This is a genomic window from Reyranella sp., from assembly GCF_017305915.1.
Taxonomy (GTDB): domain Bacteria; phylum Pseudomonadota; class Alphaproteobacteria; order Reyranellales; family Reyranellaceae; genus Reyranella.
In genome coordinates, this window is sequence record NZ_JAFKJN010000031.1 from 1 (window position 1) to 55987 (window position 55987).

Below are 55987 nucleotides of genomic sequence, written 5' to 3' on the forward strand. Positions count from 1 at the left end.
ACAATCTGGTTCGAATCCCCAAGCTCACGGCCGCCTGACCCGGCTCCCACGGATCGACAGATCACCTGACGCCGCCAGACTTTCCAGTGATCGGGCCCCGCCAAGGCCAAAAACTCCGCAGTGAGGAGTTCTTCAGCAGTCTGCTAGAGATCGGCGCCGACCGCATCGGCGACCGAGGCGAAGCAGTCGCGGGCAAGCAGGCCGGCCAGCTCATCCTTGATGCGGCGGACAAGCGGCGGGCCCTCGTAGACCAGCATCGAATAGAGCTGCACCAGGGTCGCACCGGCGCGGATCTTGGCATAGGCGTCGGCGCCCGAGCCAACGCCGCCGCAGCCGACCAGCGGGAACTGGCGTTCGACCCGCAGTGCCGTCTTGCGCAGCACCTCGGTCGACAGCGCCGTCAGCGGCGCGCCCGACAGGCCGCCGGTCTCGCCGCGCCGCGCCGCGCGCAGCGACGCCGGGCGCGACAGGGTGGTGTTGCCGACGATGATGCCGTCCATCCGCAGGTCGCGGCAGACGGCGACGATGTCGTCGAGGTCGTCGTCCGTGGCGTCGGGCGCGATCTTCACCAGCAGCGGCACCGGCTTGGCGGCGATCGCATCCTGCATCCGCTTCAGCAGGTCGGCGAGCTGGGCGCGGCCTTGCAGGTTGCGCAGGCCCGGCGTGTTGGGCGAGGACACGTTGCAGACGAGATAGTCGGCGAACGGCGCCAGCGCGGCCGCGCAGGTCACATAGTCGGCGGCGCGATCGGTGCTGTCCTTGTTGGCGCCGACATTGACGCCGACGAAGCCCTGTCGCGGTCTCGCCCTCAGCCGTGGCAGCGCCGCATCCAGGCCATGCCCGGGAAACCCCATGCGGTTGATCACACCGCGATCCTCGGGCAGGCGGAACAGGCGCGGCCGCGGATTGCCTTCCTGAGGCCGGGGCGTGACGCTGCCGATCTCGACGAGACCGAAGCCCAGGCCGAGCAGCGCATCTGGCACTTCGGCATTCTTGTCGAAGCCCGCCGCCAGGCCGATCGGGTTGGGCAGGCTGCGGCCCCAGACCTGCACGGCGAGCGCTGGCGGATCGGGCCGGCGGTCGCGCGGCACCAGCCCGCTTTTCAGGGAGCGGATGGCGAGGCCATGCGCGTCCTCGGCATCGAGGCGCGACAGCAGGAGATCAGCGGCACGGTACCAGCCCATGCCGTCTGGTTAGCAGAGGTTCGCTGTGGAGCGTTGCGCTTTAGCGCATGTTGCCGCCGGTTTGCGGGCGCAATCCCATGGCGTCGCTGAACAGTACCGGGAACAGCTCGCGGAAGAGCTCGCCCAGGCGCGGATCGTCCGGACCGGTGGCAGCGGTCCAGGCCGTGGCCTGCGACAGGGCCTGGTCGTTGCGGCAATAGACGGCGAACACGTTGACGCGGCTGGGCGTGCCGGTCCTGAGGCGCGGCGTGGCGCCGGCGCAGACCGACGGCGCACCGAAGTCACCGGCCGCGTCGAACACCAGCACCAGCCGGTAATCGGGGCGCGGCCGCTCGGACGGCACGTCGTAGGTGAAGGTGAGCCGCGGCTGGGGCTTGGCGGCCTGCATCTGGGCCAGCAGCGGGCCGGCGGCCGAGTCGACCGTCGCGCCCGGGAAGGGCGTCCCGGCCAGCACGACGCGGAAGGGCTTGCCGTCGGCGGCGTTGAAGAACTCGCGGTAGTCGTATTGCGTGGCGTAGTCGACGCTGCCGATCGTGGCGGCGAACGCCGCGACGGGCAGCAGCGCGGCAGCAACCGCCGCGATCTTCTTCAGCAAAGTCATCTCAGACATCCAGGTTAGACATCGAGGTCTTGGGCGAACTTGGCGTTCTCCTGGATGAAAGCGTAACGCTTCTCCGGCTTACGGCCCATCAAATCCTCGACAAGAGTTCGTGTGAGCATGGCCTCGCGCCGGTCGTCGGTGTCGGCGCCGACCGGCACGTCGACCTTGAGCAGCACGCGCTTGGCCGGGTCCATCGTGGTCTCGCGCAGATGCACCGATTGCATCTCGCCCAGGCCCTTGAATCGCGTGATATCGGCCTTGCCGCCGAACGTGGTGCGCAGCAGTTCGTCTTTCTGGGCGTCATCCTGGGCGTATTCGGTCTTGCCGCCCTTGGTGATGCGATAAAGCGGAGGTTGCGCGAGGAAGAGATGGCCGTTCTCGATCAGCTTCGGCATCTCGCGATAGAAGAAGGTCATCAGCAGCGAGGCGATGTGTGCGCCGTCGACGTCGGCGTCGGTCATGATGATCACGCGCTCGTAGCGCAGCCGGTCGTCGTTGTAGTGCGCGCCGGTTCCGCAGCCCAGCGCCTGGATCAGGTCCTGCACTTCCTGGTTTTCGCGCAGCTTGTCGGCCGACGCTGAGGCCACGTTCAGGATCTTGCCGCGCAACGGGAGGATCGCCTGGGTCTCGCGATTGCGCGCCGCCTTGGCCGAGCCGCCGGCCGAATCGCCCTCGACCAGGAAGATCTCGGTGCCGTCGGCCGCGGTGTTGCTGCAGTCGGCGAGCTTGCCGGGCAGGCGGAGCTTGCGGGTCGCGGTCTTGCGCTGCTGCTCGCGATCCTGCTTGCGGCGCAGCCGCTCCTCGGCCTTGCCGATCACATGCTCCAGCAGGACGGTGCCGGCTTCCTTGTCGCCAACCAGCCAGTGCTCGAAATTGTCGCCGATGATCGCTTCGACCAGCTTGGTCGCCTCGACGCTGACCAGCTTCTCCTTGGTCTGGCCCTGGAACTGCGGCTGCTCGATGAACACCGAGACCAGGCCGGCGGCGCCGTCGATGACATCATCGGCGGTGATGATCCCGCCCTTGCGGTTGTTCGTCAGCTCGGCGTAGCGCTTCAGGCCGCGGACCAGGGCGCTGCGGAAGCCCGATTCGTGGGTGCCGCCCTCGGCGGTCGGCACGGTGTTGCAGTAGGAGCGGACGAAGCCTTCCTCGTCGTTCGGCCACCACACCGCCCATTCGACCTTGCCGCCGGCGGTACCATTGGTCTCGCTCTTGGCCTCGCCAGCGAAGGGTTGCGGCACCACGGTCGGCCGCGCGCCGATCTCCGAGACCAGGTAGTCCTTCAGCCCGCCCTCGAAGTGGAACGATTCCTCCTCGGGCACCGAGCCGTCCTTGGGCAGCAGGCTCTTGTCGCAGCGCCAACGGATCTCGACGCCGCGGAACAGGTAGGCCTTCGAGCGCGCCATGCGGTACAGCCGCTCGGGCTGGAACTGCTGCTTGCCGAAGATCTCGGTATCGGGATGGAAGGTGACGGTCGTGCCGCGCCGGTTGGGAGCGGGGCCGTTGGACTTGAGCTTCGACACGGGCTTGCCGCGCGAGAAGGTCTGGACCCAGGATTGCCGGTCGCGCGCCACCTCGACGACGAGCTCGTCCGAGAGCGCATTGACCACTGACGCGCCGACGCCGTGCAGGCCGCCCGATGTCGCGTAGACCTTGCTGTTGAACTTGCCGCCCGAATGGAGCGTGGTGAGGATGACCTCCAGCGCCGACTTGTTCTTGAACTTGGGATGCGGGTCGACCGGCATGCCGCGGCCGTTGTCGCGGATCAGCACCTTGTTGCCGGCCTGCATCTCGACATGGATGGTGTCGGCATGGCCCGCCACGGCTTCGTCCATGGCGTTGTCCAGCACCTCGGCGACGAGATGGTGCATCGCCCGCTCGTCGGTGCCGCCGATATACATGCCGGGGCGCTTGCGGACGGGCTCCAGCCCCTCCAGCACCTCGATGTCGCGCGCGGTGTAGGAATTGTCCTTGGAGGCGGCACGCTTGCCGCCGGACCGTTCGAACAGGTCGTCGTTGTTCTTTGCCATGGTTCTTGTCTTCGTCGGCGGCAATTGAGGGGGTCGTCGATGGCCGCTCCGCCCTCGGATATGGTAGGAAAACCCGCGAAAATCAACCACATCCGGTGGGGAACTCATGTCCGAATCGCCGCGCGACCCGATCATCCGCACGGTACCGCAGCCTGCCGACATGAACGGAAATGGCGACATTTTCGGCGGCTGGGTGCTGTCGCAGATGGATATCGCCGGCGGCACCCTGGCGGCCCGGGTGGCGCACGGCCGGGTGGCGACCGTGGCGATCACGGCGATGACCTTCGTGCAGCCGATCAAGGTCGGCGACCTGGTGTCGATCTACGGCGAGGTGAGCAAGATCGGCCGGACCTCGATCACCATCGACCTCGAGACGGTGGTGCAGCGCCGGCTCGATCCGACACCCATTCAGGTGACGCACGGCACCTTCGTGTTCGTGGCCATCGACGACGACGGCAAGCCACGGCAAGTAAGGCCATGAAGCTCGCTGCCCTCGCGGCTGCCATGGTCCTGGCGCCCACGTTTGCCACGGCCCATCCGCACGTGATCATTTCGCAGGCGGTGCGCGTGATCGAGGAGCAGGGCGCCTACACACAGGTCGAGATCGAATGGCGCTTCGATCCTTATGCGAGCGAGGACGAGATTCCCGCGATCGACGAGGACAAGGACGGCAAGATCTCGCCCGAGGAACTCGCGCTGCTGGTGCGCGACACCATGCCGAGCCTGCAGCAGTTCGGCTTCCAGACCTGGCTGAACACCGGCGACAACGACTTTCAGCCCCGGACGACCAGCGTCTTCACCGCCGCGATCGAGAACCCCGCGACCTTCAAGCCGCCCGAATGGGATCGCACGGCTGGCGACGGCGAGAAGATGCCCGAGAACAAGCGCCAGGAGCAGCCCGCCGATCCCGCCGCGGGCCCGCCGCGCAACCTGGTCTACACGTTCCGCTTCACGCTGCCGCAGCCCGCCCGGACCTTCACCATCACGACCTACGACGTCGACGACATGATCCGCTTCGAGGTCGACAAGGCGTCGCTGCCGGCGCAGTGCGCGCTCGACAAGCATCCGACCTACAAATCGGAGTTCGTTCCCGGACAGCCGGTGCATGCGGACAGGGTGACGTGCCGCCTTCCTTGACGCCGCCGGCACCCGCGTACCGTCCGTGGCTCGGCATCTTCTTCATGTGCGTGGCCTGCGCGCTGTTCCCGGTCCAGAACGCCTTCGTGAAGCTGCTGACCGGCATCTATCCCTTCCAGCAGGTCGTGTGGGTCCGGCTCGCCGTGCATCTCGCCCTGATGTGCGTCGTCTTCCTGCCGCGTCGCGGTTCGGCGCTCCTGCGCACCAGGGCACCCATGCAGCAGGTGATCTGCTCGGTGGGGCTGCTCGGCTCGACGCTCTTCTTCTTCAGCTCGGCAAAGTACATCGGCGTCACGGAGGCGATCGCCATCTCGTTCGTCGCGCCGCTCGCCGTGACCTTCCTCGCCTGGCCGCTGCTCGGTGAGCGCATCACGTTCCTGCGGCTGGCGTCGGTCGTGATCGGCTTTGCCGGCGTGATGATCGTCATCCGCCCCGGCAGCGCGGTCTTCCAGTGGGCCTCGCTGATGATGCTCGCGAGCGCCATTTTCTACGCGATCTACCAGATCGTCGTCCGACGGGTCGCCGCCGTCGACTCGCCGGCGACCACGGCCTTCTATTGCGCGCTCGGCTGCACGCTGGTGACGTCATTCGTCGTGCCGTTCCATTGGCGGACGCCGGACAACTGGCTCGACCTGGCGATGATGGTGTCCCTGGGCATCTCGGGCGGCTTCGGCCACTACTGCGTGGCGCGAGCCTTCAGTTACGCGCCGGCCAACCTGATCGCGCCCTTGAACTACACGCAGATGATCGGCTCGGTCGCGATCGGTTACCTGATGTTCGCGGAGATCCCGGATTTCTATACTTGGCTCGGCAGCGCCGTGATCATCGCTGCCGGCCTGCTCGTGGGATGGCAGGGCCGCCGAAAGAGTGCCTGAAGGAGGAGAGCATGCCGTATCTCGTCGCGTCAGATCTGCCGAAGGAGTCGGCCGGCGCCCGCTTCCGGGCATTGCTCGGGCGTCCCGGCATCCTGCCGATGCCCGGCACGCACAACGGCCTCGCCGCCCTGCAGGCCAAGAAGGCGGGCTTCGAGGCGATCTACCTCTCGGGCGCGGCCATGTCGGCATCGATGGGCTTGCCCGACCTCGGCGTCATCACGGTCGACGAGGTCTGCTTCTTCATCCGCCAGGTCACGCGGGCGAGCGGCCTGCCGCTGCTGGTCGACGGCGACACCGGCTACGGCGAGGCGCTGAACGTCATGCACATGGTCCGCGCCTTCGAGGAGGCAGGGGCGGGCGCCGTCCATATCGAGGACCAGCTTCTCCCCAAGAAGTGCGGCCATCTCAACGACAAGAAGCTCGCCGAGCCGCACGACATGGCGGCCAAGGTCCATGCCGCCGCCAAGGCGCGGCGCGACCTGGTGATCGTCGCCCGCACCGATGCCGCGGCGAGCGAGGGCATTGACGGCGCGGTCGCCCGCGCCAGGCGCTACCTCGAGGCCGGCGCCGACGCGATCTTCCCCGAGGCGCTGATCAACGCCGAGATGTTCCGCGCCTTCGCCCAGGCGATGCCGGGCGTCAAGCTGCTCGCCAACATGACCGAGTTCGGCCGCACGCCATTCTTCACCGCCTCGGAGTTCGAGGCAATGGGCTATCGCATGGTGATCTGGCCGGTGTCGGCCTTCCGCGTCGCCAACAAGGCGCAGGCCAAGCTCTACGCCGCCATCAAGCGCGACGGCGGCGCCCAGAACATGATCGGCGAGATGCAGACCCGCGCCGAGCTCTACGAGACGATCGGCTATCACCAGTACGAGGCGTTGGACGCCTCGATCGTGCAGACGGTCGTCCCGCAGGGCATGCCGCAGCGTTAGAGTCCGAGGCTCGAAAGATCCGGGGCGCGACGGTGGAAGTCGGTCGCGTCCTGGAATGCCTTGCCGAGCTTCAGCACGTCGGCTTCGGCGTAGGGCTTGCCGACGATCTGGATGCCGACCGGCAGCCCGCCCGAGAAGCCGCTGGGCATCGCTAGCGCACACAGGCCGAGGTAGTTGCCCGGCCGCGTCAGGTAGCCCGGGATCGGCGAGGTCTCCTCGACCTCCGACAGCGGGATCGCCGGCACCGCATTGGTCGGGACCAGCAGGGCGTCGTAGGGCTTCATCCACTGGGCGAACTCGGCGCGGCGCTGCTTCATGCGGCGCAGCTCCTCGGCATAGGCGCCCGGCAGGAAGTGCCTGCCGAGCAGCGCACGGCCGCGCACGCCGGGGCCGATCGGCTTGCTCATGTCCTCGATCCAGTCGCGGTGCAGGGAGAACATCTCCGACGTCGAGATCGTACCCGCCGCCTGCGCCATGTCGAAGAACCACGAAGGCAGGCGCACCGCCTCGACCGTCGCGCCCAGGCTCTCGAAGGTGCGCGCCGCCGTCTGCCAGGCCCGTGTCACGTCGGGATGCATGAAGTCCGGCAACTGCTTCGAATCCGGAACCGCGATGCGCAACCCCTCGATCGAGCCGCCCTTGGTCGCCAGGGTGAAATCCTCCAGCGGCTGGTCGAGCGTCGTCGGGTCGCGTGGATCGGGTGCGGCCAGCGCATTCAACAAAAGGGCGCAGTCCTCGACGCTGCGTGCCATCGGGCCGATCGAATCGAGCGTCCAGCTCAAGAGCATCGTGCCGTGCAGGCTGATGCGGCCGAAGGTGACCTTCAGGCCCACGAGCCCGTTGAATGCGCAAGGGATGCGCACCGACCCGCCGGTGTCGCTGCCGATGCCGGCCGGCGCCAGGCGAGCGGCAACCGCCACACCGGTGCCGCTCGACGAGCCGCCCGCCGTGCGATGGGTCTCGAGGTCCCACGGATTGACCGGCGCACCCATCAGCGGGTTGGTGCCCCAGCCGCCGAAAGCGAACTCGACCATGTGCAGCTTGCCGAGCGGGAACATGCCCGCGGCCGTCAGCCGCTCGACCGTGGCCGAGGTCTCGGTCGCGACCCGCTTCTCCCACATCTTCGAGCCGCCGGTGCCGACGCGGCCCTTGATGTCGCACAGGTCCTTGTAGGCCATCGGCAAGCCGTGCAGCGGCCCGAGCGGAAAGCCTCCCGCGCGCGCGGTGTCGGCGGCGTCGGCCATTGCGCGCGCTTCCTCGACGTAGACCTCGTTGAAGGCATGCAGCTTGCCGTCCGCCCTGGCGATCCGGACAAGCAGGGCTTCGGCGATCTCGCGCGAGGAGAACTTCTTGGCGGAGAGGCCCGCTGCCAGCTCCGTCAGGGTCAAGTCATGCAGTCCGCCGCTCATCAGTAGGTCGCCCTTCCGCCGGAGAGATCGAACGCCGCGCCGGTCGCGAAGGTGCAGAGCGGGGAGGCGAGCCACGCCACCATCTCGGCCACCTCGTCGACTTCGCCGAAGCGGTTCATCGGGATCTTGGACAGCATGTACTGGATGTGCTGCTCGGTCATCTGGCTGAACAACTCTGTCTTCACCACCGCCGGCGCCACGCAGTTCACCAGCACGCCGCTCGTCGCAAGTTCCTTGCCAAGCGACTTGGTCAGCCCGATCACGCCGGCCTTCGAGGCCGAGTAGGCCGAAGCGTTGGGGTTGCCTTCCTTGCCCGCGACCGAGGCGATGTTGACGATGCGGCCCCAGCCGCGTTTGACCATGCCCGGCGCGACCGCGCGGTTGCTCAGGAACACGCCGGTCAGGTTGATGTCGAGCACCTGCTTCCAGGCATCGACCGGATACTGGATGACCGTTGCGTTGGGCCCGGTAATGCCCGCGCTGGCGACGAGGATGTCGGGCGCCGCGAGATCCTTCTCGGTCTTGGCCAGTGCAACATTGATTGATTGTTCGCTCGTGACATCGACCTCGACGGCGATCGCATCGCCGAGCGACGCGGCCGACTGCTTCGCACGGTCCATGTCGCGGTCCCACAGCGCCACCCGGCCTCCGCCGGCGGCGATTTTCGCAGCGCAGGCGAGGCCGATTCCGCGCGCGCCGCCGGTTACCACGGCGGTGCGGCCCTTGAACATGTCGGACGCCATGCTTCCTCCCCTAAACGCTTGAATTGACGCAGTTTCCGCATCATATCGGAGGGACATGCCCTCCGACAAACCCGCGTCCATCGACGCCACACTCGAGCTGCTCAAGAGCGGCAACTACATTGCCGACCGCAGCCTCGCGACCGTCTTGTATCTCGCGCTGAAGCTCGGCCGCCCCTTGTTCTGCGAAGGCGAGGCCGGCGTCGGCAAGACCGAAATCGCCAAGGTGCTGGCCGCGACGCTGAAACGTCCGCTGATTCGCCTGCAATGCTACGAAGGCCTCGACGTCAATTCGGCGGTTTACGAGTGGAACTACTCGCGCCAGATGATCGAGATCCGCCTCGCCGAGGCGCAGGGCGTGCAGGATCGCCGCGAGCTCGAATCGGATATCTTCGACGAGCGCTTCCTGATCCGTCGTCCGCTTCTCGAAGCGCTGCAGCCGCACGCCGAGGGCGCGCCGATCCTGCTGATCGACGAGCTGGACCGCACCGACGAGCCGTTCGAGGCCTACCTGCTCGAGGTGCTGTCCGACTTCCAGGTCACGATCCCGGAGCTCGGCACGATCAAGGCCGCGCAAACGCCGATCGTGATCATCACGTCCAACCGCACGCGCGAGATCCATGACGCGCTGAAGCGCCGCTGCTTCTACCACTGGGTCGACTATCCCGACCTCAGGCGCGAGCTGGAGATCCTCACGGTGAAGGCGCCGGGCGCCAGCGAGCGGCTGTCGCGCCAGGTCGTCGGCTTCGTCCAGGAGCTGCGCAAGCTCGACCTGTTCAAGTCTCCAGGCGTCGCCGAATCGATCGACTGGGCGACGGCGCTTTCGGAGCTGAACACGCTCGATCTCGATCCCAGGAGCGTCAACGATACGCTGGGCGTGCTGCTGAAGTACCAGGACGACATCCAGCGCCTGCAGGGCTCGGAAGCCGCCGACATCCTGCGCAAGGTCAAGGCCGACATCGCGGCGGAGCCGTTGGGGTAGTCGTGATGCTCCCCCCGTCGTCCCGAGCGGAGCGAAGCGAAGTCGAGGGACCTGTTCTTTGTCGCGCCTGCCACAAGACAAGGTCCCTCCACTGCGCCTCGCTGCGCTCGGCTCCGGTCGGGACGACGGCGACGGGGTAGGCGATGGACAAGCTCGCCACCAACATCGTCCATTTCGCCCGCACCTTGCGCACGGCGGGCCTCAGGGTCGGTCCCGGCCAGGTGCTGCGCGCCGTCGAGGCGGTCGAGACCGCCGGCCTCAAGAAGCGCGACGACTTCTACTGGACGCTACACTCGGTGTTCGTGAACCGCCGCGACCAGCGCGAGATCTTCGACCAGGCCTTCCACGTCTATTGGCGCAATCCGCGCCTGCTCGAGAAGATGATGGAGATGCTGCTGCCGCAGGTCTCCGTCCCGGAGGATCCGGAGAAGCGCAAGGAGTTGAGCCGCCGCCTGCAGGACGCTTTGTCGCCGGGGCAGGGCGAGGCGCCGAAGGGCGAGGACGAGCCGCCCGAGGTCGAGATCGAGGCGACCTTCACCGTTTCCGATCGTGAGGTCCTGCAGCACCGCGACTTCGAGCAGATGACCCAGGCCGAGATCGACGAGGCGCTGAGGGCGATCGCCCGCATGCGCCTGCCGGTGCCCGAGCGCAAGACCCGCCGCCACGAGTCGGCCCGCCGCGGCCCGCGGGTCGATTTCCGCGCCACGCTGCGCAGGGCTCTGCGGCCCGAGGGTCTGATCGAGCTGCGCAAGCGCAAGCCGCGCCGCCGGCCGCCGCCATTGGTGATCCTGTGCGACATCTCCGGCTCGATGGCGCGCTACACGCGGATGTTCCTGCACTTCATGCACGCGATCACCAACGATCGCGACAGGGTTTTTTGCTTCACTTTCGGCACCCGGCTGAACAACGTCACGCGGGCCCTGCGTTATAGGGACGTGGATATAGCGCTGGCCAAAGCCTCGCAACAGGTGGAAGATTGGTCCGGCGGCACGCGCATCGGCCAGGCGCTGCACGAGTTCAACAACAAATGGTCGCGGAGGGTGTTGGGCCAGGGCGCCGTCGTCTTGTTGATCACGGACGGGCTCGATCGCGAAGGCGCGGCCGGGCTCACCGAGGAGATGGAGCGCCTGCACAAATCCTGCAGCCGCCTCATCTGGCTGAACCCGCTCTTGCGATACGGGGCCTATGAACCCAAGTCCCAGGGCAACAAGGCGATGCTGCCCCATGTCGACGAATTCCGGCCGGTGCACAATCTCGAAAGCCTGGCTGGGCTGATTGCCGCGATCGACACCCATCCGTCAGTGGCCGGCGACCGCCGGCTGGCGAATTGGCAGACCGAATTGCGCAAGGAGTAGACCATGAGCGATGCGCTGGAAGTTCTCGATCAGGTCGGCAGATGGAAGGCGGACGGCAAGGGCGTCGCCGTGGCCACCGTGATCGTCACCTGGGGTTCCTCGCCGCGGCCCGTCGGCAGCCAGCTCGGCGTCGACGATGCCGGCAACATGGTGGGCTCGGTGTCCGGCGGCTGCATCGAAGGCGCCGTCGTCAAGGAAGCGCTCGATGCGATCAAGGACGGCAAGCCGCGGCTGCTCGATTTCGGCGTCACCGACGAGCAGGCCTGGGATGTCGGCCTCGCCTGCGGCGGCAAGGTCCAGGTCTTCGTCGAGAAGGTGAACTGATGAAGGCCGAAACCCTCGCTGCCCTGCAGGACGCGCGGGCCAAGCGGCGGGCGGTGGCGCTCGCCACCCGCCTCAGCGATGCGGCCGAAGCGCTGGTCTACCGCGACGACGCCAAGGGCGAGCTCGCCGGCGACGCTGCCATCGTGTCGGCGGCGCACCGGGCCATGGATATCGGCAAGAGCGAGACCGTCGACATCGGCGGCGCCAAGATCTTCCTCAACGTGTATGTGCCGCCGCCGCGATTGATCATCGTCGGCGCGGTGCATATCGCGCAGTCGCTGGCGCCGATGGCGACCATGCTCGAGTTCGACGTCACCGTGGTCGATCCGCGCGGCGCCTGGGCGACCACCCAGCGCTTCCCCGGCGTGAAGGTGATCAAGGACTGGGCCGACGAGGCCTTCCAGGAGATGGGCCTCGATGTCTCGACCGCCGTCGTGACCCTGACCCACGATCCCAAGCTCGACGACCCGGCGCTCGAATCGGCGCTGAAGTCCGACGTCTTCTATGTCGGCGCTCTGGGCAGCAAGCGCACCCACGCCAAGCGCAAGGAGCGCCTCAGCGAAGTCGGCATCACCGACGAGATGTTCGCGCGCATCCATGGGCCGGTCGGCCTGAACATCGGTGCCAAGTCGCCGGCGGAGATCGCCGTGTCGATCCTCGGCCAGATCATCGAGGTGCGGGCGCGCCGTCTCGAGGCACTCTCTGCGCCGAAGGTGGCGGCAGCGTGAGGTTCGGCGACACTCCGATCGACGAGGCTACCGGCGCCATCCTGGCGCACAGCTGGCGTGCGAACGGAGTCAACTTTTCCAAGGGCCGGCGGCTGTCGGCCGAGGACGTCGCCAAGCTCAAGACGGCCGGCGCCTCGAGCGTGGTCGCCGCCCGCCTGGAGCCGGGCGACATCCACGAGGACCACGCGGCCGAATCGGTCGCGCGGGCACTCGCCGGCGGCGGCATCGAGATCACCGCGCCGTTCACTGGTCGCTGCAACCATTTCGCCAAGGAAGCCGGCGTGGCGGTGATCGACCGGCAACGGGTCGATGCGCTGAACGAGCTGGATGAATCGGTAACCGTCGCGACCCTGCCGCCCTATGCACGCGTGACGCCGCGCCAGATGGTGGCGACGGTGAAGATCATCCCCTATGCCGCGCCGCGCGCCGCCGTCGACCGCGCGATCAAGGTCGCCAAGGCGAGCAACCAGCCGATGGTCTCGGTGGCGCCGTTCAAGCCGATGCGCGCCGGCCTGGTGCAGACCAAGCTGCCAGGCACGCGCGACAAGGCGCTCGACAAGGCGGTGACCACGACCGGCAAGCGCCTGACGTCGCTCGGCAGCACGCTGGTCGGCGAACGCCGCGTCGATCACGACGCCGCCGCGATCGCCGAGGCGCTCAAGGAACTGAAGAAGGAGGGTTGCGACATCTATCTGGTCGCCGGTGCCTCCGCGATCGTCGACCGCCACGACGTGGTGCCGTCGGGCATCGAGCAGGCCGGCGGCAACGTCATCCATTTCGGCATGCCGGTCGATCCGGGCAACCTGCTGCTGACCGGCGAGCTCGACGGCAAGCCGGTGCTCGGCCTGCCGGGCTGCGCCAAGTCGCCCAAGTACAACGGCTTCGACATGGTGCTCGAGCGGCTCGCCGCCGGGCTGCCGGTCGGCCGCGCCGAGATCGTGAAGATGGGGGCGGGCGGCCTGCTCGCCGAGATCTCCACCCGGCCGCAGCCGCGCGACGACGAAGGCGAGGAGGCGGGGCCGCAGGCCGCGCCGCGCGTTGCCGTGCTGCTGCTCGCTGCCGGCCGCTCGACGCGCATGGGCGGCCCCAACAAGCTGCTGCAGGAGACCGACGGCGCACCGCTGGTGGTGCATGCGGCGACGGCGGCACTCGCCTCGCAGGCGGTCGAGGTCGTTGTCGTGCTGGGCCACATGGCGGATCAGGTGAGGGCCGCGATCGAGCAGGCCATCGGCACGAACGCCAAGCTCCGTTTCGTCACCAACCCCGACTTCGCCGACGGCCTCAGCACCTCGGTGCGCACCGGCATTGCCGCGCTGGGCGGGGACGTTGACGCCGCGATCGTCCAGCTCGGCGACATGCCCGGCGTCAACTCGATGCTGCTCGACCGCCTGATGGCCGCGTTCAGCCCGGTCGAGGGCCGCTCGATCTGCGTGCCGACTGTCGGCGGCAAGCGCGGCAATCCGGTCCTGTGGGACCGCCGTTTCTTCGCCGAGATGGCCAAGGTGTCGGGCGACACCGGCGCCAAGCACCTGATCGGCGAGCACACCGACCTGGTTTGCGAAGTCGAGATGAGCGGCGAGGCCGCGATCACCGACATCGACACGCCCGAGGCGCTGGCGGCGTGGCGCGCGCGCCCTCTGTCATCCTGAGCGAAGCGAAGGATCTCATGACGCTTCCATCACTTCATGTCGGCATTCCATCACGAAGAACCGCATTGAGGTCCTTCGCTGCGCTCAGGACGACAAGGCCATGACCTTCGACATCGCCAAGGTCCGGCGTCAGTTCCCGATCCTGTCCGAGATCATCGACGGCAGGCCGGTGCATTACCTCGACAACGGCGCCTCGGCGCAGACGCCGCTCGCCGTGATCGACGCGGTGCGGTCCTACGAGACCACCAGCCGCGCCAACGTGCTGCGCGGCGTTCATCGCCTGGCCGAGCGCGCGACCGAGCTCTACGAGAATGCCCGCGCCGATGTGGCGAGGTTCCTCGGCGTGGAGCCGATGGAGATCGTCTTCACCGGCGGCTGCACCGCGGCGATCAATCTCGTCGCCTACTCATACGGCCCGCTCCTCAAGCGCGGCGACCGCGTCCTGATCTCCGAGCTCGAACACCATTCCAACATCGTGCCGTGGCAACTCCTGCGGCAACGGAGCGGCATCGAGCTCGACATGCTGCCCGTGACGACCGACGGCCAGATCGATCTCGGCGCATTGTCGAAGATGCTGACCTCCGAGACCAGACTGATCTCGCTCGCCCATGTCTCCAACGTCACCGGCGCGCTGCTCGACGTGCGCAAGGTCGTGGAGGCGGCGAAGGCGGTCGGCGCCAAGGTGATGCTCGACGGCGCCCAGCGCGCGCCGCACGGGCCGCTAGACCTCAAGGCGCTCGGTGTCGATTTCTACGTCTTCGCCGGCCACAAGGCGTACGGCCCCAACGGCATCGGCGTGCTGTGGGCCAGGCCGGAGCTGCTGGACGCCATGCCGCCGTTCCATGGCGGCGGCTCGATGATCGGCCGCGTGACCCTCGCCGAGACGACCTGGGCGCCGCCGCCGCGCCGCTTCGAGGCCGGGACGCCGCCGATCGGACCCGCGATCGGCCTGGGGGCCGCCTGCAACTGGATGGCGGCGCTCGACTGGACGGCGACCCACGAGCACGAGATGGGCCTGGTGCAGCGCGTGCTCGACGGCCTGCAGAAGATCGACGGCACGCAGATCCTGGGCCCGGCCAGCCTGCAGAACCGCTATCCGGTCGTGTCCTTCTTGCTCGACGGCGTGCACCCGCACGACGTGGCGCAGACCCTCGATTCGTTCGGCGTCGCGGTGCGCGCCGGCCATCACTGCGCCCAGCCGCTGATGGACCGCTTCGATCTCGACGGCACGACGCGCGTGTCGATCGCGCCCTACAACGACAACAGCGATATCGACGTCCTGCTGACGGGCGTGAGGCATGCGGCGACCACCCTGCGATGAGTGAGTATCAGTCATCAGAGCTTTACCAGGCGCGCATCGTTGCGCTCGCCAAGTCGAAGACGGGCGCCGGCAAGCTGGCGTCGCCGACCAAATCGGCGCGCCGCGACAACCCGCTGTGCGGCGATCGGGTGACCATCGACGTCACGCTCGACAACGGTAAGATCGCGGAGATCGCCCACCAGGTCCGCGGCTGCCTGCTGTGCCAGGCGTCGGCCGCGGCGCTCGCCAAGACGGCCGTCGGTCGCGACGCGTCAGGCATCGCCGAGCTGCGCCACGACGCCGAGCGCGCGATCGGCCGCGAAGCGGGCAAGGCGCACGAGCCTTTCGACGCCTTCGAGCCGGTCGCCAGCCACAAGTCGCGGCACGAATGCGTGCTGCTGCCGTTCGAGGCCCTGAAGGACGCACTGTCTTAGCTGGGAGCGCGCCTGACTTTTCCCCGGAACCGCCCCGGTTGTGTCACAGTCCGCCTTCAGCTTAGCCGGCCACGACCCATGGGGGAGACGACATGCGCTGGTTGATCGTGGCCTTGGTGAGCCTGGTGGCGCTCCCGGCCTTTGCCCAAGATCTTGCACTCAAGCGCGTGATGCTCTCGTCGGGCGGCCTCGGCTACTTCGAGTACGAGGCTCCGGTCGACGGCGACGCCACGCTGAAGCTCACCGTCTCGCTCGACCAGGTCGACGACGTGCTGAAAAGCCTGGTGGTCTATGACGACAAGGGCGGCGTCGGCGGCCTCAGCCTGCCCGGCAAGGAGCCGCTGCGGCAGACCTTCAAGGACATGCCGTTCGACCAGAGCGCGTTCGAATCGCCGGCCAACCTGCTGGGCGCGCTGCGCGGCGCGCAGATCTCGGTCGGCGGCCCGCGCGCCATGTCCGGCCGCATCGTCTCGGTCGAGGAGGAGACGCAGACCCGCGATGACGGCAAGACCACGGTCAAGCGCACGCGCGTGGCGCTGTTCACCGACAACGGCATCCAGCAGTTCATCCTCGAGGACGCCGAGAACCTGCAATTCGCCGACGCAGCCCTGCGCGACAAGATCAGCCAGGCGCTGCTCGCCATCCAGGCCAACCGGGCCAAGGACGCGCGCACGCTCGAGCTGTCGGCGCGCGGGCAGGGCAAGCGCACCGTGCGGGTCGCCTACATCGTCACCGCGCCAGTGTGGAAAGCGTCGTACCGGCTGACCCTGCCGGCCGACGCGGCGGCGCCCAAGGCCGCCCTGCAGGGCTGGGCGACGGTCGAGAATCTGAGCGGCCAGGACTGGAAGGGCGTCGAGCTCACGCTCGTGTCCGGCCGGCCGGTCGCTTTCCATCAGGCGCTATACGAGGCCTACTACGTCACGCGCCCCGAGGTGCCGGTCGAAGTGGCGGGGCGGCTCAACCCGTTCATCGACCGCGGCGGCGTCACCGCAGCCGACGTCAAGCGCGCGGCGCCGGCCTTTGCCCCGCCGCCGGCCGCTCCACCGCCGGCTCCGGCGCCCGCGATGCGCACGCGGGAGGCCGAGATGATGGGCGGCAAGCCGATGTCCCAGGCGACCAATGTCGAGCAGGTCGAGGCCACCGATGCGGCGACGCAGGTGACCTTCAAGTTCCCGAGCCCCGTCACCGTCGCCAACGGCCGCACGCTGTCGATCCCCGTGATCGACCGCCAGGTGACGGCGCAGCGGCTGGCGCTGTTCCAGTCCGACACCGCCGCGCGCAATCCGATGGCGGCGGTGCGGCTCACCAACGACGGCGACACCGGCCTGCCGCCCGGCATCCTGACCATCTACGAGCGCGACAAGGCCGGCATGGTCGCCTATGTCGGCGATGCGCGGCTCTCGGCCTTCCCGATCGGCGAGAAGCGGCTGCTGGCCTATGCGCTGGACGAGAAGGTCACCGTCGAGCGCGACGGTGCCCAGACCTCGCGGCTGGCGACCGGCACCATCGCCGGCGGCGCGCTGAAGTACAGCCGCGTGATCCGCCAGACCTCGACCTATCGCGTGCACGGCCCGGCCAAGGAGCCGCGCCAGCTGATCATCATGCAGCGGAAGCTGCCCGGCTGGGACCTCACCAAGCCGGACGCCAAGGGGATCGAGATCAGCGAGGGCTACTACCGCATCCCGTTCCAGCTGCCCGGCGGCGACGTCACCCAGGTCGCCGAGGTGGCGCAGGAGCAGACCCAGCACCAGGAGCTCCGGCTGCTCGACACCGGCAGCGACCAGATCAAGGTGTTCGCGCAGGCGACAGAGTTCGATGCCAAGACCCGCGAGGCCCTGACCAGGATCCTGCAACTGCAGCAGACCGTCTCCGAGGCCGAGCGCAAGCTGGCGCAGGTCGACACCGAGCGGCAGCAGATCGTGCAGGAGCAGGCGCGGCTGCGCGACAATCTCGGCCGCGTGCCGGCCAACAGCGACCTGCAGCGGCGCTACCTCGCCACCCTCGACAAGCAGGAGACCGACCTCGAGGCGCTGGCCAAGCGGCGGGCCGACGCGGAGAAGGCGGTCGAGACCGCTCGCGACGCCCTACGCACCTACGTCACCCAGCTCGGGTGACCGGCGCGGTATCCTAACACCCTGAGGGGGAGGGGGTGTGCCGGCCGGACAGCGGGCAAAACCCAGCAGTGATAGCGTTTTACGTTTCCCATGCCGGTGGGAAAGTCAGCCGGCCCGTAGGGTTCTGACCGCGTCGTCGCGGCGGAACATGTAGAGCAGGGCGCGCAGCGCCTTGCCGCGGTCGGACTGCAATTCGGGATCGCGGTCGACGATCAGGCGGGCATCGTCCTGGGCGACCTGCAGCAGCTCGCCATGGGCCGCCAGATCGGCCAGTCGCATGTCGGGCAGGCCGCTCTGGCGGGTGCCCAGCACTTCGCCGGCGCCCCGCAGCTTCAGGTCCTCCTCGGCGATGCGGAAGCCGTCCTCGGTCTCGCGCATGATCGCGAGCCGCGCCTTGGCGGTCTCGCCGAGCGGCTGGGCGTAGAGCAGCAGGCAGGTCGACTTCGCGCTGCCGCGGCCAACCCGGCCGCGCAACTGATGGAGCTGGGCGAGGCCGAAACGCTCGGCATGCTCGATGATCATCACCGTGGCCGCCGGCACGTCGACGCCAACCTCGATCACGGTGGTTGCCACCAGGATGGACAGGCTGCCCTCGGCGAAGGCCGCCATGGTCGCCTCGCGCTCGGCGCTCTTCACCCGGCCGTGCACCAGCCCGACCTTGCCGGGGAAGCGCGCACTCAGGAGGCGATGGCGCTCCTCGGCGTTGGCGAGGTCGACGTCCTCGGACTCCTCGATCAGCGGGCACACCCAGTAGACGCGCGCGCCTGTGGCGACCATGCGGCCGACGGCATCGACCACCTCGCCGATGCGCTCGAGCGGGAGGGTGCGGGTGTCGATCGGCTGGCGGCCCGCCGGCTTCTCGGTGAGCTTGGAGACGTCGAGATCGCCGTAGGCCGCCAGCATCAGGGTGCGCGGGATCGGCGTGGCCGTCATCACCAGCAGGTCCACCACCTGGCTCTTCGACGACAGCGCCATGCGCTGATGCACGCCGAAGCGATGCTGCTCGTCGACCACCGCCAGCGCCAGGTCGGCGAACTCGACCTCCTCCTGCACCAGCGCATGCGTGCCGACCACGAGCTGGATCGTGCCGTCGGCCAGGCCCCGCAACGTCTCCTTCTTCTGCCGCTGGCCGTCGCGGCCGGTGAGCAGGGCGAGCCTCACGCCCGCCGCCTCGGCGAGCGGCGCGATCGTCGCGTAGTGCTGGCGCGCCAGCAGCTCGGTCGGCGCCATCAGCGCCGCCTGCGCGCCGGCCTCGACCGCGGTCAGCATCGCGAGGAAAGCGACCAGCGTCTTGCCGCTGCCGACGTCGCCTTGCAGCAGCCGCACCATGCGCTCGGGCTTGGCCATGTCGGCGGCGATCTCGGCGGTGGCGAAGGTCTGGCTGGGCGTGAGCTTGAACGGCAGCGCCGCCAGCGCGCGCTCCTGCAAGCGACCGTCGCCCTTGGTCGCATGGCCGGGCAGGGAGCGGTTGTGATGGCGCACCAGCGCGATGGCGAGCTGGCTCGCCAGCAGCTCGTCGAAGGCAAGCCGCGCGCGGGCCGGATGCGTAGGCGAGAGATCGTCCGGCTCGGCCGGCGCATGCGCCTGCCCGAGGGACGGCTTCCAGCCGAGCCATTTCTGCTTCTTGAGGTACGCCGCGTCCTGCCATTCCGGCAGCTCGGGCGCTCGCCCGACTGCGGCGGCGATCGACTTCTGGAGAGGCCTCTGGGTCAGGCCGCCGGTGAGGCCGTACACCGGCTCGACTCGCAGAATCGAATCGCGCTCCTCGACCGGCACGGCGTGGTCGGGGTGCGTCATCTGCACGTCGCCCTGCCAGATCTCGACCTTGCCGCTGACGACCCGGCGCTCGCCCGGCGGCAGCAGCTTCTTGAGGTAGTCCTCGCGGCCGTTGAAGTAGGTGAGGCAGAGCCGGCCTGACTCGTCACTGCACCACACGCGATAGGGTTGGCGCGGGCTGCGCGGCACGATGTGCTCGTCGACCGTGACGGTGATGGTGGCGATCGTGCCGGCTTCGGCCTTCGCCACCGTGGGCGCGTTGCGCCGGTCGACAACGCCGAGCGGCAGATGCCACAACAGGTCGACCACCAGCGGGCCGGCCAAACGCTCGACGAGCTTGCCCAGCCGCGGCCCGATTCCGGGCAGCGAGGTGACTTGGGCGAACAGCGGGGTCAGGCTCTGCGGACGCATGGCTGCTGGGCGTGACTTCGCACCGGCTGGCGCCTATATGCTACGCCCCTTTTCGCCGCGACCTGGGGAAAAATGACCGACGGGACCGAACTGGAGCTGCGGCGCAAGCGTTTGCTCTACCGCAGCATTTATCGTGGCAACAAGGAGAACGACATCCTCCTTGGCCAGTTCGCGCGCGCCTATATCGCGGAATTCACCGCGGCGGAGCTCGACCAGTATGAACGCCTGCTGGAGACCGGCGACAACGACATCTTCGACTGGGTCTCCGGCCAGGCGCCGGTGCCGGCCGAGAAGGACTCACAGATCGTGCGCAAGCTGCTGGCATTCCGCGTGAGGTTCTGATGGCGAGCCCAAAGGAAAACTGGGCCGACCGCCTCGCATCGCTGCACCAGAAGACAGGCCGCTGGACGCTCGCTGGGTTGCCCGAGGGTGCCGACGCGCTGATCCTTGCGGAACTGGCCAAGACCACCGGCGGGCAGGACATCCTGCATGTGGCGCGCGACGGCCAACGGCTGGAGCGGTTGCAGGACGGCCTGCGCTTCTTCGCCCCCGAGCGCGAGGTGCTGGTCTTTCCGGCCTGGGACTGCCTGCCCTACGACCGGCTGTCGCCGCATCCCGACATCGTCGCCGAGCGGCTCGAGACGATGGCGCGCCTCGCCACACCCCGGAAGCCGGGCGCGCCGGCACGAATCATCCTCGCCTCGGTCGGCGCGGTGCTGCAGAAGGTGCCGCCGCGCACGCTCTATGCCGAGGCGGCCACGGTGCTGCGCAAGGGCCAGACCGTCGACGTGGCGGCGCTCACCAAGTATCTCAGCGAGAACGGCTATGGCCGCGCCGACACGGTGATGGAGCCGGGCGAATACGCGGTGCGCGGCGGCCTGATCGACTTGTTCCCACCGGGTACGGCGGAGCCGTTGCGCCTCGACCTGTTCGGCGACGTGCTGGAGACCATCCGCTCGTTCGATCCGATGAGCCAGCTCACCACCGGCGCGCGCGACGAGGTCGTGCTGCTGCCGGTCAGCGAGGTGCTGCTGACGCCGGCCAGCATCGAGCGCTTCCGCGTCGGTTATCGCGAGCTGTTCGGCAATGTCGCAGGCGACGACATCCTTTACGAGGCGGTGTCGGCAGGCCAGCGCCATGTCGGCATGGAGCACTGGCTGCCGCTGTTCCACGAGCGGCTCGAGACGCTGATCGACTACTGCCCCGAGGCGGTCGTCACGGCCGACCACCAGATCAAGGAAGCCTTCGATGCCCGCTGGGAGCTGATCGCAGACTACTACGACGCTCGCGTGAAGACCGGTGCGAAAGGCGGCATGTCGGGCGGCGCCGACTACAAGCCGCTGCCCACCGACCGGCTCTATCTCAAGCCGTCGCAGTGGGAGAACCTGCTCGACGGCCATAGCGTCGGCCAGCTCACCAGCTTCGACGCGCCCGACTCGCCCAGCACGGTCGATCTCGGCGGCCGCCGCCACGAAGGCTTCGCCCGCGCCCGCACCGCGCAGGGCGTCAACCTGTTCGACGAGGTCGCGAACCACGTGAAGGCGGCCAACGGGGCCGGCCGGCGCGTGGTCGTCGCGAGCTTCACCGAAGGCTCGGCGACGCGGCTCACGCATCTGCTGCAGGAGCATGGCGCCACGACTCCGGTGGGCGTGCACGACCATGCCGAGGTCCAGAAGCTGCCGGCGGGCGTGATCGGCGTCACCGTCTGGCCGTTGGAGCACGGCTTCGTGCTCGATGGCCTGGAGGTGATCGGCGAGGAGGACATCCTCGGCGACCGCCTGTCGCGGCCGCAGCGCAAGCGCCGGCCGTCCGAGCGCTTCATCGCCGAGGCGGCGGCGCTCTCCGACGGCGATCTCGTGGTGCATCGCGAGCACGGCGTCGGCCGCTACGAGGGCCTGGTCACGCTCGAGATCCAGTTCGCGCGCCACGACTGCCTCAAGCTCACCTACGAGGGCGGCGACAAGCTGTTCGTGCCGGTCGAGAACATCGACGTGCTGAGCCGCTACGGCGCGGCCGACGAGGAAGCGGTGCTCGACCGCCTCGGCGGCGTCGCCTGGCAGTCGCGCAAGGCCCGTCTCAAGCAGCGCATCGCCGACATGGCCGACCGGCTGATCAAGATCGCGGCCGAGCGCGCGGTGCGGCGCGGCGAGACCATGGCGCCGCAGGAGGGCCTGTACGAGGAATTCTGCGCCCGCTTCCCGTATGCCGAGACCGACGATCAGCTGCAGGCGATCTCCGACGTGATCGACGATCTGTCGTCGGGCAAGCCGATGGACCGGCTGATCTGCGGCGATGTCGGCTTCGGCAAGACCGAGGTGGCGCTACGCGCGGCCTTCGTCGCCGCGATGTCGGGCAAGCAGGTCGCCGTGATCGCGCCGACCACCTTGCTGGCGCGCCAGCATCACCGCACCTTCGTCGAGCGTTTCCAGGGTTTGCCGGTGCGAATCGGCCGGCTGTCGCGTCTGGTCAACGCCAAGGAGGCCAAGGAGACCAAGGCGGCGATCAGGGAGGGCACCGTCGACATCGTCTGCGGCACCCACGCGCTGCTGGCCAAGGGCATCGAGTTCAAGGACCTCGGCCTGCTGATCGTCGACGAGGAACAGCACTTCGGCGTCGCCCACAAGGAGCGGCTGAAGGAGCTGCGCGCCGACGTGCACGTGCTGACGCTGACCGCAACGCCGATCCCGCGCACCTTGCAGCTCGCGCTGACCGGCGTGCGCGACATGAGCATCATCGCCACGCCGCCGGTCGATCGCCTGGCGGTGCGCACCTTCGTGACGCCGTTCGACGGCGTCACCATCCGCGAGGCGTTGCTGCGCGAGCAGTATCGCGGCGGCCAGAGCTTCTATGTCTGCCCGCGCATCGAGGATCTCGCGGCCGTCGCCGAGGAGATCCGCGAGCTGGTGCCGGAGATGCGCATGGCGATGGCGCACGGCCGCCTGCCGCCGACCGCGATCGAGAACACCATGCAGGACTTCGTCGACGGCAAGTTCGACCTCTTGCTGTCGACCAACATCGTCGAATCGGGCCTCGATATCCGCAACGCCAATACCATGATCATCCACCGCGCCGACATGTTCGGCCTGGCGCAACTCTACCAGCTGCGCGGCCGCATCGGCCGCGGCAAGACCCGCGCCTATGCCTATCTCACGGTGCCGCCGGCCAAGGCGCTGAACGAGGCGGCGGCCAAGCGGCTCGAGGTCATGCAGACGCTCGACACCCTGGGCGCGGGCTTCCAGCTCGCCAGCCACGACCTCGACATCCGCGGTGCCGGCAACCTCCTGGGCGAGGAGCAGTCGGGCCACATCCGCGAGGTCGGCATCGAGCTCTACCAGCAGCTTCTGGAGGAGGCGGTCGCCTCGGCGCGCGGCCGCGCCCAGGAGGCGGAGCGGGCCGAATGGTCGCCGACTATCAATCTCGGCATCCCGGTGCTGATCCCGGAGGAATACGTCGCCGACCTGTCGGTGCGCATGGGCCTCTATCGCCGGCTGGGCGGGTTGACCACCCAGGCCGAGGTCGATTCCTTCGCCGCCGAGCTGGTCGACCGCTTCGGCAAGACGCCGCCGGAGGCCGAGTTCCTGCTCAAGACCATCTCGCTCAAGCTGCTCTGCCGCCAGGCCTCGGTGGAGAAGATCGATGCCGGCGAGAAGGCCGTCGTCTTCTCCTTCCACGAGAACAAGTTCCCGGCGCCGGAGCGGTTGATCGGCTGGATCCAGAAGAACGCGCCGCTGGTCAAGCTCAGGCCCGACCACCGCGTGATCGTGCAACGCGTCTGGGCCGACGAGCGGCAGCGGCTTTCCGGCGTGACGTCGATCGTTTCCGCTTTGGCGAAGCTCGCCGGCGCTTCTTCGTCTTCGGCCGGGGCTTCGGCGCCAGCAGAGCCCGCGCCGCCCGCCGCGCGCAGCGCAGCAGCCAGTCGCTGAGCCGCCGGTCGCCGCTCGCCTGGGCGAGGCCGAGGCCGCCGACCGCCAGGATAACCGCCGCCGTCGCATCGGCATCGAGCTTGCGGCCGCGGCTCTGCGCCATGGCGCCGATCAGACCGTGCAGGACGTTGGCATAGGCGAGCTGGGCGGGCAGGGATGCCCGCGCCACGTCGCCCGCCAGCGCTGCCAGGGTGCAGTCGCGCAGGGTGGCGGTGAAGGCGTCCTTGGCCAGGTAGCTGTCGAGCACCGTGCCGACCTTGGCGTCGCCGGCGCGCATCCGCGCCAGCAGGCCGTGGCCGGCGCCGACCACCTCGGCGAACAGGTCGTCCTTGGACTTGAAATGGGCGTAGAAGGCGCCGCGGGTCAGGCCGGCGGCCAGCATGATGTCGTCGATGTTGGTGCCGGCATAGCCACGCAGTCGGAACAGACGGGCGGCGTGCTGGAAGATCTCGGCCCTGACGCGGGCGGAATGGCCGGGGCTTGAAGGCATGATCTGTCGATGATCATATCATATGTCTATCGACATATCATGCGCCGACGTGAACCGGCCGAGCAGCAGCTTGCCGCGCGGTACGACTTCCGCTCCATCCCGACCGTGATGATGTTCAGGAACGGCCAGATGGTCGCCCAGCGCGCCGGCGCCTCCGATGCGCCATCGCTGCGCGCCTGGATTCAGCAGAACGCCGGTTGATGTAGCCCCTTTTCGGTGACGATCACGTTCATCGGAATGTCGTGGGGCTGCGGGTAGATCGTCCTGATCCTGAGCCGCTCGTAGCCCACGCCGATGACGAGCGGACGAGGCTGCAAGACCGCGAGCGTGCGGTCGAAATAGCCGCCGCCGTTACCCAGCCGGTAGCAGGCGTCGTCAAATCCCAGGACGGGAGCCAGCACGACGTCAGGCACGGCGACCGCCCCCTCGGCCGGCGTCGGAATGTTCCAGATGCCAGGCGTCATTTTCATCCCGCGCCGCCATTGCTTGAAGACCAGCGGCGTATTCGGCTGGGCCACCACGGGCAGGCAGCAAACGGCTTCGCGGGCCTCGAGACCTTCCATCCATGGCATCAGGTTCGGCTCGGCCTTGATGGGCCAATAGCCACTGATGATCCGGCCGGCGACATTCCCGATCAGCCGGTCGAGCTCGCGGCCGATGCATTCGGCATATCGATCCTTGTTCTCGGGTTCGACAGAACGCCGAAGACCCAGCAGCCTCTCCCGTTCGGCCTTGCGCCATCGCCTGACGTCGGCCCACTGGCGCTCGTCGGTGGACGGCGCGAGCTCGTGCATGAGGCACGGCGGCGAGGCGTACTCGTCGTTCTCCGGATCGGTCGTCATCGGGCGACTCCCTAGGCGGTCGCCCTCTTAGGCTGTTGATTGTGCCGTGCTGGTGGCGGCGTCGCGCTCGGCGAGATTGAAGACCTCGACGAAGGCCGACGGCGGCTGCGCACCCGACACCGCGTACTTGCGGTTGACGATGAAGCAGGGCACGCCGTTGATGCCGAGCCGTCGTGCATAGACATCGGAGGCGACAACCTCCTGCCGCCCTTCGTCGCTTTGCAGGAACTTTCGCGCATCGTCGCGGTCGAGGCCGGCGCGGAAGGCGCATTCGACCAGGATGTCGATGTCGCCGACGTCCAGCCCGTCCTCGAAATAGGCCTTGAACAGCGAGGCCACGACCTCGTCCTGGCGCTCCTGGCTGGCGCTCCAGAAGATCAGGCGGTGCGACAGCACGGTGTTGGGCGTGCGCCGGATCTTGGAAAACTGGAACTCGATGCCGGCCTCGCGGCCCGATTCGGCGATCGCCTGGTAGATCTGGCGCGGCCGGTCGCCGCCGCCGAACTTGGCGCGGACATAGTCGTCGCGGGTCATGCCCTCGGTCGGCATGTCGGGATTGAGCTGGAACGGCCGCCACGAGATCGCGATGTCGTTGCGCCCGCTGAGATCGAGCGCGCGCTCGAAGCGGCGCTTGCCGATGTAGCACCACGGACAGATCGTGTCGGAAACGATGTCGACGTAAATCATGACCAGAGCCTACGCCTTTCGCGCCAGTGCAGGAAGAGACCGGCCAGCGCGGCAATGCCGAGCGCAATGCTCGTCATCCATGCCGCCGCCGGCCAGCCGCCGGCCGAGACGAGGGCAGCGGTAATCGGCGGCCCGATCAGGGCGCCGAAATTCGAGACCTGCATCAGCAGACCGGTGGCCGCGCCGATCAGTTGCGGCCGCGGTGCATGCACCGGGACGGCGGTGAACAGACATCCCGGCACGACACCGATGACGGCCGAATAGACGCCAGCCAGCACGAGACGTGCGAGATCCGGCACGCCATCGATGAAGATCGCCGAGGCGCAGACGGCCATCGATACCGTCGCCGCGACGATGATGACCACGCGCGGCACGCGCCGTTGCAGCAGCCAGCCGGCGAGGAGATTGCCGCCGATATTCACCATGGTGACCAGCGTGGTGACGAGCGCCGCGGTTTCCTGCGTGAAGTGCAGGCGCTCGACCTGCAGGGTCGGCAGGAAGCCGACGATGGCGAACCAGCAGCAGGAGTAGGCGCCGAAGCAGATGCCGATCGCCAAGGGTCCACCGCTGGTCGCGACCTCGGCCATCTCGGCCAGGATCGGGCGGCGGGTCGCGGCAATCGGATCGAGCTCGTGGCGTCGCGTCGTGCGCAGCAGCAGCGCCAGCAGCATGGCGCCCGAAGCGGCGGCCGCGATCCACCACACCCAGCGCCACGACAGTTCGAGCAGCGCAAGAGCGGAGATCAGCATCATCACGCCGGCGCCGGCCGGCATGTAGGTCGACCAGGCGGCGAGGGCGAGGCGCAGGTCGGCCGGCGTGGCGAGACGCACGACCAGCGGCGGGATCGCGACCACGACGGTGATGAAGCCGAGGCCTTCCAGCACGCGCAGGCCCAGCAGCACCTGCGGCGAGCCGACCGCGCCGCCGAGGAGGCTGGTCGCGAGGCAAAGCCCGGTGCCGAACAGGATCAGCCGGCGATGGCCGAGCCGGTCGGCGGTCAGCGCGATCGCCATGCCGGCGGCGGCCGTGACCAGGTTGATGATCGACAGCAGCCAGCCGGATTGCCGCAGGCCGGCGCCGAGATCGTCGCGGATCGAGGGCAGGGCCGGTGGCGCCTTGCCGACGTGGAAGGCCGCGACCATGCCGGCGAGGATGAGCAGGCCGACCAGGTCCCACGGCGTACGCTTGCTCAGTGCTTGTTTCCTCCGCGGACGACGCTCGCTAAGAAGGTGGGTATGAAGCCATTCGATCTCAGCGGCAAGACGGCGCTCGTGACCGGCGCCTCATCCGGTCTCGGTGCGCATTTCGCACGCTGCCTCGGCGCGGCCGGTGCGACGGTCGTGCTCGCGGCGCGGCGCGCCGATCGGCTGCAGTCACTGCAAGCGGACCTGGCCAAGGGCAAGGTTGCCGCCCGCAGCGTCGATCTCGACGTGCAGTCCGGCGAATCGATCGCTCAGGCGCTCGACGCGGCCGGGCCGCTCGACATCGTCGTGAACAACGCCGGCATCTCGATCGTGAAGCCGGCGCTGGAGATGCCGGAGGCGGACTGGGACGCCGTCGTCGACACCAACCTGCGCGGTGCCTGGCTGGTGGCGCAAGCCGCGGCCAAACGCTGGGTCGCCGACGGGCGGCCGGGCAGCATCGTCAACATCGGCTCGATCCTGGGCCTGCGCACCATCGGGCAGGTCGCGCCGTACAACGCCTCGAAGGCCGGCCTGATCCATCTGACGAAGGCGCTCGCGATGGAATGGGCGCGCTACCGGATCCGCGTCAACGCGATCTGCCCGGGCTACATCGAGACCGAGATGAACAGCGCCTTCTGGCAGACGCCGGGCGGCCAGAAGCTGATCGAGCGCATCCCGCAGCGGCGCATCGGCAAGCCCGAAGAGCTCGACGGCGCGCTGCTGCTGCTGGCGTCGGACGCCGGCAGCTTCATGACCGGCAGCGTGGTCACCGTCGATGGCGGCCACACCGTCAGTTCGCTGTGATCACCAGCCGTTGATGCGGTCGTAGGTCTCGACGACGGTCTTGCCGCCGTCGAGCTCGCTGTCGACGACGTAGTAGCGGTCGTAGGCCGCCGCCGTGATGCAGGCATGGTTGGGCAGCACGCGCACCCGGCTGCCGATCGGCAGGTTGCCGTAGGGGATCGGATCGTCCGACTGCACGAAGCCGTGCTCCTGCGAGCAGGCGACCACCGCCATGTCCTTCGCCGGCGGATCGGCGATCGTGCCGTAGCCGACCTTCGGCTGGAACTCCTGCGCGGAGACGTCCTTGGACAGCGCCAGCGCGCCGGCATCGATCAGCACCTGGTTGCGATGCGGATAATGGCCGATCACCGAGGCCAGCACCGACAGCGCGAGATCGCCGGCGCCGCACGAGCCGATGAACTCCTGGTCGAGGTCGTTGAAGCAGTAGACTCCCGGCCGCATCTCGGTGATGCCGTCGAAGTTGCGCGAATGCATCGCCGTCGGCGTCGAGCCGCCGGACACGATCGGACAGGGCATGCCGGCAGCGCGGATCTTCTCGGCCGCCGTCACGATCGCCAGCCGCTCCTGCTCAGCGACCGCGGCGATGCCGTCGACCGTGCTCTCGTGATAGGAATGGCCGGCATGCGTCATCACGCCCGCGAGCTCGACGCCCGGCGCCTCGTGCAGCACGCGCGCAATGTCGAGCAGGCCGGGCAGCGCGGGATAGGGGAGGCCGGCGCGGCCGCCGCCGCTGTCGATCTCGATGAACACCGAGAAGGTGTCGCCGTTCTTCGCCGCATCGGCGATGGCGCGGGCGACGGCGATGTTGTCGGTGATCACACGTAGGTTCACGTCCTGGCGGCGCAATTCGGTCACGGCCGGCAGCTTCGCCGGCACGATTCCGACGGCATAGAAAATGTCGCTGAAGCCGCCTTGGGCGAAATAGCGCGCCTCGGCCAGGGTCGAGACGGTGATCCGGCCGTCGTGGCCTTCCACAGCCATACGGCCGATTTGTACAGATTTTGCGGTCTTGAGGTGTGGACGCAACAATACACCGGCCTGCCGCAGCCGGTCGCTCATGCGCTTGAGGTTGCGGCGCAGGATGGCCCGGTCGAGAATGAGGGCGGGCGTCGGCAGGTCGTCCAGCGTTTGGTTCATCGGAGGATTCATAGCGCATGCCGATCGAAAACGAACGCAAGTTTGTCCTCGAGGACGATGGCACGCTGGAACGCGCGCTGGCGGCCCGCCCGGGCGTGACGCGCAGCGTCCTGCGCCAGGCCTATCTCGACGCCAGCGGCGTGCGCATCCGCGCCATCGATTCGGCAGGCCACACGCAGCACATCTTCACCTACAAGCGGCCGGTCGACGACCAGGTGGTCGAAATCGAGACCGAGATCACGCCGGTCGATTTCGAACGGCTGTGGAAGCTGCGTCGCGAGACGCTGCAGAAGGCGCGGTATTCGTGGTGCGAGGGCCACTACCGTTGGGACGTCGACTTCTTCAAGACCGACGACGGCCGCACCTATTTCGCGCTGGCCGAGGTCGAGATGCCGGAAGGCGACACCGTGCCGCCGCAGCCGCCGGCGGTGCTGGCGCCGCACGTGCTGCTGCTGGCGCCGCGCAGCGATCCGCGCTTCACCTCCAAGCGGCTGGCCGACCGCGGCCACGCCGAGCGACTGCTGTCCGACGTCCGCGCCAAGGGCGAGGCGGCATGAAGATCGCCTCGCTCGAGACGATCTCGGTCAAGATCCCCTTCACCTTCGGCGGCCGCCCGACCGGCTATGGCGGGCGCAACTGGACGACCAACAACATCCTGCTGGTCAAGGTGGAGACCGACACCGGCATCACCGGCTGGGGCGAGGCCTTCTGCTACGGCTGCACCGACGCCGTGCTCGCGGCGCTGCAGTCGATGGTGGCGCCGATCGTGGTCGGCCGCGATGCCCGCGATATCGCCAGGCTGTCCTACGAGCTGCAGCAGTCCCTGCATCTGTTCGGCCGCTACGGCATCACCGTCTTCGCTTTGTCGGGCCTTGACATCGCGCTGTGGGACATCGCGGCCAAGGCTGCGAACCTGCCGCTGCATCGCCTGCTGGGCGGGGCAGGGCAGACCACGCTACCCGCCTATGCGAGCCTCCTGAAGTACCGCGATCCCGAGCGCGTGGCGGCGCGCACCAAGCAGGCGCTCGCTGAGGGCTACAAGTACATCAAGCTGCACGAGACCGAGGAGGCCGAGGTGCGGGCCGCCCGCGAAGCGGCGGGCGAAGGCGTGCCGATCATGGTCGACACCAACTGCCCGTGGACGCCGGAGCAGGCACGCCACATGACCCTGAAGCTGCGGTCCTACGACCTGCACTGGCTCGAAGAGCCGATCTTCCCGCCCGAGGACTTCCAGGCGATCGCCCGGTTGCGTGAAGGCACCGGCGTGGCGATGGCGGCGGGCGAGAACAACTGCACCGCCGTCCAGTTCCGCGACATGCTGGCGGCCAACGCCGTCGACTATGCACAGCCCAGCGTCACCAAGGTGGGCGGCGTGACCGAGTTCCTGAAGGTCGCCACGCTGGCCGATGCGGCGGGCGTCACCCTGATGCCGCACTCGCCGTATTTCGGGCCGGGCTTCCTCGCGACCCTGCATCTTACCGCGGCGCGCGGCCAGCCGGGCGCGCTGGTCGAGCGCTATCACATGGACGTCGAGGCGAGCCTCTACGGCGAGCTGATCGACCCCGTGGACGGCGCCTTCAAGGTGCCCGACGGACCGGGGCTGGGCCGCGATCCCGATCCGGACGTGATCAAGACTTACGCGGCGGCCTAGCGCGCGGCAGCGTGATCAGCGGCCACGGATCGGGCAGCACTCCGACCGGGCAATCGATCAGGGTCGGGCCGCCACGCCTGAAGCCGCGCGTGATCGCCTCGCCGAGCTCGGCCGGCGACCTCGCCTGCTCGGCGGCGATGCCGAAGCTTTCTCCGAGCTTCACGAAGTCGGGATTGTGCAGATCCGAGGCGATGGTGCGGCCCTTGAACGACTGCTGCTGGATGCGCTTGACGTTGCCGTAGGCGCCGTCGCTGAACACCACCGCGACCACGCCGATGTTGTTCTGCGCCGCCGTCGACATCTCCATGGCGGTGAACAGGAATCCGCCGTCGCCGTTGATCGACAGCACCGGCGTGTCCGGCTTGGCGACCTTGGCGCCGAGCGACGTCGCATAGCCCCAGCCCAGGGTGCCCTGGTAGGCCGGCGACAGGAACGTCCGCGGCTTGTAGGTCGGATAGGCGAAGCGCGCCGCGTAGCCCATCTGCGTCAGCTCGTCGACCAGGACGCCGTCGTCGGGCAGCGCCTTGCGGATCGCCTCGAGGTAGCCGATCTGCGGCGCCAGCAGGTCATGCACCTTTTTCGTCACCTGGGCCTTGGTCTCGGCGACTGAATCGGCGCGGCCGTTGCGCTTGGCGTTGTACGCGGCGAGCCGATTGGCCAGCGCCTTCAGGGTCGCGGTGGCGTCGCCGACGATGCCGATCTCGGGCTTGCGCTGGCGATCGATCTCCTCGCCGTCGATGTCGATGCGGATGATCTTGAGGTCGTCGTCGATGCCCCAGGCCATCTGCGGCGGCTGCAGGCGCGTGCCGACCGCGAGCACGACGTCGGCCTCGCTCCAGAAGCGATAGCCGGCCGGCGCCGTCACCGACAGGCGATGGCGGCCGTCGATCACGCCCTGGCCCATCTTGCCGGTCATCACCGGCGCGTCGAGCATCTCGGCGATCTGCGCCACGTATTCGCCGGCGCCCTGGGCGCCGCCGCCCACGACGATCATCGGCCGCTTGGCATTGCCCAGCAGCTTGGCGGCGCGCTCGACGCCGTCTCCGTCGACCGGGCAGGGGTCGGCCTGCGCGGCCGTCGTCGGCAGCACGACCGGCGCCTTTCGGCCCCAGGTGTCGATGGCGCATTCGAGGCCGACCGGCCGGCGTCGGCCCGACAGCAGGCGGCGGAAGGCTTCGTTGACCAACCCCGGCGCCTCAGCCGGCGTGTTGATGCGGTCGGCCCACTTGGTGAGGCCGCGCATGATCGCGAGTTGGTCGGGCAATTCGTGCAGCAGCCCGACATTGCGGCCGATCATCGACTGCTGGATCTGGCCGGTCAGCGCCAGGACGGGCGCGTTCGCCGCATAGGCGGTCGACAGCGCGGCGGTGGTGTTGAGGAAGCCCGGCCCCGGCACCACGACGTAGGCCGAGGGCTTGCCGCTCGCCATGGCGTAGCCCAGCGCCATGTAGGCGCAGGACTGCTCGTGGCGGGCATGGATTGGCCGGACCGCGTTGGTGCGATCGTACAGCGCGTCGAAGAACGAATCGTTCTGCACGCCGGGCAGGCAGAACAGGGTGTCGATGCCGTTCAGTTCCAGCATCGAGACGACGGCCTGGGCCGTGGTGAGCGTTTGCATGTCTACTCCCTCAAGAAGCCGTCGCCAGCACCGGCGTGCGCCCGCGCGATGCCAAGGACATGCCTTGCAGCCGCGGATCGGGGGCGATCTCGATCTGCCGCCGGAAAGGCACGAAGCCCGAACGCATATAGAAGGCGAGCGCATTCGGATGGTCCAGCGTGCAGGTATGGACCCAGAGGCGAGCGATCGGTCGCTGCCACACCAGCTCCAACGCGCGATTCATCAGCCATCGCGCCGCTCCGCCGCCGACCAGGGACGGAGTGACCCCGAAGAAGGCGAGCTCCGCCTCGCCGTCGGTCCGGAAGTCCAGCTCGAGCAGCCCTTCGAGCACGCCCGACACCGCAAGGCCGTATACCTCGACCTTGGGGTCATGAATGATCGCCGTCAGCTCGTCGTCGCTCATCATGAGGCGGGAGAACCAGATCCATTCGTCGCCGATCTTCCCGTAGAGAGAGCGATAGGTGTCAGGTTCGGGGCGCGTCATGCGCTGCAGGCGCCAAGGGCCGCTCAACTCCGGCCGCGCAGCCGGGCGCGATTTCATCTCCAGCGACGTGACGACAGCGGCGATGCGGTCGGGAGGTACGTCGTGCAGGCCATCGGGGAGCATGATCGGACGAACCTCCTGACTTCTACGCTACGCTCAATCTACACGCGCTCCCGACGCCTTGATAATCGGCGCGAGCCGCGCTTCTTCCGAATCGCGGTACGCCAGCGTGTCGGCCGGCGTGCTCCACCATGCCGTCGAGGCGAGATCGGCGTACTTGGCCTTGACGTCCTCGCTCTCCAGCGCCTTCTTCGACAGCTCCGACAGCCGCGCCACCACGTCCGGCGACAGCTTCGCCGGGCCGGTCAGCGTGGTCCACGAGATGATGTCCATGCCCGGCAGCGTCTCGGCGATCGCTGGGATCTCGGGCGCGACCGACGTGCGCTTGGCCGAGGTGACGCCGAGCGGCCGCACCTTGCCGGCGCGCGATTGCGTCAGCGTGCCAGGGATGTTGTCGAACATCATGTGGATCTGTCCGGCCAGCAGATCCTGCGTCGCCGGCGCCGAGCCGCGATAGGGCACGTGCTGGATATCGACCTTGGCCAGCATCTTGAACAGCTCGCCCGACAGGTGGAGCGTCGTGCCCGCGCCCGCCGAGCCGTAGGAGTACTTGCCGGGGTTCTGCTTGCAGAGCTCGATCAGCTCGGCGACCGACTTCGCCGGCACGTCGAGATTGACCGCCAGCAGGTTGGGCAGCCACCACAGCGTCGAGACGAAGGTGAAGTCGGTCCGCGCGTTGAACGGCAGCTTGGCGTAGAGCGTCGGCGAGATCGCGTGCGCGGCGATGCCGCCCAGGCCCAGCGTGTAGCCGTCGGGCTCGGACTTCGACAGCACCTCCATGCCGAGATTGCCGCCGGCGCCGCCGCGATTCTCGACCACCCATTGCTGGCCCGTAAGCTCGCTCATCTTGGCGCAGAAGATGCGGGACAGCGTGTCGGTCGGCCCGCCGGCCGGGTAGGGGTTGATGTAGCGCACCGTCCGGTTGGGATAGGCGCCCTGGGCTAGAACACTGGGCGCGCTCACGATTCCCGGTGCCGCGAAGCCCACGCCAAGCCCCGCAACAAAACTACGCCTCTTCATACCGTTTCCTCCGATTCTGGCGGCAAACCTGCCAAAGCACGGCCTGTGAATCCACCAGATTGTCGCACTGGGAATGGAATTTCATTAAGCGCTTGCGCAAAATGTGATACGCCTTGCGAGCCTCGAGGGTGCGAGGCTTGGGTAGGGACATGCGGGATTTCGTTCGCCTTTCGACGCTGGTGATGCTGGCGTTGTCGGGCTTCGCGAGTATGGCCGGGGCGCAGGTGCAGTCACCGGTGAAGGCACCGTCCGCCGGGGCACAGCCGGTCGTGGCGCCGGCGGCGACGCCGGACGTCTGCTACACGGCCTACGGCCTGACGCCCAAGCAGAAGCAGCAGATCTGCACCGACGTGATCGACGCCGGCACGGCCAAGAATCCGCTCGCCACCGGCCTCGCCTATTTCAACCGCGGGGTGGCACGCGCCCAGGACGGCGATCCCAAGGGCTCGCTCAGCGACTACCGCACCGCGCTGCGCTTCTACACCGACGTCATCCGCACCTCGGCGCCGTCGGGCCCGGTCGTGTTCCAGCGCGGCATGATCTACCACACGATGGGCGACGCCGATCAGGCGATCGTCGACTACAGCGACGCCATCCGCATGATGCCCAGCGACGTGCAGGCCTTGGTCAATCGCGGCATCATCCTCTACACCAAGAAGGACAACAACGAAGGCGCGCTCGCCGACTTCAACGCCGCCCTCAAGATCAACCGCTGCGAGGCCACCGCCTGGATCAATCGCGGCATGGTCTACAAGCGCAAGGGCGATCTCAGCCAGTCGATCGCCGACTTCACCGACGCCATCAAGTGCCTGCCGGCCAACGGGCCGGTGGTCGGCGGCCCCAACCTCGACCCTGCGGGCAAGCCGTTCGCGGCGGCGCACTACCAGGGCATCACCAAGAGCACCCAGCTCGCCGACGCCTACTACCAACGCGGCATGGTCTACCTCGACAAGGGCAGCAAGGACCGCGAGCAGGCGAAGGTGATGTACGACACCGCGATCAAGGACTTCAACGAGGCGATCCGCATCAACCCGACGGCGGCGGCGCATTTCGTCGGCCGCGCCTCGACCTACATGTACAAGGAGATGTTCCAGCCGGCGATCGACGACTTCACCGTGGCGATCAAGCTGTCGCCGGGCGACGAGTACTCCTACCTGCACCGCGGCATCGCCTATCACTCGGTCAACGAGCCGGACAAGGCGATCGACGACTACACCGAGGCCAACCGGATCAACCCGCTCGACGTCAACCCGCTCGTGAACCGCGGCATCGTCTGGTACTCGAAGAAGGGCGAGTACGACAAGGCGATCAAGGACTTCACCGATGCGCTCAAGATCGACCCCAAGGAGATCAACGCGCTGATCAACCGCGGCATCTCGTGGCGCGAGAAGGGCGACCCGGACAAGGCGATCGCCGACTTCACCGAGGCGCTGCGGCTCGGCCTGTTGACCGGCGACGTGCTGAAGTTCGGTACCGACGATCCCGAGGCGATCCGCCACTGGGCGCAGGTCGCGCATGCCCGCTACCAGCGCGGCACGGCCTACGTGCTGAAGACCGAGTACGACCTAGCGCTCGCCGACTTCAACGAATCGATCCGCATCAACCCGACCGAGGCGCGGGTGTTCGTGGCGCGCGGCGGCGTCTACCTGGCGCGCCAGGACTACCGGCGCGGCATCGCCGACTTCGACGAGGGACTGAGGCTCGATCCGGAATACGCCTTCGCCTGGTTCCAGCGCGGCTTCGCCCACCACGCGCTCGACGAGCCGGACAAGGCCTATGCCGATTACAGCAAGTCGATCCGCTGGGATCCCAAGTACATCACCGCGTACCTCAACCGCGGCATCATCCTCTACACCCGCCGCGGCGACTACGACGCCGCGATCGTCGACTTCACCAAGGCGCTCGAGCTCGGCCCCGACAACATCAACGCCCTGATGCATCGCGGCCTGGCCTACGGCGGCAAGGGCGAGTTCGACAAGGGCTTCGCCGACCTCAACCGGGCGATCGAGCTGTCGCCGCAGTTCGCGCGCGCCTACTACTACCGCGGCATGCTCTACACCGTGCGCGGCAACGCCGACCGCGCGCTGGCCGATTTCGACGCCGCGCTCAAGCTCGACGACAAGAGCGCCGAGTCCTACATTGCCCGCGCCGGCATCTATGCGCTGAAGGGCGACCAGGACCGCGCCATCGCCGATCTCACGCAGACCATCCAGATCGTGCCCAACGCGGCCACGCCGTACTACAATCGCGGCTACTCCTATTTCTCCAAGGGCATCTACGACAAGGCGATCGCCGACTACAGCGAGGCGATCCGGCTCAACCCGCGCATGGCGGTGGCCTACAACAACCGCTGCCTGACCCGCGGCGTGGTCGGCAAGGAGCTGGTCGAGGCGCTCGGCGACTGCGACGAGGCGCTGAAGCTGCTGCCGGACAACATGGACGCGCGCGACACGCGCGGCTTCATCTACCTCAAGCTCGGCGACTATCCGGTCTCGATCAACGAGTACAACGCCTCGCTGCAGGTCGAGCCCAACCGGCCGCGTTCCCTGTACGGCCGCGGCCTCGCCAGGCTGAAGAGCGGCGACAAGGCGGGCGGCGAGGCCGACATGGCGGCGGCGGTCAAGCTCGCGCCGGCGGTGGCGAATGACTTCACGCGCTTCGGCATCAAATAGTGCGTACATCGCGAAACACCTGATACATCGGCGACACAGAAGCCGCGGATCGCGGATCGAAAGTGCAGTTTGTTGTGATGGCGTTACACCGTGCCCTCCGCTAACGGAAAAACGTGCCTCGTTTGACTCGTGAGCAGCGACGTATGCGTCGCCTCAACCGACTGGAGACCGCCGCCTTCTGGTTCGTCGTGTTCGGCGGCGGCACGTTGATGGTCCTCCTCGTCGGCATCCTGCCCTGATCGCAACGACGACGGCCGGAAGGCCGGGCCACCGGGCGGCAAGCCGCGCCAGCCGATCGTCCGCGTCGACACCCGGGCCCAGGGCGGCAACCTCGGGAGCAGGGGGCACATTGACTCCGAACAGGCCGTATCGCCTGCCGCCCAACGAGGGAGCGCACCATGCTGGTCAAGGAAGCCATGAGTCGCGACGTGAAGACGGTCGGCCCGGACCAGGCCCTGCAGGACGCCGCCCGGATCATGTTCGACATCGACGTCGGCGCGCTGCCGGTCGGCGACAACGACAAGCTGGTCGGCATGATCACCGACCGCGACATCGCGGTGCGCGGCGTCGCCGCCGGCAAGGCACCGACGGCACGCGTCCACGAGGTGATGTCCCGCGAGGTGCGCTACTGCTTCGAGGACGAGGACACCGCCCACGTCGCGCGCAACATGGCCGACCAGCAGATCCGCCGGCTGCCGGTGGTCGACCGCAACAAGCGGCTGGTCGGCATCCTGGCGCTGGCCGACCTCGCGACCTCGGCCAAGACCGGGCAAGCGACGGCAGCGTTGTCGGGCATCTCCCAGGCCGGCGGTGCGCACTCGCAGAGCGCCTAGACAACGAAAAAGGCCGCCGAAAACCGGCGGCCCCCTTCGAGGTTAGGTGACCAGCTCGCCCGTCAGCAGAGGGACGGCTGGCCGCATCCTTGTTGGCCCAGAGGAGGTCGGGCGAAGACTACAACGAGGAAGAAGCCGTTCCGTTGCAGTCGATGGATGACGGGCCACGACCGATGAAGATGAGCACTATGTCTACGCCGTGGCCCTATAGCCGCTCTCGGCCGTTTGCGTCGGACCGTGGTTTCCGGTAATATTTCCGGAAATAGTAAGGTAACCATGGCCGGCAAAACAAAGTCTTCTGTCGCAATTCACCGCGCGCGCAAGGAGCGTCAAGGCTTCGTGCGCGTCGAGGTCACCGTCCGTAAAGAGGATGCGAGCCTCGTCCGCCGTGTTGCCTCTGCCTTGTCCGATCCCTCGCGTCAGGGCCAGGCGCGCAAGCTTCTTCGACAAGGCTTTGCCGAGCCGCCCAAGGTCAGCTTGAAGGCACTGTTGGCGTCCGCGCCGCTCGACGGGATCGACCTCGACCGCAGCCGCGATCTTGGCCGGGATGTCGATCTGTGAGCTACCTGATCGATACCAACATCATTTCGGAGGTCCGGAAGGGCGCACGCTGCAATGCGCACGTGTCCGCATGGTACGCGTCGATCGCCGACGAGGATCTCTTCCTGAGCACACTTGTCCTCGGCGAGATCCGAAAGGGCATTGAACTCGCGGGTCCCCGAGATGCAGGCAAGGCAACGGCGCTCGAACGCTGGTTGCGGGAGGTAGAGAGCGCATTCGGTGGACGCGTGCTCGGCATCGACAATGCCGTCTCCGATCAATGGGGACGCATGGGCGCCATCAGACCTGTTCCGGTCATTGACGGCCTTCTCGCCGCGACCGCGTTGACCAATGGCCTGACGCTGGTGACACGCAATGACCGCGATGTTGCCGGCCTGGGCGCGACAGTGCTCAATCCGTTTAAGGACGCCGTAATTCGCCATCGATCGTAGTGCCGGCGGCCTGAGGAGGAGGCAGTGCGTCGTGGCGCGGAATCGGCGGCTGGCGGATGGGGTGGGATTCGAACCCACGGTGAGCGTGAACCCACGCCGGTTTTCAAGACCGGTGCCTTAAACCACTCGGCCACCCATCCGCGTGCGGCCCCTCAATAGGTGAGGACCAAGCCTCGGGCAACAGACTGCCGCGGCAATGGGGAATGTAGACGGGGGGAGGGCGCGCATGCTGGATTCCGCGCCGTAGGCGGCGAATGGCCCGCGGGGAGAGGCGAGCATGCGAAGCAGCGAGGCCCTGTCGTTCCTGGGAGCCCTGTGCGTGATCTTCGGCCTGGGGCTGGCGAGCTATCAGCTCCTGATGAGCGAGGCCGGGACCAACTCGACCTGGAACGTCCCGCACGACATGGTCGAGAAGGAGAACCTGGCCTTGCAGCGCGCCAGGCCGGGGTTGATCGTCCTGGGCGTCGGGGCCGGGCTGATGCTGGCTGGCGCCTTCTTCGAGCGCCGCGCCCGATGATCGACTCCCCGATGATCGGTCGGCGTCTGCTCTGCGCCGCCGCGCTGCTGGCGCCGCTGGCCACCCGCGCACAGGCGAGCGATCCGAAATTCGTCGCCTTCCTGTCCGGCGTGCGCGTCGAGGCGCTGCGCGCCGGCGTCGACCAGGGCACGATCGACAGCGCGCTGATGACTGCCCAGCCGATCCCGCGGGTGATGGAGCTCGCGCGCAACCAGCCCGAGTTCAAGATGAGCTTCGACGAGTACGCCCAGCTCGTCGTGTCGCCCGAGCGGGTGGCGAACGGCAAGGCGCTGCTCAAGGAGAACCGCGCGCTGGTCTCGCGCTTCGCCGCACCGGCCGGCATCCCCGAGTCGACGGTGGTCGCGCTGTGGGGCATCGAGAGCAACTACGGCAAGAACCTCGGCGACTTCGAGGTCGTGCCGGCCCTGGCCACGCTCACCTACAACAACTTCCGCGCCAAGTTCTTCCGCGAGCAGCTGGTCGCCGCGCTGCGCATCCTGAGCCAGGGCCATGTCGGCCTGCATGCCATGAAGGGCTCGTGGGCCGGCGCGATGGGCCAATGCCAGTTCATCCCGACCAGCTTCCTGGCCTACGCCGCCGACGGCGACGGCGACGGCCGCATGGACATCTGGACTAACAAGGCCGACGTCTTCGCGTCGATCACCAACTACCTCCGGCAGGTCGGCTGGCGGCCGGGGCTGGAATGGGGCAGCGAGGTGCCCGTCGGCACGCCGCTCGCGAAAGGCGAACGCATCGTGCGGCCGGCAGGCGCCACCGGTCCGTCTTATCGGACCACCGAGAACTTCCGCGCCATCCTGCGCTGGAACCAGTCGGATTTCTTCGGCCTGGCGGTCGGCCTGCTGTCGGACCGCATCGCGGCGTGATTCGGCCTGAGTGGCGCGGCTGGTGAGGCCCTCATGCGGCAGATTATTGCAGTGTCTCGTCCGGCGCGTCCGCGGGCGTCCGGACATGTCCGGACATGTCCCGCCTTGGGGGGTGGCGCCGGATTCCGGATTCTCGCCGAAAACCCTTATGGAATCGGCATCGGATGTGTCCGGCGGCCGGCCGGATTCCGGGCCGGATGCTCCGCAGCAAGCGGTGAACGGCTGACGACCACCCCAAGGTGATGTATCATCTCAACGGGATGGCCCTAGTCCTTGAGAAACCTGTCCATTTTTTTGTGACACTGGCGCTGCTGGTCACCGCCACCGCCTGCTCCAGCCGCCATCATGCGCCGGCCCAGGCGCAGCGCGGCATGTACAAGATCGGCGCCCCCTACACGATTGACGGCATCACCTACGTGCCGACGGAGGAATTCCAGCACACCGAGACCGGGGTCGCCTCGTGGTACGGGCCGGGCTTCCACGGCAAATACACCGCCAACGGCGAGGTCTATGACCAGAGCGAGCGCACCGCCGCCCATCGCACCCTGCAGATGCCCTCGGTGCTGCGGGTGACCAACCTCGAGAACGGGCAGTCGACCATCGTGCGGGTCAACGACCGCGGGCCGTTCGCCCGCGCGCGCATTCTCGACGTGTCGCGCGCCGCCGCCGAGGAGCTGGGCATGGTCGGCAACGGCACCGCCCGGGTGCGCGTCGAGCAGCTCGAGATGGAGAGCCAGGCGATGAAGCAGATCGCCCTCAACGGCGGCGGCGCCGACGAGCAGCGGTCGGCGCTCTACAAGTACGTCGCCGGCCGGCGCGGGCCGCCGGCCGTCTCGGCGACCGCCCAGGCGACGCCACCACCTCCGCCGCCCACGCCCGCGGTCACGGTCTATCCTTCCAATCCGCGAAGCCCGACGGTGGCGCCGATGGAGGCCTCGGGAGGGGCAGGGGCCGCGCCGTCGGCCGGCACGCTGGGCAACGGCCGTCCGACCGTCGCCTCGATCGCCTCGTCGGCCATCTCTCCGCAGTCCATGAGCGGATTCTATGTCCAGACCGGCGCCTTCTCGACCATGGGCAATGCCGAGAAGCAGCGCAGCCTGATCACCAGCTACGGCTCGACCGAGATTTCCCCGGCGTCTTCGGGGGGCCGCGAGGTGTATCGTGTGCGCTTGGGACCCTATTCGACGCAGGAGGCCGCAGGCATGGTGGCCGACCGGCTCCGGCGTTCAGGCTATGGTGATGCACGTGTTGTGGCGGATTGATCGGATACTGGTGGCGCTTCTCGTGGTGACCGGCCTCGCCGGTCCCCCGCTGGAGTCCTTCGCGCAACAGCCTGAGCCCAAGCGGGCCCCGACGCAGCGGCCGGCCAAGCCGCCGGCGAAGCCGCAGACGGCGACCAAGCCCAAGACCGACCCGGCGGCGGCCGAGGCGGCGATGACGCCGTCGCAGATCGGCATCCCGACCGCGGCGCAGTACGCCTTCATGGTCGATCCGCAGACCTCGACCGTCCTGCTGTTCAAGGACGCCGACAAGCCGATGCATCCGTCGTCGATGGCCAAGATGATGACGGTCTACCTCGCCTTCGAGGAGCTGGCCGCGGGACGGCTGAAGCTCGATACCCGGTTCCAGGTGAGCGAGAAGGCGTGGCGCATGTCGCGCCAGGGCTCGACCATGTATGTCGGCGATCCCGGCACCGAGGTGACCGTCGAGGACCTGATCAAGGGCATGATCGTGCTGTCGGGCAACGATGCCTGCATCGTCGTGGCCGAGGGCATCGCCGGCAGCGAAGAAGGCTTCGCTGACCGCATGAACAAGAAGGCGAAAGAGCTCGGCATGACCGGCACGGTGTTCAAGAACGCCTCGGGCTGGCCGGCCGACGGCCAGATGACGACGGCGAAAGATCTCGCCCTGCTCGCCTGGCACACCGTCAACGATTTCCCGAAGTTCTATCACTACTATTCGATCACCCAGTGGACCCACAGCAACATCAAGCAGGACAACCGCAACCTGCTGCTGCGGCAGACGCCGGGCGTCGATGGCCTCAAGACCGGCCACACCGAAGAGGGCGGCTTCGGCCAGACGGTATCCGCGGTACGCGACGGCCGCCGACTGATCCTGGTGGTCAATGGCCTCGCGATGGGCAAGCCGCAGCACGAGGGCGGCCGCGAGCGCGCGCGCGAGACCTCGCGCCTGCTCGAATGGGGCTTCCGCGACTTCACCAACACCACGCTGTTCAAGGCCGGTGACACCGTGGCCGAGGCGCCGGTGTGGCTCGGCGCGCAGGACAAGGTGCCGCTGGTGACATCGCGCTCGGTGCAGATGACCCTGCCTACCGGTCAGGCCGCCAGCCCGCGCGTCGTCGCCAAGTTCGACGGCCCGCTGCCGGCGCCGATCGCCAAGGGCACCAAGCTCGGCGTCGCCGCCGTGACGCTGCCCGACGGCCGCGTGATGGAGTATCCGCTCGAGGCCGGCGTCGACGTACCGCGGCAAGGCTTCGTCGGCCGGGTCATCAGCCTGGCGCGCCACTACCTCGTCGGCTGGATATCGTCGTGAGCGCCGGCGCACCCGGGCGCTTCATCACACTGGAAGGCGGCGAGGGGGCGGGGAAGTCGACGCAGATCGCGCGTCTGGCGGATTGGCTCAAGACGCGCGGCCGCGACGTCGTCACCACCCGCGAGCCCGGCGGCGCGCCGGGCGCCGAGATGATCCGCAGGCTGTTGGTCGAAGGTCCCGCCGAGCGCTGGGACGGCACGACCGAAGCGCTGCTGCACTTCGCCGCCCGCCGCGACCACCTGCGCGCCACGGTGTGGCCGGCGCTGGAGCGCGGCACCTGGGTGGTCAGCGACCGCTTCGCCGATTCGACGCGCGCCTACCAGGGCTACGGCCACGGCCTCGATCTCGAATCACTCGACCGGCTGTACGAAGTGGCGGTCGACGGCTTCCATCCGGATCTCACGATCATCCTCGACCTGCCGGTCGAGACCGGGCTCGCGCGCGCTGCCGCCCGCCGCGGCACCGAGACGCGCTACGAAAGCCTGCCGCGCGACTTCCACGAGCGGGTGCGCCAGGGCTTCCGGGAGATCGCGAAGAACGAACCGAAGCGCTGCACCATCGTCGATGCCTCGCAGGACATCGACGGCATCGCCCAGGCGATCGCCCGCGCCGTCGCCGAGCGGCTGGGAGCCTGACATGGCGCGCGGCAAGGTCAGTGCCGATCCGTCCGAGCTCGAGAAGCTCGAATGGCCCTACGACTGGCCGCCGCCGTGGCGCAATAACCGGCTGGTCGGCCACGACACGGCCGAGCGCACGATGCTGGCGGCGCAGCAGACCGGCAAGCTGCATCACGCCTGGCTGATGACCGGGCCGCGCGGCATCGGCAAAGGGACGCTCGCGTGGCGCTTCGCGCGCTTCCTGCTCGCGGGGCAGGCGGGCGGCCTGTTCGGCGCGCCGGACAGCCTCGAGGTGGCGGCCGATGCGCCGGGCCGCTCGCTGATCGACGCGCGCTCGCATCCCGACCTGTTCCATCTGCGGCGCACGATGAACCCGGACACCGGGCGCATGCGCAACGAGATCGTGGTCGACGACGTGCGCGGCTTGAGCGAGTTCATGCACATGACGCCGGCGATGGGCGACTGGCGCGTCGCCATCGTCGATGCCGCCGACGAGATGAACCGCAACGCCGCCAACGCGGTGCTGAAGATCCTCGAGGAGCCGCCGCCCAACGCCGTGCTGCTGATCGTGGCGCACGCGCCGGGCCGATTGCTGCCGACCATCCGCTCGCGCTGCCGCCGACTAGCGCTGCATCCGCTCGGCGACGAGACAGTGATCGACCTGCTGGGCGACTACGCGCCCAACACCTCGCCCGACGAGCGTCAGTCGCTCGCGAGTCTCGCCGAGGGCAGCATCGGCCGCGCGCTCGAGCTTGCGAGCGCAGGCAGCCTTGCGCTCTACCAGGAGATGGTCGCCGTCCTGTCGACCTTGCCCGAGCTCGACATGCCGCGGCTGCACGGCTTCGCCGAGCGCTTCGCGCGGCGGGGCGAGGAGGCCAATGCCGACTGGCGGTCGCTCAATTACCTGTTCGACGGCTGGCTGAAAGGTCTATTGCGCGACGGCGCGGTGGGAGCGGGGAACGCGCCGGTGGTCCCCGCAGAACGCGGGCTGCGTGAAAAATTACTGGCCGCGGCCAGCCTTGATCGCTGGATGGAGGCATGGGAAAAGGTCGCCCGCCTGTTGTCCCGCTCCGATGCCGTCAATCTCGACCGCAAGCAGACGGTGCTCGGCAGCTTCCTGATCCTTCAATCGGTGATGCGCTGACGGCAGACGGGACCGGAGTTCTGGGATCATGTCGAGCCGCACCTACTACGTCACCACGCCGATCTACTACGTCAACGACGTGCCGCACATCGGGCACGCGTACACCAGCCTGGCCTGCGACGTGCTCGCGCGCTTCAAGCGGCTCGACGGCTACGACGTGCACTTCCTGACCGGCACCGACGAGCACGGCCAGAAGGTCGAGAAGGCGGCGGCCACCGCCGGCCTGTCGCCGCAGCAATTCACCGACAAGGTCAGTCAGTCGTTCCGCGACCTCGTCGGCAAGATGAACTACAGCCCCGACAACTTCATCCGCACGACCGAGCCCAGGCACTACAAGTCCTGCCAGGCGCTGTGGGAGAAGCTGATCGCCGCGGGCGACATCTATCTCGGCAAATACGCCGGCTGGTACTCGGTGCGCGACGAGACCTACTTCGTCGAAGGCGAGACCGAGGTCGGGCAAGACGGCAAGCGCCGCGCCACCTCGACCGGCGCCGAGGTCGAGTGGGTCGAGGAGCCGTCGTATTTCTTCAAGCTCTCGGCGTGGACCGAGCGGCTGCTGGCGTTCTACGAAAAGAATCCGCGCTTCATCGGGCCGGACAGCCGGCGCAACGAGATCCTGAGCTTCGTGAAGGGCGGGCTGCAGGACCTCTCGGTGTCGCGCACCAGCTTCTCGTGGGGCGTGCCGGTGCCGGGCGATTCCAAGCACATCATGTACGTCTGGCTCGACGCGCTCACCAACTACATCACCGAGTGCGGCTATCCCGACACCGACAGCCCGTTGTGGAAATACTGGCCGGCCGACCTGCACATGGTCGGCAAGGACATCATCCGCTTCCATTGCGTGTTCTGGCCGGCCTTCCTGATGGCCGCCGGCCTCGCGCCGCCGCAGCGGGTGTTCGCGCACGGCTGGTGGACCAACGAAGGGCAGAAGATGTCCAAGTCGTTGAACAACGCCATCTACCCCGACGAGCTGGTCAAGACCTACGGCCTCGATCCGGTGCGCTACTTCCTGCTGCGCGAAGTGCCGTTCGGCAACGACGGCGACTTCCAGAAGCGGGCGCTGATCGGGCGCATGAACGGCGACCTCGCCAACGCCTACGGCAATCTCTGCCAGCGCGTGCTGTCGATCGTCGCCAAGAGCTGCGGCGAGAAGATCCCGCCGAGGGGCACGCTGACCGAGGCCGACACCGCGCTGCTCGACCGCGCCAAGGGCCTGCTGGCGATCGTGCGCGCCGAGCTCGACGACCAGGCGTTCCATCGCGCGCTGACCGCGATCTGGGAAGTCATCGCCGACGCCAACCGCTACGTCGATGCGCAGGCGCCGTGGGCGCTCGCCAAGACCGATCCGGTGCGGCGTGACACGGTGCTCTGGGTGCTGGCCGAGACGATCCGGCGGGTGACCCTGCTGGTGCAGCCCTTCATGCCCGAGTCGGCGGCCAAGATCCTCGACCAGCTCGGCGTGCCCGAATCGGCGCGGGCGTTCGCGAGCTTCGACGCAGAGCTGGTGTCCGGCACCGGCCTGCCCAAGCCGCAAGGCGTCTTCCCGCGCTACGTCGAGCCGAAAGCCGCTTGATGCTGATCGACAGCCACTGCCATCTCGATTTCCCAGAGCTGGCGACCGACGAGTCCGGTGTGCTGGCGCGCGCGAAGACGGCGGGCGTGGCTGGCATGCTGACCATCGGCACGCGGCTCGACCAGTTCGACAAGGTACGGGCGATCGCCGAGCGCCACGGCAATGTCTGGTGCTCGGTCGGCGTCCATCCGCACGAGGCGAAGGAGGAGGGGCAGAGCACCCCCGACCGGCTGATCGAGGCGACGCGCCATCCCAAGGTGATCGGCATCGGCGAGACCGGGCTCGACTTCTACTACGAGCACAGCCCGCGCGCCGAGCAGGCCGAGAGCTTCCGTGCCCATATCGCTGCCAGCCGCCAGACCGGCCTGCCGCTGATCGTGCACACCCGCGACGCCGATCAGGAGACCGGCGACATCCTGGAGGACGAATACGGGAAGGGCGCCTTCCCCGGCCTGATCCACTGCTTCAGCTCGGGCCCCGAGGTCGCGCGCCAGGCGCTGGCGCTCGGCATGTACATCTCGATCTCGGGCATCGTCACCTTCAAGGCGGCCGAGAGCCTGCGCACCATCGTGCGCGACATTCCCCTCGACCGGCTGCTGGTCGAGACCGACGCGCCCTACCTCGCGCCGGTGCCGAAGCGCGGCAAGACCAACGAGCCCGCCTTCGTCGCCCATACCGCGGCCAAGGTCGCCGAGCTCAAGGGTGTCACGGTCGCCGAGCTCGAGGCGGCCACCACGGAGAACTTCTTCAAGCTCTTCAGCAAGGCGCAACGCGCCCAGGCGGAGCGCGCGGCGTGCGCGTGACCATCCTGGGCTGCGGCACGTCGGGAGGCGTCCCGCGGCTCGGCGGACCGAACGGAGCCGGAGAGTGGGGCGCTGCTGACCCATCCGACCCGCGCAATCGCCGCACGCGCTGCTCGATCCTGGTCCAGGACAAGGGCAAGACCGTGCTGGTCGACACCTCGCCGGACGTCCGGTCTCAACTCCTCGCCGCCAAGGCCGAGACCGTCGACTCGGTGATCTGGAGCCATGAGCATGCCGACCAGGTGCATGGCATCGACGATCTGCGGCCCTACACCTTTCGCCGCGGCGCGATCGAGGCCTGGGCCGATGCCCGGACGCTGGCGATCCTGCAGCAGCGCTTCGGCTACGTCTTCGAGACAGGAGGAGAGGGCCTCTACCACGCACTCTACGACGTGCGGGAGTTCGATGGCCCCTTCACCGCCGCCGGCACGATCCCGGTAACGCCGATCCCGCTCGACCATGGCATCGCGCCGTCGCTCGGCTTCCGCTTCGGCGACATCCTCTACGTCAACGACCTGGTCCATGTGCCGGAGGACTCGTTCGCGCTGATGCACGATGCCGAGGTGATGATCGTCGACGCCATGCGCTACCGGCCGCACCCGACGCATGCCCATCTCGATCTCGCGTTGGAATGGATCGAACGGGTCGCACCCAAGCATGCTTTTCTGACAAATCTCCACGTGGACATGGACTATGCTGAGCTCGACCGACGTACTCCGGCGCATGTCCATCCTTGCTATGATGGACTCGTAATAGAGTCCTAATTTCAAGGAGTTATGATTGAAATTTCATCCGACACTTAAGGCAAGACAAAAGGAGTCCGGCCGCCGTCCGTTCCTGCTGGCGGCCCTGGCGCTCGCCTGGAGCGCGATTCCGGCCCGTGCGGAGCCCGATCTCGACCCGGGCGGCCTGACGTTCAAGGACTTTGCGGTGTCCGACAACGGCACCAGCTTCAACCAGGTCAACCCGATGATCGGCAGCGGCGCGCAGCCGACGCAGTCCAAGGTGCTGCATATCGACAGTGCCGGCGGCTTCGCCCGGATCCGCTTCGCTTCGATCCGCACCGAGGTCGCCATGCCGCTGGGCTGGCAGGCCCAGGAGGACTGGGAGCGCGGGAGCGGCTTCAGCGCCGACAAGCGCTACCGGCTGATCGTCTGGCGGGTCGATTTCGCCTTCGAGGGCGTCAATGACGCCGAGCACTATGCCGCGACCAAGGTCGGCGCCATCCAGGCCCGCAAGCCCGGTACGCGGGCCCAGGCGCGCAAGCTCTCCGACGGCACGTTCCTGGTCGTCTACCAGAACGTTCCGGGCGAAGGAGAGCCGCGCGCCGTGTTCGATCTCGTGGTGCCGCAGCCGGGCCAGGCGAAGCAGGGCGTGCTCATGACACTGGGCGTCCCGGGGTCCGATGCCGAGCGCGGGCTGCGCCTCATGGCGCTCTTAAAGCAGAATCTTCGTATTGATTGGTAACGATGCGTATTTCCTTATCTAATAAATATTTGTCATAATATATATTATACGATAATTGACACCCATGAAGCCCGCCGCCGACGCGCTCCCCGAAGACCCGCTCGCCCGCCTGCTGGCGGTGATGGCGTGGCTGCGCGACCGCCAGCACGGCTGCCCGTGGGACATCGACCAGACCTTCAGGACCATCGCGCCGTACACAATCGAGGAGGCCTACGAGGTCGCCGACGCCATCGAGCGCGACGACATGCCGGCGCTCAAGGAGGAGCTGGGCGACCTGTTGCTGCAGGTCGTCTACCACTCCCAGATGGCGAGCGAGACCGGCGCCTTCCGGTTCGAGGATGTGGCGGCCGCCATTGCCGGCAAGATGGTCGACCGCCATCCGCACGTCTTCGGCGACCTCAAGATCGCCGATGCCGACGCGCAGACCGTCTCCTGGGAAGCCCGCAAGGCGGCCGAGCGGGCCAAGAAGGGCGGCGAGCAGCCGTCCGGCGCCCTGGACGGAGTGGCGCGCGCCCTGCCCGCACTGATGCGCGCCGAAAAGATCCAGAAGCGCGCCGCCCGGGTCGGCTTCGACTGGAAGACCGTCGGTCCGGTCATCGACAAGATCGAGGAGGAGCTCGGCGAGCTGCGCAGCGAGATCGAGGCCGGCAAGACCGATCCGGCCCGGGTCACTGACGAGCTGGGCGACGTGCTGTTCGCCGTGGCCAACCTCGCCCGGCACTGCAAGGTCGACCCCGAGGCAGCCCTGCGCTCGACCAACGACAAGTTCGAGAAGCGCTTCCGCTACGTCGAACGGCAGCTCGCAACACGAGGCCGGAAGCCTGCCGAGGCCACGCTCGAGGAGATGGAAGCCCTCTGGCAGGAAGCCAAGACCAAGGCCTAGCAGGCCTAACGCTGCGGGCTGAGCAGCGGAACCTCGACCATCTCGAAGACCGCCCTCGCCTCGGCGACGGTCTCGGGCGACGCCGCCGAGATGATGCCGCCGTCGATCGGGCCTTCAGGCCGAAACGGCTCGCCGTTGAACCGAATCGCCGCACCGCCCGCCTCACGCATCATCAGCGCTCCGGCGGCATGATCCCACGGCTTGGTCCGGCGATAGAGATTGAAATCGTAGGTCCCGGTCAGGACCTCGATATATTCGCGGCCGGCACAGTTGAGCGAGTTGAGCGAGCCCAGCCTGCGGCGCTGGTTCGGCGCCAGCTGCCTGTCAAATTCCTTGCGCACCTTGAAACCGATCAGGCCCTTGGGCGGACGATCGATGACCTGGCGCCGGACCGGCGCGTCATCCAGGGTGACGCCCTGCCCTTTAAGCGCCATTGCCATCCGGTCGTTGGGCACGTCGAGGATCCAGCCGCCCACGGTCTCGCGGTCCTCGATCAGGCAAACGATCATCGCGAACACGTCGCGGCCTTTGGAGAAGTTCGAGGTGCCGTCGAGCGGATCGACCACCCAGCAGCGCTCGCCGGGCCGGCCGATCAGGTCGACCAGGCCGGGGTCCTTCTCGACCGCCTCCTCGCCCACCACCGGCACGCCGGGCAGGATCTTCGCCAGCCCCACGGCGAGCCGCTGCTCGGAGGCGACATCGGCCACAGTGACCACGTCACCTGGCCGTTTCTCGCGGACGTCGTCTTCGGCAAGATTGCGGAAACGCGGCAGCAACTCGGCCACCGCCGTCTCGCGCATCAGCTCGGCGACCCGCTGGGCATCGCCGGTGCTCAGCATCAGCCGAGGACGCCGAACAGATCCTCTTCCTTCAGGATCACGTGGTCCTTGCCGTCGAGCTTGACCTCGGTGCCCGACCATTTGCCGTAGATCACCTTGTCGCCGACCTTGACGTCCATCGGGATCAGGCGGCCGTCCTCGAGGCGCTTGCCGGCGCCGACCGCGACCACCTTGCCCTGCTGCGGCTTCTCCTGGGCGGTGTCGGGAATGATGATGCCGGCCTTGGTCTTGGTCTCGGCCGAGAGCGGCTCGAGCAGCAACCGGTCGTGCAAGGGCTTGAATTTCATGATGTTTCCTTCGTCTGGGACCGGCGCCGCTTATAGGAAGCGGCCCCGGCGGGTGTCAACGCGCCAACCGGCGTTCGAATTGGGCGATCGCGGTGGGGTCCAGCGCGACCGTGAGGCGCGCGACGTCGCCGTCGTCATGGCGGCTGCGTACATCGCCGTTGCGATAGAGCCAGGCGATGGTGGCGCCGTCGCTCAGCGGCACCGTGACCTCGCGGGCGGTGCCGGCACCCAGCTTGTCCTCGATCGCCTGCAGGAGCTGGTCGATGCCCTCCCCGCTCAGCGCCGAGACCGGATACTGACGGGCGCGCTCGGGCCCGACTGCGGTCCGGGCCTGCAGGATGGTGCGCTGCTCGATCGGCAGCTCATCGATCTTGTTCAGCGCCTCGATCATCGGCGTGCCCCCCTGCCCATCGATCTGCTCGTCGATGGCGCCGATCGCGGTCAGCACCTCCTCGACGTCGGCCTTCTGGCGCTCCGAATCGGGATGGGCGATGTCACGGACATGCACGATCAGGTCGGCCTCGACCACCTCTTCCAGGGTGGCGCGGAAGGCGGCGACCAGATGGGTCGGCAGGTCGGAAACGAATCCGACGGTGTCGGAGATCACGCAGTCGCGGCCGCCCGGCAGCTTGATCGACCGCATGGTCGGATCGAGCGTGGCGAACAGCAGGTTCTTGGCGAAGACGTCGGCGCCGCTCAGTCGATTGAACAGCGTCGACTTGCCGGCATTGGTGTAGCCGACAAGGGCGACGGTCGGCAGGCGTGCCTTCTTGCGGCCCGAGCGGTTGACCGCGCGGGTGCGACGCACGCCGTCGAGGTCGCGCTTGATCTTGACGATGCGGTCGCCGATCAGGCGGCGGTCGATCTCGATCTGGCTTTCGCCGGGGCCGCCCAGGAAGCCGAAGCCGCCGCGCTGGCGTTCCAGGTGGGTCCACGACCGCACCAGGCGGCCGCGCTGGTATTCGAGCGCCGCGAGCTCGACCTGCAGACGGCCTTCATGCGTGCGCGCGCGCGCGCCGAAGATCTCCAGGATCAGGCCGGTGCGATCGATTACCTTGGCGCTCCACGCCTTCTCGAGGTTGCGCTGCTGCACGGGCGTGAGCCTGTCGTCGACGACGACCAGCCCGATCTCCTGCTCTTCCACCGCCGCCTTGACGCGTTCGACCGCGCCCTTGCCGATCAGCGTGGCGGGCGTGATGCGGCGCATCGGCACCGACTGGGCGAGCCGGACGTCGAGATCGATGGCGCGGGAAAGCCCCACCGCCTCATCGAGCTTGGCGTCGCTGTCGCGCCGGTCGAGGGGCCGGTGGCCGGGCTCATACGGGCTCAGCACGGCGGCAACCGTGGCGGGCCGCACCGTTTCGTGCGGCGTGCGCTGGCGCTTGTCGTGTCCGTTGCGCTGGATGTCGTTTGTCAAATCAGCCTTCGGCTTTGTCTCCGTCGAACAACTGCACGGGCGTGACCGGCATGATGGTCGAGATCGCATGCTTGTAGACCAGCTGCGAATGACCGTCGCGGCGCAGAAGCACCGAGAAGTTGTCGAACCAGGTGACGATCCCCTGCAGTTTGACGCCGTTGACCAGGAAGATGGTGACCGGCGTCTTGTTCTTGCGCAGATGGTTCAGGAAGACATCCTGAACGTTTTGTGCCTTTTCGCTCATGTTCTTGGCCTCTTGCTGGGCATCCGACGGATTTACCGGCGGTTGGAAGGCGTGGGCCTAACCCACTACCGAGTTGAGGGAAATATAGGGGCTGACGAGGTCAAAGCAATGCCGCCAGTTCATGACAATCACGTGCATGGAGGCGCGGCGGAAAGTCCCTGAGCCGGTCCGACATGATCTCCACGCTGCCGAAATAAACAGGCAAAACGCCGGCCGCATGAGCACATTTCAGATCGGCCGGGGTGTCGCCGACCATCCATACGCTGTGATCGGGGGCAATTCCCGTGCCGTCCAGGGCCAAATAGATCGGATCGGGCGCCGGCTTGTCGCGTTTGGCATCGCGGGCCCCGACCGCCCGGGCGATCCAGCGCTCCCAGCCGAGGTGCTTCAGCTCCGTGCGCAGATTGTCGCCCATCTTGTTGCTGACCACGCCGACGTAGCAGCCGAGCGAGGCCGCCCGCTCCAACAGTCGATCTGCACCCGGCAGGGGCCGCAGTTTCTCCAGATGGATACGGTGGAAGGTCTCGTAGAAGACCTCCTCCGCCCGCTTGGCCTCGGCGCCGAACAGCACCGGGAAATGGTCACGCAGCGAACCATGGGCGCGGTCGCGCACTTCCTGGTCTGTCCAGGGCATCCGACCGAGCGCCATGAAGGTGCTGCGATAGCACTCGATGATCGTCGGCCAGGTGTTGACCAGCGTGTTGTCCCAGTCGAACAGGATGGCCCTGGGCCGTTCGACGTCGGCCGGTCTCACGTGACCGCCTCTCCCTCGGAGGCGAAGCGCACATATTCCTCGCGCAGCCGCCGCGCCGTCGGGCCGACCTTGCCGTCGCCGACCGCTTCGCCGTCGATCTTCACCACCGGCGTCACGAACGAGGTCGCGCTGGTGATGAAGGCCTCCTTGGCCTTCCGGGCCTCGGTCAGGGTGAACGGCCGCTCGACGAACCTGAGCTGCAGGTCGCCTGCGATCTTCTTCAGGGTGCCACGGGTGATGCCGGCCAGGATGCCGTTGTCGGTCTGGCGCGTGACCAGCTCGTTGTCGGGAGTGACGATCCAGGCGTTGGTCGAGGCGCCCTCGGTGATGCAGCCCTTGTCGTCGATCAGCCAGGCTTCGTAGGCACCGCTCTCGCGCGCCGCCTGCTTGGCCAGCACGTTCGGCAGCAGCGCGACCGTCTTGATGTCGCAGCGCTCCCAGCGGATGTCGGGCTGACTCTTCACTGCCACACCCGGGCCGGGATCGACGCCGAGATGCTTGGTGTTCTTGGTGGTCAGCACCAGCGCGGGCTTCACCGGCGTCGTCGGGAAAGCGTGATCGCGGCGGGCGACACCTCGCGTCACCTGCATGTAGATCAGGCCGTCGCGCAGGCGGTTGCGCCGCATCAGCTCGCGCATGACGAAGCCCAGCGCCTGCCGCGACACCGGCCAGCCGATACGCAGCTCGCGCAGCGAACGATCGAGCCGGTCGATGTGCGGGCCCTCGTCGATCAGCTTGCCGTCACGCACGCCCACGACCTCGTAGACGCCGTCGGCCAGCTGATATCCGCGATCCTCGATATGGACGCTCGCATCGCGATGATCGACGTAGCGGCCGTTGACGTACGCATAACGCGCCATGACGCCCCTCTTCTCCTCTCAGGCCGCCGTCTCGGCGCCGCCCTTCTCTTCGCTAGCCTTTTCCTCGCTGCCGTGCAGGCCGAGCGACTTCAGTTTGCGATGCAGCGCCGAGCGCTCCATGCCAACGAAGGTCGCGGTGCGCGAGATGTTGCCGCCGAAGCGCGTCACCTGCGCCAGCAGGTATTCGCGCTCGAATACCTCGCGGGCATCGCGCAGCGGCAGCTGCATGATCTCGCCGCCGCGCTCCCAGCGCAGCACCGACGGTGCGTCCTCGCTGACGTCGTTGGGCAGCACGTCGGCCCGGATCGGCGCGCCGCCCGGCGGCGCCAGGATCAGCAGCCGCTCGATGACGTTGCGCAATTGCCGGACGTTGCCCGGCCAGTCGTGGCCCTGCAGCGCCGCCAAGGTGTCCTCGCCCATCGACCGCGTCGGCAGGCCGGTGGCGTCGGCGACGCGGCGCAAGAGGTCGCTCGCCAGCTCGGGAATATCCTCGCGCCGCTCGCTGAGCGGCGACACGCGCAGCGACACCACGTTCAACCGATGGAACAGCTCCTCGCGGAAGCGGCCGGCGGCGATCTCGTCCTGCAGGTTGCGCGAGGTCGAGGCGAGCACGCGGACATCGACCTCGACGCGGACCTTGCCGCCGTCGCGCAGGTAGGACTGCTCCTGCAGCACGCGGGCGAGCCGGCTCTGCAGGGCAAGCGGCAGGTCGGCGACCTCCTTGAGCAGCAGGGTACCGCCATGCGCCAGTTCGAAAGCGCCCGAGACGCGCAGCGAATCGCCGTCGATGGTGCTGTCGGTGCCAAACAGCTCGATCTCCAGGCGCTCGGCCGGCAGGGTCGAGCAATTGACCACCACGAACGGCCCCTCGGCGCGTTTGGAGCCCTGGTGGATCAGCCGCGCCACCGTCTCCTTGCCGGCACCCGAGGCGCCGGTGATCAGCACGCGGCTGCCGGTCGGCGCCACGCGCTCGATCTGGCTGCGCACACTCGCCGCCTCGCCCGACTTGCCGACGAAATCGACCTCGCCGCCGGCGCGGCGGCGCAGGGTCTCGTTCTCCCGGCGCAGGCGATCGGTCTCGATCGCGCGGTCGACGACCAGCAGCAGGCGGTCGGCCTTGAACGGCTTCTCGATGAAGTCGTAGGCGCCGCTCTTGATCGCCGACACGGCGGTGTCGATCGTGCCGTGGCCGCTGATCATCACCACCGGGATCGGCCGCTCCTCGCGGCGGATGACGTCGAGCAGCTGCAGCCCGTCGAGCTCGCTGCCCTGCAGCCAGACATCGAGGATCACCAGCGCCGGTCGACGCTGGCGCACGTGCTCGATCGCCTCGCTGCTGTTGTGCGCGCGGCGGGCGGTGTGCCCTTCATCTTCCAGGATGCCGGCGATCAGCGTGCAGATGTCGCGTTCGTCGTCGACGATGAGAATGTCGTGGCCCATGCCTGTTCTTCTAAGCCGCCCGCCGGGGGTCGCGGGTCATTGTGCAGCGGTCGCCCGACGCGGCGCCGGCGCGATTTCCTTCGCGTCGCGCCGGAATACCAGACTGATGCGGGCGCCGCCACCCTCGCGGTCCTCCAGTGCCAGCACCCCGCCGTGGTCCTCCATGATTTTTTTTACGATGGCGAGCCCGAGCCCGGTGCCCTTGGCGCGCGTCGTCATGTAGGGCTCGGTCAGCCGATCGCGGCCTTCCGCCGGCAGGCCCTTGCCGTTGTCCTCGACGACAATTCGCACCGTGGCGCCCTCGTCGCGCAGGGCGAGCGCAATCTCTCCCGGCGGCAGTGTCCCGCCGGTCTTCACATCGCGGCCTTCGATCGCCTCGGCGGCGTTCTTGAGGATGTTCGTGAGCACCTGGCTGACCTGGCGGCGGTCGCAGATCAGCGACACCGGCTGGTCGGGCAGGGTCACGCGGTAGTTGAGCTCCGGGTTGCCGTTGCGTTGCAGGAACAGCGCCTGCTGGCAGAGCTCCTTGGCGTCCTCCGGCTGCACGGTCGGCCGCGGCATGCGCGCGAACGAGGAGAATTCGTCGACCATGCGGCCGATGTCGCCGACCTGGCGGATGATGGTGTCGGTGCAGGTCGAGAAGGTGTCGGGATCGTCCTTGATCTGCTTGAGGTAGCGTCGCTTCAGCCGCTCGGCCGAGAGCTGGATCGGCGTCAGCGGGTTCTTGATCTCGTGCGCGATGCGGCGGGCGACGTCGCCCCAGGCCGCCATGCGCTGCGCCGACATCAGGTCGGTGACGTCGTCGAAGGTGACGACCGATCCCGCATCGGAGGCGGCACTGATGCGGACCAGCAGGATGCGGCGGGTGCCGCGCTGCAGGATCTCGACCTGGCCCTGGGTGATGCGGTCGGGCCGCTCGGCGGCCTGCGCGACCAGTGGCGCCAGCTCGGGCATGACGTCGATCAGCTGGCGCTCCAGCACGCCGTCCTCCGGCAGCGACAGCAGGCCGAGCGCCGAGCGGTTGGTGCGGGTGATCACGCCGGCGCCGTCGACGCTCAGCACGCCGGCCGAGACGCCGGCCAGCACCGCGTCGGTGAGGCGCCGGCGGGTATCGAGTTCCTTGTTGGCGTCGATCAATTCGCGGCGCTGCTGCTCGATCTGGCTGGCCATGCGATTGAAGGAGCGCGCGAGCTGGCCGAGCTCGTCGTTGGGTGGCCCCTCCTCCACGCGCACCGCCAGGTTGCCGCCGCGCATCTGCTCGGCGGCC

The 55987-nt window shown here is 68.0% G+C and carries 54 protein-coding genes, 1 tRNA gene and 1 pseudogene (1 of these 56 cut by a window edge); 33 read left to right on the forward strand and 23 right to left on the reverse strand.

What is annotated here, in order from left to right; translation table 11 throughout:
• Nucleotides 1–143 precede the first annotated feature (143 nt).
• From J0J01_RS26770 to parE, 3 genes are read right to left on the reverse strand one after another with little or no spacing between them, the layout of a single operon-like run.
• Nucleotides 144–1184, reverse strand: a complete 1041-nt coding sequence (locus J0J01_RS26770) for a quinone-dependent dihydroorotate dehydrogenase (RefSeq protein ID WP_296386381.1) — start codon at nucleotides 1182–1184, stop codon at nucleotides 144–146.
• Nucleotides 1185–1224: 40 nt separating this feature from the next.
• Entirely contained in the window at nucleotides 1225–1785 is a 561-nt protein-coding gene (locus J0J01_RS26775; RefSeq protein WP_296386382.1) for a hypothetical protein, read from the reverse strand.
• Between the two features lie 14 nt (nucleotides 1786–1799).
• Nucleotides 1800–3815, reverse strand: coding sequence for a DNA topoisomerase IV subunit B (gene parE / locus J0J01_RS26780; RefSeq protein WP_296386384.1), 2016 nt, complete (start codon nucleotides 3813–3815; stop codon nucleotides 1800–1802).
• Nucleotides 3816–3921: 106 nt separating this feature from the next.
• Here parE and J0J01_RS26785 point away from each other — a divergent pair, with 106 nt between their 5' ends.
• From J0J01_RS26785 to prpB, 4 genes are read left to right on the forward strand one after another with little or no spacing between them, the layout of a single operon-like run.
• The gene (locus tag J0J01_RS26785; protein WP_296386386.1) at nucleotides 3922–4296 is read left to right on the forward strand and encodes an acyl-CoA thioesterase; all 375 of its coding nucleotides are present in this window, start codon (nucleotides 3922–3924) and stop codon (nucleotides 4294–4296) included.
• Nucleotides 4293–4952, forward strand: coding sequence for a DUF1007 family protein (locus J0J01_RS26790; RefSeq protein WP_296386388.1), 660 nt, complete (start codon nucleotides 4293–4295; stop codon nucleotides 4950–4952). Before J0J01_RS26785 ends, J0J01_RS26790 begins: the two co-directional genes overlap by 4 nt.
• A complete protein-coding gene (locus tag J0J01_RS26795; RefSeq protein ID WP_296386390.1) occupies nucleotides 4937–5827 on the forward strand; it encodes a DMT family transporter in 891 nt (296 codons plus the stop codon). Before J0J01_RS26790 ends, J0J01_RS26795 begins: the two co-directional genes overlap by 16 nt.
• A gap of 11 nt (nucleotides 5828–5838) precedes the next feature.
• On the forward strand, nucleotides 5839–6759 hold the full coding sequence (prpB, locus tag J0J01_RS26800; RefSeq protein ID WP_296386392.1) for a methylisocitrate lyase: 921 nt from the start codon (nucleotides 5839–5841) through the stop codon (nucleotides 6757–6759).
• Here prpB and J0J01_RS26805 read toward each other — a convergent pair.
• Together J0J01_RS26805 and fabG are read right to left on the reverse strand one after the other, a co-directional pair.
• The gene (locus J0J01_RS26805) at nucleotides 6756–8168 is read right to left on the reverse strand and encodes an amidase (RefSeq protein WP_296386394.1); all 1413 of its coding nucleotides are present in this window, start codon (nucleotides 8166–8168) and stop codon (nucleotides 6756–6758) included. The two genes, prpB and J0J01_RS26805, sit on opposite strands and share 4 nt — an antisense overlap.
• Nucleotides 8168–8911: a 3-oxoacyl-ACP reductase FabG gene (gene fabG, locus J0J01_RS26810; RefSeq protein WP_296386396.1), complete on the reverse strand. Its 744-nt coding sequence runs from the start codon at nucleotides 8909–8911 to the stop codon at nucleotides 8168–8170. The genes J0J01_RS26805 and fabG overlap by 1 nt, the downstream gene beginning before the upstream one ends.
• 55 nt (nucleotides 8912–8966) lie before the next feature.
• On the opposite strand from fabG, the gene J0J01_RS26815 reads away from it, so the two are divergent.
• From J0J01_RS26815 to J0J01_RS26850, 8 genes are all read left to right on the forward strand, one after another.
• Complete coding sequence (locus tag J0J01_RS26815; RefSeq protein WP_296386398.1) at nucleotides 8967–9890, forward strand: MoxR family ATPase; 924 nt, start codon at nucleotides 8967–8969, stop codon at nucleotides 9888–9890.
• A gap of 143 nt (nucleotides 9891–10033) precedes the next feature.
• Nucleotides 10034–11245 carry a VWA domain-containing protein gene (locus J0J01_RS26820; RefSeq protein WP_296386400.1) on the forward strand — a complete coding sequence of 404 codons (1212 nt, stop codon included), beginning with the start codon at nucleotides 10034–10036 and terminating at the stop codon, nucleotides 11243–11245.
• Between the two features lie 3 nt (nucleotides 11246–11248).
• Nucleotides 11249–11569 (forward strand): XdhC family protein, encoded by a 321-nt coding sequence (locus J0J01_RS26825; RefSeq protein ID WP_296386402.1) that lies wholly within the window; start codon nucleotides 11249–11251, stop codon nucleotides 11567–11569.
• Nucleotides 11569–12297, forward strand: a complete 729-nt coding sequence (locus tag J0J01_RS26830) for an XdhC family protein (RefSeq protein WP_296386404.1) — start codon at nucleotides 11569–11571, stop codon at nucleotides 12295–12297. The genes J0J01_RS26825 and J0J01_RS26830 overlap by 1 nt, the downstream gene beginning before the upstream one ends.
• Nucleotides 12294–13946, forward strand: coding sequence for a molybdopterin-binding/glycosyltransferase family 2 protein (locus tag J0J01_RS26835; RefSeq protein ID WP_296386406.1), 1653 nt, complete (start codon nucleotides 12294–12296; stop codon nucleotides 13944–13946). The genes J0J01_RS26830 and J0J01_RS26835 overlap by 4 nt, the downstream gene beginning before the upstream one ends.
• A gap of 100 nt (nucleotides 13947–14046) precedes the next feature.
• Nucleotides 14047–15267, forward strand: a complete 1221-nt coding sequence (locus J0J01_RS26840; RefSeq protein ID WP_296386408.1) for a SufS family cysteine desulfurase — start codon at nucleotides 14047–14049, stop codon at nucleotides 15265–15267.
• A complete protein-coding gene (locus J0J01_RS26845; RefSeq protein ID WP_296386411.1) occupies nucleotides 15264–15680 on the forward strand; it encodes an iron-sulfur cluster assembly scaffold protein in 417 nt (138 codons plus the stop codon). Before J0J01_RS26840 ends, J0J01_RS26845 begins: the two co-directional genes overlap by 4 nt.
• Before the next feature lie 92 nt (nucleotides 15681–15772).
• A complete protein-coding gene (locus tag J0J01_RS26850; protein WP_296386412.1) occupies nucleotides 15773–17794 on the forward strand; it encodes a DUF4139 domain-containing protein in 2022 nt (673 codons plus the stop codon).
• 105 nt (nucleotides 17795–17899) lie between these two features.
• On the opposite strand, the gene recG is transcribed toward J0J01_RS26850, so the two are convergent.
• Nucleotides 17900–19981 (reverse strand): ATP-dependent DNA helicase RecG, encoded by a 2082-nt coding sequence (gene recG, locus J0J01_RS26855; RefSeq protein WP_296386414.1) that lies wholly within the window; start codon nucleotides 19979–19981, stop codon nucleotides 17900–17902.
• Between the two features lie 72 nt (nucleotides 19982–20053).
• Between recG and J0J01_RS26860 the strand changes: the two genes are divergently transcribed.
• Nucleotides 20054–20323, forward strand: a complete 270-nt coding sequence (locus tag J0J01_RS26860) for a succinate dehydrogenase assembly factor 2 (RefSeq protein ID WP_296386416.1) — start codon at nucleotides 20054–20056, stop codon at nucleotides 20321–20323.
• Nucleotides 20323–23904: a transcription-repair coupling factor gene (mfd, locus tag J0J01_RS26865; RefSeq protein WP_296386418.1), complete on the forward strand. Its 3582-nt coding sequence runs from the start codon at nucleotides 20323–20325 to the stop codon at nucleotides 23902–23904. The genes J0J01_RS26860 and mfd overlap by 1 nt, the downstream gene beginning before the upstream one ends.
• 319 nt (nucleotides 23905–24223) lie before the next feature.
• On the opposite strand, the pseudogene J0J01_RS26870 reads toward mfd, so the two are convergent.
• Nucleotides 24224–24394, reverse strand: a pseudogene (locus J0J01_RS26870) (TetR family transcriptional regulator); the annotation flags it as partial.
• 39 nt (nucleotides 24395–24433) lie between these two features.
• Here J0J01_RS26870 and J0J01_RS26875 point away from each other — a divergent pair.
• Nucleotides 24434–24595 (forward strand): thioredoxin domain-containing protein, encoded by a 162-nt coding sequence (locus J0J01_RS26875; RefSeq protein WP_296386420.1) that lies wholly within the window; start codon nucleotides 24434–24436, stop codon nucleotides 24593–24595.
• Here the strand turns inward: J0J01_RS26875 and J0J01_RS26880 are convergent.
• From J0J01_RS26880 to J0J01_RS26890, 3 genes are read right to left on the reverse strand one after another with little or no spacing between them, the layout of a single operon-like run.
• Nucleotides 24577–25236: a 5-formyltetrahydrofolate cyclo-ligase gene (locus J0J01_RS26880; protein ID WP_296386422.1), complete on the reverse strand. Its 660-nt coding sequence runs from the start codon at nucleotides 25234–25236 to the stop codon at nucleotides 24577–24579. The two genes, J0J01_RS26875 and J0J01_RS26880, sit on opposite strands and share 19 nt — an antisense overlap.
• Before the next feature lie 27 nt (nucleotides 25237–25263).
• The gene (locus tag J0J01_RS26885) at nucleotides 25264–25923 is read right to left on the reverse strand and encodes a DsbA family oxidoreductase (protein ID WP_296386424.1); all 660 of its coding nucleotides are present in this window, start codon (nucleotides 25921–25923) and stop codon (nucleotides 25264–25266) included.
• Nucleotides 25920–27173, reverse strand: a complete 1254-nt coding sequence (locus J0J01_RS26890) for an MFS transporter (RefSeq protein ID WP_365738470.1) — start codon at nucleotides 27171–27173, stop codon at nucleotides 25920–25922. The genes J0J01_RS26885 and J0J01_RS26890 overlap by 4 nt, the downstream gene beginning before the upstream one ends.
• Between J0J01_RS26890 and J0J01_RS26895 the strand changes: the two genes are divergently transcribed.
• Nucleotides 27159–27911: a glucose 1-dehydrogenase gene (locus J0J01_RS26895; RefSeq protein ID WP_296386427.1), complete on the forward strand. Its 753-nt coding sequence runs from the start codon at nucleotides 27159–27161 to the stop codon at nucleotides 27909–27911. The genes J0J01_RS26890 and J0J01_RS26895 overlap by 15 nt on opposite strands.
• Here the strand turns inward: J0J01_RS26895 and J0J01_RS26900 are convergent, their stop codons facing one another.
• Complete coding sequence (locus J0J01_RS26900) at nucleotides 27912–29048, reverse strand: alanine racemase (protein WP_296386429.1); 1137 nt, start codon at nucleotides 29046–29048, stop codon at nucleotides 27912–27914.
• 17 nt (nucleotides 29049–29065) lie between these two features.
• Here J0J01_RS26900 and J0J01_RS26905 point away from each other — a divergent pair, with 17 nt between their 5' ends.
• Together J0J01_RS26905 and J0J01_RS26910 are read left to right on the forward strand one after the other, a co-directional pair.
• Complete coding sequence (locus tag J0J01_RS26905) at nucleotides 29066–29605, forward strand: hypothetical protein (RefSeq protein ID WP_296386431.1); 540 nt, start codon at nucleotides 29066–29068, stop codon at nucleotides 29603–29605.
• Complete coding sequence (locus J0J01_RS26910; protein WP_296386433.1) at nucleotides 29602–30699, forward strand: mandelate racemase/muconate lactonizing enzyme family protein; 1098 nt, start codon at nucleotides 29602–29604, stop codon at nucleotides 30697–30699. The genes J0J01_RS26905 and J0J01_RS26910 overlap by 4 nt, the downstream gene beginning before the upstream one ends.
• Here the strand turns inward: J0J01_RS26910 and J0J01_RS26915 are convergent.
• The 3 genes from J0J01_RS26915 to J0J01_RS26925 are packed head-to-tail and all read right to left on the reverse strand — an operon-like array spanning nucleotide 30677 to nucleotide 33941.
• Nucleotides 30677–32317, reverse strand: a complete 1641-nt coding sequence (locus J0J01_RS26915; RefSeq protein WP_296386434.1) for a thiamine pyrophosphate-dependent enzyme — start codon at nucleotides 32315–32317, stop codon at nucleotides 30677–30679. The two genes, J0J01_RS26910 and J0J01_RS26915, sit on opposite strands and share 23 nt — an antisense overlap.
• Before the next feature lie 10 nt (nucleotides 32318–32327).
• Nucleotides 32328–32927 carry a GNAT family N-acetyltransferase gene (locus tag J0J01_RS26920; protein ID WP_296386527.1) on the reverse strand — a complete coding sequence of 200 codons (600 nt, stop codon included), beginning with the start codon at nucleotides 32925–32927 and terminating at the stop codon, nucleotides 32328–32330.
• A gap of 30 nt (nucleotides 32928–32957) precedes the next feature.
• The gene (locus J0J01_RS26925; protein ID WP_296386437.1) at nucleotides 32958–33941 is read right to left on the reverse strand and encodes a tripartite tricarboxylate transporter substrate binding protein; all 984 of its coding nucleotides are present in this window, start codon (nucleotides 33939–33941) and stop codon (nucleotides 32958–32960) included.
• Nucleotides 33942–34090: 149 nt separating this feature from the next.
• Here J0J01_RS26925 and J0J01_RS26930 point away from each other — a divergent pair, with 149 nt between their 5' ends.
• From J0J01_RS26930 to J0J01_RS26945, 4 genes are all read left to right on the forward strand, one after another.
• Nucleotides 34091–36613, forward strand: coding sequence for a tetratricopeptide repeat protein (locus J0J01_RS26930; protein WP_296386439.1), 2523 nt, complete (start codon nucleotides 34091–34093; stop codon nucleotides 36611–36613).
• A gap of 398 nt (nucleotides 36614–37011) precedes the next feature.
• On the forward strand, nucleotides 37012–37446 hold the full coding sequence (locus tag J0J01_RS26935; protein WP_296386441.1) for a CBS domain-containing protein: 435 nt from the start codon (nucleotides 37012–37014) through the stop codon (nucleotides 37444–37446).
• Nucleotides 37447–37722: 276 nt separating this feature from the next.
• Nucleotides 37723–38007, forward strand: coding sequence for a hypothetical protein (locus J0J01_RS26940; protein ID WP_296386443.1), 285 nt, complete (start codon nucleotides 37723–37725; stop codon nucleotides 38005–38007).
• Nucleotides 38004–38438, forward strand: a complete 435-nt coding sequence (locus tag J0J01_RS26945; RefSeq protein ID WP_296386445.1) for a type II toxin-antitoxin system VapC family toxin — start codon at nucleotides 38004–38006, stop codon at nucleotides 38436–38438. The genes J0J01_RS26940 and J0J01_RS26945 overlap by 4 nt, the downstream gene beginning before the upstream one ends.
• Before the next feature lie 50 nt (nucleotides 38439–38488).
• On the opposite strand, the gene J0J01_RS26950 is transcribed toward J0J01_RS26945, so the two are convergent.
• Nucleotides 38489–38578: transfer RNA gene (locus J0J01_RS26950), tRNA-Ser, on the reverse strand.
• A 137-nt stretch (nucleotides 38579–38715) separates the two neighbouring features.
• Here J0J01_RS26950 and J0J01_RS26955 point away from each other — a divergent pair.
• From J0J01_RS26955 to mazG, 11 genes are all read left to right on the forward strand, one after another.
• The gene (locus tag J0J01_RS26955; protein WP_296386448.1) at nucleotides 38716–38955 is read left to right on the forward strand and encodes a hypothetical protein; all 240 of its coding nucleotides are present in this window, start codon (nucleotides 38716–38718) and stop codon (nucleotides 38953–38955) included.
• 11 nt (nucleotides 38956–38966) lie between these two features.
• The gene (locus J0J01_RS26960; protein WP_296386450.1) at nucleotides 38967–39839 is read left to right on the forward strand and encodes a lytic murein transglycosylase; all 873 of its coding nucleotides are present in this window, start codon (nucleotides 38967–38969) and stop codon (nucleotides 39837–39839) included.
• Between the two features lie 260 nt (nucleotides 39840–40099).
• Complete coding sequence (locus tag J0J01_RS26965) at nucleotides 40100–41101, forward strand: septal ring lytic transglycosylase RlpA family protein (protein ID WP_296386452.1); 1002 nt, start codon at nucleotides 40100–40102, stop codon at nucleotides 41099–41101.
• Entirely contained in the window at nucleotides 41085–42392 is a 1308-nt protein-coding gene (locus J0J01_RS26970) for a D-alanyl-D-alanine carboxypeptidase family protein (RefSeq protein ID WP_296386454.1), read from the forward strand. The genes J0J01_RS26965 and J0J01_RS26970 overlap by 17 nt, the downstream gene beginning before the upstream one ends.
• The gene (gene tmk / locus J0J01_RS26975; protein WP_296386456.1) at nucleotides 42389–43027 is read left to right on the forward strand and encodes a dTMP kinase; all 639 of its coding nucleotides are present in this window, start codon (nucleotides 42389–42391) and stop codon (nucleotides 43025–43027) included. The genes J0J01_RS26970 and tmk overlap by 4 nt, the downstream gene beginning before the upstream one ends.
• 1 nt (nucleotide 43028) lies before the next feature.
• Nucleotides 43029–44153 carry a DNA polymerase III subunit delta' gene (locus tag J0J01_RS26980; protein WP_296386457.1) on the forward strand — a complete coding sequence of 375 codons (1125 nt, stop codon included), beginning with the start codon at nucleotides 43029–43031 and terminating at the stop codon, nucleotides 44151–44153.
• 28 nt (nucleotides 44154–44181) lie between these two features.
• Nucleotides 44182–45726, forward strand: coding sequence for a methionine--tRNA ligase (gene metG, locus J0J01_RS26985; RefSeq protein ID WP_296386459.1), 1545 nt, complete (start codon nucleotides 44182–44184; stop codon nucleotides 45724–45726).
• The gene (locus J0J01_RS26990) at nucleotides 45726–46529 is read left to right on the forward strand and encodes a TatD family hydrolase (protein WP_296386461.1); all 804 of its coding nucleotides are present in this window, start codon (nucleotides 45726–45728) and stop codon (nucleotides 46527–46529) included. Before metG ends, J0J01_RS26990 begins: the two co-directional genes overlap by 1 nt.
• Nucleotides 46520–47293 (forward strand): MBL fold metallo-hydrolase, encoded by a 774-nt coding sequence (locus tag J0J01_RS26995; protein WP_296386463.1) that lies wholly within the window; start codon nucleotides 46520–46522, stop codon nucleotides 47291–47293. Before J0J01_RS26990 ends, J0J01_RS26995 begins: the two co-directional genes overlap by 10 nt.
• A gap of 16 nt (nucleotides 47294–47309) precedes the next feature.
• Nucleotides 47310–47996 (forward strand): hypothetical protein, encoded by a 687-nt coding sequence (locus J0J01_RS27000; RefSeq protein WP_296386465.1) that lies wholly within the window; start codon nucleotides 47310–47312, stop codon nucleotides 47994–47996.
• 64 nt (nucleotides 47997–48060) lie between these two features.
• Nucleotides 48061–48879, forward strand: a complete 819-nt coding sequence (gene mazG, locus J0J01_RS27005; RefSeq protein ID WP_296386467.1) for a nucleoside triphosphate pyrophosphohydrolase — start codon at nucleotides 48061–48063, stop codon at nucleotides 48877–48879.
• Nucleotides 48880–48884: 5 nt separating this feature from the next.
• Here the strand turns inward: mazG and J0J01_RS27010 are convergent, their stop codons facing one another.
• The 8 genes from J0J01_RS27010 to J0J01_RS27045 all read right to left on the reverse strand — a co-directional run.
• Nucleotides 48885–49718, reverse strand: a complete 834-nt coding sequence (locus tag J0J01_RS27010; protein WP_296386469.1) for an inositol monophosphatase family protein — start codon at nucleotides 49716–49718, stop codon at nucleotides 48885–48887.
• On the reverse strand, nucleotides 49718–50005 hold the full coding sequence (gene groES, locus J0J01_RS27015; protein WP_296386471.1) for a co-chaperone GroES: 288 nt from the start codon (nucleotides 50003–50005) through the stop codon (nucleotides 49718–49720). The genes J0J01_RS27010 and groES overlap by 1 nt, the downstream gene beginning before the upstream one ends.
• A gap of 55 nt (nucleotides 50006–50060) precedes the next feature.
• Complete coding sequence (gene hflX / locus J0J01_RS27020) at nucleotides 50061–51422, reverse strand: GTPase HflX (RefSeq protein ID WP_296386472.1); 1362 nt, start codon at nucleotides 51420–51422, stop codon at nucleotides 50061–50063.
• 1 nt (nucleotide 51423) lies between these two features.
• Complete coding sequence (gene hfq, locus J0J01_RS27025) at nucleotides 51424–51666, reverse strand: RNA chaperone Hfq (RefSeq protein ID WP_085932944.1); 243 nt, start codon at nucleotides 51664–51666, stop codon at nucleotides 51424–51426.
• A 100-nt stretch (nucleotides 51667–51766) separates the two neighbouring features.
• Nucleotides 51767–52420, reverse strand: a complete 654-nt coding sequence (locus J0J01_RS27030; RefSeq protein ID WP_296386478.1) for an HAD family hydrolase — start codon at nucleotides 52418–52420, stop codon at nucleotides 51767–51769.
• On the reverse strand, nucleotides 52417–53280 hold the full coding sequence (locus J0J01_RS27035; protein WP_296386481.1) for a D-amino-acid transaminase: 864 nt from the start codon (nucleotides 53278–53280) through the stop codon (nucleotides 52417–52419). The genes J0J01_RS27030 and J0J01_RS27035 overlap by 4 nt, the downstream gene beginning before the upstream one ends.
• A gap of 18 nt (nucleotides 53281–53298) precedes the next feature.
• Entirely contained in the window at nucleotides 53299–54720 is a 1422-nt protein-coding gene (locus tag J0J01_RS27040) for a sigma-54 dependent transcriptional regulator (RefSeq protein WP_296386483.1), read from the reverse strand.
• A 36-nt stretch (nucleotides 54721–54756) separates the two neighbouring features.
• On the reverse strand, nucleotides 54757–55987 hold the 3' portion of the coding sequence (locus J0J01_RS27045) for a PAS domain-containing sensor histidine kinase (RefSeq protein ID WP_296386485.1). Its footprint extends 965 nt past the window's final position; only the last 1231 of its 2196 coding nucleotides appear in the window; its start codon lies beyond the right edge, outside the window; the stop codon is at nucleotides 54757–54759.

Coding starts and splice junctions, on each gene's coding strand:
- J0J01_RS26860 (WP_296386416.1), top strand. CDS start 20,054: ATGACCGACGGGACCGAACTGGAGCTGCGGCGCAAGCGTTTGCTCTAC.
- parE (WP_296386384.1), bottom strand. CDS start 3,815: ATGGCAAAGAACAACGACGACCTGTTCGAACGGTCCGGCGGCAAGCGT.
- J0J01_RS26930 (WP_296386439.1), top strand. CDS start 34,091: ATGCGGGATTTCGTTCGCCTTTCGACGCTGGTGATGCTGGCGTTGTCG.
- J0J01_RS27010 (WP_296386469.1), bottom strand. CDS start 49,718: ATGCTGAGCACCGGCGATGCCCAGCGGGTCGCCGAGCTGATGCGCGAG.
- J0J01_RS26895 (WP_296386427.1), top strand. CDS start 27,159: ATGAAGCCATTCGATCTCAGCGGCAAGACGGCGCTCGTGACCGGCGCC.
- J0J01_RS26805 (WP_296386394.1), bottom strand. CDS start 8,168: ATGAGCGGCGGACTGCATGACTTGACCCTGACGGAGCTGGCAGCGGGC.
- J0J01_RS26980 (WP_296386457.1), top strand. CDS start 43,029: ATGGCGCGCGGCAAGGTCAGTGCCGATCCGTCCGAGCTCGAGAAGCTC.
- J0J01_RS26905 (WP_296386431.1), top strand. CDS start 29,066: ATGCCGATCGAAAACGAACGCAAGTTTGTCCTCGAGGACGATGGCACG.
- J0J01_RS26825 (WP_296386402.1), top strand. CDS start 11,249: ATGAGCGATGCGCTGGAAGTTCTCGATCAGGTCGGCAGATGGAAGGCG.
- J0J01_RS26900 (WP_296386429.1), bottom strand. CDS start 29,048: ATGAACCAAACGCTGGACGACCTGCCGACGCCCGCCCTCATTCTCGAC.
- J0J01_RS26830 (WP_296386404.1), top strand. CDS start 11,569: ATGAAGGCCGAAACCCTCGCTGCCCTGCAGGACGCGCGGGCCAAGCGG.
- J0J01_RS26955 (WP_296386448.1), top strand. CDS start 38,716: ATGCGAAGCAGCGAGGCCCTGTCGTTCCTGGGAGCCCTGTGCGTGATC.
- mazG (WP_296386467.1), top strand. CDS start 48,061: ATGAAGCCCGCCGCCGACGCGCTCCCCGAAGACCCGCTCGCCCGCCTG.
- J0J01_RS26915 (WP_296386434.1), bottom strand. CDS start 32,317: ATGCAAACGCTCACCACGGCCCAGGCCGTCGTCTCGATGCTGGAACTG.
- groES (WP_296386471.1), bottom strand. CDS start 50,005: ATGAAATTCAAGCCCTTGCACGACCGGTTGCTGCTCGAGCCGCTCTCG.
- J0J01_RS26840 (WP_296386408.1), top strand. CDS start 14,047: ATGACCTTCGACATCGCCAAGGTCCGGCGTCAGTTCCCGATCCTGTCC.
- mfd (WP_296386418.1), top strand. CDS start 20,323: ATGGCGAGCCCAAAGGAAAACTGGGCCGACCGCCTCGCATCGCTGCAC.
- J0J01_RS26775 (WP_296386382.1), bottom strand. CDS start 1,785: ATGACTTTGCTGAAGAAGATCGCGGCGGTTGCTGCCGCGCTGCTGCCC.
- J0J01_RS26960 (WP_296386450.1), top strand. CDS start 38,967: ATGATCGGTCGGCGTCTGCTCTGCGCCGCCGCGCTGCTGGCGCCGCTG.
- J0J01_RS26925 (WP_296386437.1), bottom strand. CDS start 33,941: ATGAAGAGGCGTAGTTTTGTTGCGGGGCTTGGCGTGGGCTTCGCGGCA.
- J0J01_RS26990 (WP_296386461.1), top strand. CDS start 45,726: ATGCTGATCGACAGCCACTGCCATCTCGATTTCCCAGAGCTGGCGACC.
- J0J01_RS26940 (WP_296386443.1), top strand. CDS start 37,723: ATGGCCGGCAAAACAAAGTCTTCTGTCGCAATTCACCGCGCGCGCAAG.
- J0J01_RS26910 (WP_296386433.1), top strand. CDS start 29,602: ATGAAGATCGCCTCGCTCGAGACGATCTCGGTCAAGATCCCCTTCACC.
- J0J01_RS26850 (WP_296386412.1), top strand. CDS start 15,773: ATGCGCTGGTTGATCGTGGCCTTGGTGAGCCTGGTGGCGCTCCCGGCC.
- J0J01_RS27040 (WP_296386483.1), bottom strand. CDS start 54,720: ATGGGCCACGACATTCTCATCGTCGACGACGAACGCGACATCTGCACG.
- J0J01_RS26935 (WP_296386441.1), top strand. CDS start 37,012: ATGCTGGTCAAGGAAGCCATGAGTCGCGACGTGAAGACGGTCGGCCCG.
- J0J01_RS26770 (WP_296386381.1), bottom strand. CDS start 1,184: ATGGGCTGGTACCGTGCCGCTGATCTCCTGCTGTCGCGCCTCGATGCC.
- J0J01_RS26815 (WP_296386398.1), top strand. CDS start 8,967: ATGCCCTCCGACAAACCCGCGTCCATCGACGCCACACTCGAGCTGCTC.
- J0J01_RS26965 (WP_296386452.1), top strand. CDS start 40,100: ATGGCCCTAGTCCTTGAGAAACCTGTCCATTTTTTTGTGACACTGGCG.
- J0J01_RS26875 (WP_296386420.1), top strand. CDS start 24,434: ATGCGCCGACGTGAACCGGCCGAGCAGCAGCTTGCCGCGCGGTACGAC.
- J0J01_RS26880 (WP_296386422.1), bottom strand. CDS start 25,236: ATGACGACCGATCCGGAGAACGACGAGTACGCCTCGCCGCCGTGCCTC.
- prpB (WP_296386392.1), top strand. CDS start 5,839: ATGCCGTATCTCGTCGCGTCAGATCTGCCGAAGGAGTCGGCCGGCGCC.
- J0J01_RS26790 (WP_296386388.1), top strand. CDS start 4,293: ATGAAGCTCGCTGCCCTCGCGGCTGCCATGGTCCTGGCGCCCACGTTT.
- J0J01_RS26785 (WP_296386386.1), top strand. CDS start 3,922: ATGTCCGAATCGCCGCGCGACCCGATCATCCGCACGGTACCGCAGCCT.
- J0J01_RS26845 (WP_296386411.1), top strand. CDS start 15,264: ATGAGTGAGTATCAGTCATCAGAGCTTTACCAGGCGCGCATCGTTGCG.
- J0J01_RS27035 (WP_296386481.1), bottom strand. CDS start 53,280: ATGGCGCGTTATGCGTACGTCAACGGCCGCTACGTCGATCATCGCGAT.
- J0J01_RS26820 (WP_296386400.1), top strand. CDS start 10,034: ATGGACAAGCTCGCCACCAACATCGTCCATTTCGCCCGCACCTTGCGC.
- metG (WP_296386459.1), top strand. CDS start 44,182: ATGTCGAGCCGCACCTACTACGTCACCACGCCGATCTACTACGTCAAC.
- fabG (WP_296386396.1), bottom strand. CDS start 8,911: ATGGCGTCCGACATGTTCAAGGGCCGCACCGCCGTGGTAACCGGCGGC.
- J0J01_RS26885 (WP_296386424.1), bottom strand. CDS start 25,923: ATGATTTACGTCGACATCGTTTCCGACACGATCTGTCCGTGGTGCTAC.
- recG (WP_296386414.1), bottom strand. CDS start 19,981: ATGCGTCCGCAGAGCCTGACCCCGCTGTTCGCCCAAGTCACCTCGCTG.
- hfq (WP_085932944.1), bottom strand. CDS start 51,666: ATGAGCGAAAAGGCACAAAACGTTCAGGATGTCTTCCTGAACCATCTG.